Annotated in this window: 48 protein-coding genes and 1 pseudogene (2 of these 49 running past the window's edge); 31 read left to right on the top strand and 18 right to left on the bottom strand. The window is 40.6% G+C overall.

The features are described 5' to 3' along the window. Together AB3Y88_RS05205 and addA are read left to right on the top strand one after the other, a co-directional pair. Positions 1 to 2,798, top strand: the 3' portion of a protein-coding gene (locus tag AB3Y88_RS05205; RefSeq protein WP_228887995.1) for a PD-(D/E)XK nuclease family protein. The gene continues 784 nt to the left of window position 1, outside the view; 2,798 of the gene's 3,582 nt are visible here — the last part of the coding sequence; its start codon lies off the left edge, out of view; the stop codon is at positions 2,796 to 2,798. Then, positions 2,785 to 6,513, top strand: a complete 3,729-nt coding sequence (addA, locus tag AB3Y88_RS05200) for a helicase-exonuclease AddAB subunit AddA (RefSeq protein WP_228887996.1) — start codon at positions 2,785 to 2,787, stop codon at positions 6,511 to 6,513. Before AB3Y88_RS05205 ends, addA begins: the two co-directional genes overlap by 14 nt. Here addA and AB3Y88_RS05195 read toward each other — a convergent pair. Next, positions 6,510 to 7,340, bottom strand: a complete 831-nt coding sequence (locus AB3Y88_RS05195) for an alpha/beta hydrolase (protein ID WP_056961049.1) — start codon at positions 7,338 to 7,340, stop codon at positions 6,510 to 6,512. The two genes, addA and AB3Y88_RS05195, sit on opposite strands and share 4 nt — an antisense overlap. A 117-nt stretch (positions 7,341 to 7,457) precedes the next feature. Here AB3Y88_RS05195 and AB3Y88_RS05190 point away from each other — a divergent pair, with 117 nt between their 5' ends. From AB3Y88_RS05190 to AB3Y88_RS05165, 6 genes are all read left to right on the top strand, one after another. After that, positions 7,458 to 7,871, top strand: coding sequence for a helix-turn-helix domain-containing protein (locus tag AB3Y88_RS05190; RefSeq protein WP_056961048.1), 414 nt, complete (start codon positions 7,458 to 7,460; stop codon positions 7,869 to 7,871). Positions 7,872 to 7,958: 87 nt separating this feature from the next. Further along, the gene (locus tag AB3Y88_RS05185; protein ID WP_056961047.1) at positions 7,959 to 8,681 is read left to right on the top strand and encodes a TerC family protein; all 723 of its coding nucleotides are present in this window, start codon (positions 7,959 to 7,961) and stop codon (positions 8,679 to 8,681) included. 19 nt (positions 8,682 to 8,700) lie between these two features. Then, positions 8,701 to 9,528, top strand: a complete 828-nt coding sequence (locus tag AB3Y88_RS05180; protein WP_056961046.1) for a Cof-type HAD-IIB family hydrolase — start codon at positions 8,701 to 8,703, stop codon at positions 9,526 to 9,528. Between the two features lie 73 nt (positions 9,529 to 9,601). Then, a complete protein-coding gene (locus tag AB3Y88_RS05175; RefSeq protein ID WP_056961045.1) occupies positions 9,602 to 10,591 on the top strand; it encodes an aldo/keto reductase in 990 nt (329 codons plus the stop codon). A 203-nt stretch (positions 10,592 to 10,794) separates the two neighbouring features. Further along, entirely contained in the window at positions 10,795 to 13,347 is a 2,553-nt protein-coding gene (locus AB3Y88_RS05170) for a GH25 family lysozyme (protein ID WP_056961044.1), read from the top strand. 159 nt (positions 13,348 to 13,506) lie between these two features. Further along, positions 13,507 to 13,998, top strand: coding sequence for a QueT transporter family protein (locus AB3Y88_RS05165; RefSeq protein ID WP_054756978.1), 492 nt, complete (start codon positions 13,507 to 13,509; stop codon positions 13,996 to 13,998). Between the two features lie 671 nt (positions 13,999 to 14,669). On the opposite strand, the gene AB3Y88_RS05160 is transcribed toward AB3Y88_RS05165, so the two are convergent. From AB3Y88_RS05160 to AB3Y88_RS05135, 6 genes are all read right to left on the bottom strand, one after another. After that, entirely contained in the window at positions 14,670 to 15,050 is a 381-nt protein-coding gene (locus AB3Y88_RS05160; protein WP_228887997.1) for a VOC family protein, read from the bottom strand. A 28-nt stretch (positions 15,051 to 15,078) separates the two neighbouring features. Further along, a complete protein-coding gene (locus tag AB3Y88_RS05155; protein WP_315972243.1) occupies positions 15,079 to 16,386 on the bottom strand; it encodes an MATE family efflux transporter in 1,308 nt (435 codons plus the stop codon). 211 nt (positions 16,387 to 16,597) lie between these two features. Continuing rightward, the gene (locus AB3Y88_RS05150; RefSeq protein ID WP_056961862.1) at positions 16,598 to 17,503 is read right to left on the bottom strand and encodes a proline-specific peptidase family protein; all 906 of its coding nucleotides are present in this window, start codon (positions 17,501 to 17,503) and stop codon (positions 16,598 to 16,600) included. Positions 17,504 to 17,570: 67 nt separating this feature from the next. Continuing rightward, positions 17,571 to 20,003, bottom strand: a complete 2,433-nt coding sequence (locus AB3Y88_RS05145; RefSeq protein ID WP_056961860.1) for a Xaa-Pro dipeptidyl-peptidase — start codon at positions 20,001 to 20,003, stop codon at positions 17,571 to 17,573. A gap of 291 nt (positions 20,004 to 20,294) precedes the next feature. After that, entirely contained in the window at positions 20,295 to 21,686 is a 1,392-nt protein-coding gene (locus tag AB3Y88_RS05140) for an APC family permease (protein WP_056961858.1), read from the bottom strand. Positions 21,687 to 22,251: 565 nt separating this feature from the next. Continuing rightward, the gene (locus AB3Y88_RS05135; protein ID WP_156653545.1) at positions 22,252 to 22,428 is read right to left on the bottom strand and encodes a hypothetical protein; all 177 of its coding nucleotides are present in this window, start codon (positions 22,426 to 22,428) and stop codon (positions 22,252 to 22,254) included. Between the two features lie 134 nt (positions 22,429 to 22,562). On the opposite strand from AB3Y88_RS05135, the gene AB3Y88_RS05130 reads away from it, so the two are divergent. The 8 genes from AB3Y88_RS05130 to AB3Y88_RS05095 all read left to right on the top strand — a co-directional run bounded on the left by AB3Y88_RS05130 (position 22,563) and on the right by AB3Y88_RS05095 (position 28,368). Continuing rightward, positions 22,563 to 23,126: a guanylate kinase gene (locus AB3Y88_RS05130; RefSeq protein WP_056961855.1), complete on the top strand. Its 564-nt coding sequence runs from the start codon at positions 22,563 to 22,565 to the stop codon at positions 23,124 to 23,126. A 73-nt stretch (positions 23,127 to 23,199) separates the two neighbouring features. Further along, the gene (locus tag AB3Y88_RS05125) at positions 23,200 to 23,628 is read left to right on the top strand and encodes a Fur family transcriptional regulator (RefSeq protein WP_054758115.1); all 429 of its coding nucleotides are present in this window, start codon (positions 23,200 to 23,202) and stop codon (positions 23,626 to 23,628) included. A gap of 74 nt (positions 23,629 to 23,702) precedes the next feature. Beyond that, the gene (locus AB3Y88_RS05120) at positions 23,703 to 24,185 is read left to right on the top strand and encodes a hypothetical protein (protein ID WP_056961854.1); all 483 of its coding nucleotides are present in this window, start codon (positions 23,703 to 23,705) and stop codon (positions 24,183 to 24,185) included. 11 nt (positions 24,186 to 24,196) lie between these two features. Beyond that, positions 24,197 to 25,039 (top strand): DUF6681 family protein, encoded by an 843-nt coding sequence (locus AB3Y88_RS05115; protein ID WP_054758113.1) that lies wholly within the window; start codon positions 24,197 to 24,199, stop codon positions 25,037 to 25,039. Between the two features lie 443 nt (positions 25,040 to 25,482). Next, positions 25,483 to 26,217: an amino acid ABC transporter ATP-binding protein gene (locus AB3Y88_RS05110; RefSeq protein ID WP_054758112.1), complete on the top strand. Its 735-nt coding sequence runs from the start codon at positions 25,483 to 25,485 to the stop codon at positions 26,215 to 26,217. A gap of 15 nt (positions 26,218 to 26,232) precedes the next feature. Next, entirely contained in the window at positions 26,233 to 27,066 is an 834-nt protein-coding gene (locus AB3Y88_RS05105; RefSeq protein WP_056961852.1) for a transporter substrate-binding domain-containing protein, read from the top strand. Next, a complete protein-coding gene (locus tag AB3Y88_RS05100; protein WP_056961850.1) occupies positions 27,063 to 27,701 on the top strand; it encodes an amino acid ABC transporter permease in 639 nt (212 codons plus the stop codon). Before AB3Y88_RS05105 ends, AB3Y88_RS05100 begins: the two co-directional genes overlap by 4 nt. A 13-nt stretch (positions 27,702 to 27,714) precedes the next feature. Continuing rightward, the gene (locus AB3Y88_RS05095; RefSeq protein ID WP_054758111.1) at positions 27,715 to 28,368 is read left to right on the top strand and encodes an amino acid ABC transporter permease; all 654 of its coding nucleotides are present in this window, start codon (positions 27,715 to 27,717) and stop codon (positions 28,366 to 28,368) included. A gap of 695 nt (positions 28,369 to 29,063) precedes the next feature. Here the strand turns inward: AB3Y88_RS05095 and hflX are convergent. The 3 genes and pseudogenes from hflX to istA form a co-directional block, all read right to left on the bottom strand. Continuing rightward, positions 29,064 to 30,317, bottom strand: coding sequence for a GTPase HflX (gene hflX / locus AB3Y88_RS05090; protein WP_056961848.1), 1,254 nt, complete (start codon positions 30,315 to 30,317; stop codon positions 29,064 to 29,066). A gap of 448 nt (positions 30,318 to 30,765) precedes the next feature. After that, positions 30,766 to 31,596, bottom strand: coding sequence for an IS21-like element helper ATPase IstB (istB, locus tag AB3Y88_RS05085; RefSeq protein ID WP_313819558.1), 831 nt, complete (start codon positions 31,594 to 31,596; stop codon positions 30,766 to 30,768). After that, positions 31,583 to 32,796 (bottom strand): annotated as a pseudogene (gene istA / locus AB3Y88_RS05080) (IS21 family transposase). Before istA ends, istB begins: the two are co-directional and overlap by 14 nt. A gap of 137 nt (positions 32,797 to 32,933) precedes the next feature. On the opposite strand from istA, the gene AB3Y88_RS05075 reads away from it, so the two are divergent. The 5 genes from AB3Y88_RS05075 to AB3Y88_RS05055 all read left to right on the top strand — a co-directional run bounded on the left by AB3Y88_RS05075 (position 32,934) and on the right by AB3Y88_RS05055 (position 38,651). Further along, complete coding sequence (locus AB3Y88_RS05075; protein ID WP_367293404.1) at positions 32,934 to 34,520, top strand: peptide ABC transporter substrate-binding protein; 1,587 nt, start codon at positions 32,934 to 32,936, stop codon at positions 34,518 to 34,520. Positions 34,521 to 34,665: 145 nt separating this feature from the next. Continuing rightward, complete coding sequence (gene opp3b / locus AB3Y88_RS05070; RefSeq protein WP_056961844.1) at positions 34,666 to 35,595, top strand: oligopeptide ABC transporter permease; 930 nt, start codon at positions 34,666 to 34,668, stop codon at positions 35,593 to 35,595. Between the two features lie 5 nt (positions 35,596 to 35,600). Further along, on the top strand, positions 35,601 to 36,626 hold the full coding sequence (locus tag AB3Y88_RS05065) for an ABC transporter permease (protein WP_228887998.1): 1,026 nt from the start codon (positions 35,601 to 35,603) through the stop codon (positions 36,624 to 36,626). An 8-nt stretch (positions 36,627 to 36,634) separates the two neighbouring features. Next, positions 36,635 to 37,675 (top strand): ABC transporter ATP-binding protein, encoded by a 1,041-nt coding sequence (locus AB3Y88_RS05060; RefSeq protein WP_056961839.1) that lies wholly within the window; start codon positions 36,635 to 36,637, stop codon positions 37,673 to 37,675. 22 nt (positions 37,676 to 37,697) lie between these two features. Further along, entirely contained in the window at positions 37,698 to 38,651 is a 954-nt protein-coding gene (locus AB3Y88_RS05055) for an ABC transporter ATP-binding protein (protein WP_228887999.1), read from the top strand. A gap of 325 nt (positions 38,652 to 38,976) precedes the next feature. Here AB3Y88_RS05055 and AB3Y88_RS05050 read toward each other — a convergent pair whose 3' ends face one another. Then, positions 38,977 to 39,648: a histidine phosphatase family protein gene (locus tag AB3Y88_RS05050; protein WP_228888000.1), complete on the bottom strand. Its 672-nt coding sequence runs from the start codon at positions 39,646 to 39,648 to the stop codon at positions 38,977 to 38,979. A gap of 416 nt (positions 39,649 to 40,064) precedes the next feature. Between AB3Y88_RS05050 and tnpA the strand changes: the two genes are divergently transcribed. Then, positions 40,065 to 40,532: an IS200/IS605 family transposase gene (gene tnpA, locus AB3Y88_RS05045; RefSeq protein WP_228888001.1), complete on the top strand. Its 468-nt coding sequence runs from the start codon at positions 40,065 to 40,067 to the stop codon at positions 40,530 to 40,532. Between the two features lie 590 nt (positions 40,533 to 41,122). On the opposite strand, the gene AB3Y88_RS05040 is transcribed toward tnpA, so the two are convergent. After that, complete coding sequence (locus AB3Y88_RS05040; RefSeq protein ID WP_056961835.1) at positions 41,123 to 41,767, bottom strand: VTT domain-containing protein; 645 nt, start codon at positions 41,765 to 41,767, stop codon at positions 41,123 to 41,125. A 178-nt stretch (positions 41,768 to 41,945) separates the two neighbouring features. Between AB3Y88_RS05040 and helD the strand changes: the two genes are divergently transcribed. From helD to AB3Y88_RS05015, 5 genes are all read left to right on the top strand, one after another. Continuing rightward, a complete protein-coding gene (helD, locus tag AB3Y88_RS05035; protein WP_056961833.1) occupies positions 41,946 to 44,243 on the top strand; it encodes an RNA polymerase recycling motor HelD in 2,298 nt (765 codons plus the stop codon). A 79-nt stretch (positions 44,244 to 44,322) separates the two neighbouring features. After that, positions 44,323 to 45,243 (top strand): type I pantothenate kinase, encoded by a 921-nt coding sequence (gene coaA, locus AB3Y88_RS05030; protein ID WP_054755701.1) that lies wholly within the window; start codon positions 44,323 to 44,325, stop codon positions 45,241 to 45,243. 133 nt (positions 45,244 to 45,376) lie between these two features. After that, on the top strand, positions 45,377 to 46,918 hold the full coding sequence (gene guaA / locus AB3Y88_RS05025; protein ID WP_187328415.1) for a glutamine-hydrolyzing GMP synthase: 1,542 nt from the start codon (positions 45,377 to 45,379) through the stop codon (positions 46,916 to 46,918). Positions 46,919 to 47,471: 553 nt separating this feature from the next. Then, positions 47,472 to 47,894, top strand: a complete 423-nt coding sequence (locus tag AB3Y88_RS05020) for a hypothetical protein (protein ID WP_228889143.1) — start codon at positions 47,472 to 47,474, stop codon at positions 47,892 to 47,894. A gap of 541 nt (positions 47,895 to 48,435) precedes the next feature. Then, positions 48,436 to 48,804, top strand: coding sequence for a hypothetical protein (locus AB3Y88_RS05015; RefSeq protein WP_056961827.1), 369 nt, complete (start codon positions 48,436 to 48,438; stop codon positions 48,802 to 48,804). 103 nt (positions 48,805 to 48,907) lie between these two features. Here the strand turns inward: AB3Y88_RS05015 and AB3Y88_RS05010 are convergent, their stop codons facing one another. Then, positions 48,908 to 49,066 (bottom strand): transposase, encoded by a 159-nt coding sequence (locus tag AB3Y88_RS05010; protein WP_367293403.1) that lies wholly within the window; start codon positions 49,064 to 49,066, stop codon positions 48,908 to 48,910. 211 nt (positions 49,067 to 49,277) lie between these two features. Between AB3Y88_RS05010 and AB3Y88_RS05005 the strand changes: the two genes are divergently transcribed. Together AB3Y88_RS05005 and AB3Y88_RS05000 are read left to right on the top strand one after the other, a co-directional pair. Further along, entirely contained in the window at positions 49,278 to 50,075 is a 798-nt protein-coding gene (locus tag AB3Y88_RS05005; protein WP_228889141.1) for a CPBP family intramembrane glutamic endopeptidase, read from the top strand. A 600-nt stretch (positions 50,076 to 50,675) separates the two neighbouring features. Next, positions 50,676 to 52,307: a peptide ABC transporter substrate-binding protein gene (locus tag AB3Y88_RS05000; RefSeq protein ID WP_228889137.1), complete on the top strand. Its 1,632-nt coding sequence runs from the start codon at positions 50,676 to 50,678 to the stop codon at positions 52,305 to 52,307. Positions 52,308 to 52,420: 113 nt separating this feature from the next. On the opposite strand, the gene AB3Y88_RS04995 is transcribed toward AB3Y88_RS05000, so the two are convergent. The 4 genes from AB3Y88_RS04995 to queF all read right to left on the bottom strand — a co-directional run bounded on the left by AB3Y88_RS04995 (position 52,421) and on the right by queF (position 55,440). Continuing rightward, entirely contained in the window at positions 52,421 to 53,215 is a 795-nt protein-coding gene (locus tag AB3Y88_RS04995; protein ID WP_228889134.1) for a hypothetical protein, read from the bottom strand. A 452-nt stretch (positions 53,216 to 53,667) separates the two neighbouring features. Continuing rightward, on the bottom strand, positions 53,668 to 54,168 hold the full coding sequence (locus AB3Y88_RS04990; protein WP_228889129.1) for a QueT transporter family protein: 501 nt from the start codon (positions 54,166 to 54,168) through the stop codon (positions 53,668 to 53,670). 26 nt (positions 54,169 to 54,194) lie between these two features. Beyond that, positions 54,195 to 54,896, bottom strand: coding sequence for a 7-cyano-7-deazaguanine synthase QueC (gene queC, locus AB3Y88_RS04985; RefSeq protein ID WP_228889125.1), 702 nt, complete (start codon positions 54,894 to 54,896; stop codon positions 54,195 to 54,197). Between the two features lie 10 nt (positions 54,897 to 54,906). After that, positions 54,907 to 55,440: a preQ(1) synthase gene (gene queF / locus AB3Y88_RS04980; protein ID WP_054755718.1), complete on the bottom strand. Its 534-nt coding sequence runs from the start codon at positions 55,438 to 55,440 to the stop codon at positions 54,907 to 54,909. A 524-nt stretch (positions 55,441 to 55,964) separates the two neighbouring features. Between queF and AB3Y88_RS04975 the strand changes: the two genes are divergently transcribed. Further along, entirely contained in the window at positions 55,965 to 56,333 is a 369-nt protein-coding gene (locus tag AB3Y88_RS04975; RefSeq protein WP_228889122.1) for a hypothetical protein, read from the top strand. Between the two features lie 115 nt (positions 56,334 to 56,448). Here AB3Y88_RS04975 and AB3Y88_RS04970 read toward each other — a convergent pair whose 3' ends face one another. Next, positions 56,449 to 57,285, bottom strand: a complete 837-nt coding sequence (locus AB3Y88_RS04970; RefSeq protein ID WP_228889120.1) for a MerR family transcriptional regulator — start codon at positions 57,283 to 57,285, stop codon at positions 56,449 to 56,451. A 284-nt stretch (positions 57,286 to 57,569) separates the two neighbouring features. On the opposite strand from AB3Y88_RS04970, the gene AB3Y88_RS04965 reads away from it, so the two are divergent. Beyond that, positions 57,570 to 57,671 carry the beginning of a DMT family transporter gene (locus AB3Y88_RS04965; protein ID WP_082610541.1) on the top strand. It continues 807 nt past the right edge of the window, so the window shows 102 of its 909 coding nt (coding positions 1–102); its start codon is at positions 57,570 to 57,572; its stop codon lies off the right edge, out of view.

Here is a 57,671-nt window from a genome sequence, read left to right as displayed (position 1 = left end):
AATTAGTACAGTTTGCTCACAAGGAAAAGATTCCGTTGTTAACGGATAAGTTTGCGGGCACAAGGAGAATTGAGAATGCTACCCTGCGTGAACTGGAAGACTACTGGATTGATTCGAGCCGGATGACTCCCAGAAAAGAGAAGAAAGAAGCTGTCACAACTGGTCTGCATTTTTGTGCGGCTACTGATCGCTATCATGAGGTTGCTGCAGTTGCCACACGTTTGCGCCAAATGGTTGCCTTTAAGGGGTATCACTATCACGATTTTGTAGTGATAACGCGCCATTTAGATTTGTATCAGGATGTAATTGGTCCAGTTTTCAAACAGTTTGAGATCCCATTTTTTATTGATCTTCAAAAACAGATGCGCGATCATCCGCTGGTAGAATTTATTAGTGCCTTATTTGCGGTACAACGGCGTTATTATCGCTATGATGATATGATGCGGTTGTTAAAAACTGAATTATTATTGCCGCAAGAAGACGGTAAGGAACTTTCAATCAACAGTTTTCGTGATTATCTTGATGTAACTGAGAATTTGATTTTAAAATTTGGTTATGAAGGCAAACGCTGGTTGCAAGCAGATGATTGGGAGTACTATCGGTTCTCTACCGCTGATACTGGAATTCGGACAGAATTTGAAGAAGAACAGACTAAAAAAGTAAATTGCATTCGCCATTTTATTAAGAAAATTTTACCGCCGTTTTTTAAAAAAATGGCAGCAGCTGAAACAGGACGCCAAGGAGCTGCTATTTTGTGCAATTTCCTAGTGGAAAACGGGATAGTGAAGCGGCTTTATGAGTGGCGTGACCAGGAACTGGCAGCCGGTAATCTGACAGAAGCAGCCCGTCCAGAAGAGACCTGGAATACTTTTTGCCAGCTTTTGGATGAGTATGTAGTGACTTTGGGAGACCGCAAATTTGAGATTGAACGTTTCAGTGAGTTGCTTCAAAGCGGTTTTGAAGGTGCTGAGTATCGGCAAGTTCCTTCGACCTTGGATCAGGTAATTGTTTCTGAAACAGGAATGGTTCAAATGAATGATCGGAAGGTGACCTTTCTGATTGGAGCGACCGATACGGTTATGCCGGACCGAGTTAGTGCAACTACAGTTCTATCTGATGATGAACGGCTTTTTCTAGCACCGGTACTTGCAGCAGACCAATTTTTAAATGAGGAATCTGAACAGCAATTAGCAGCCGAACCTTTTTTGGCATATCTGGCGTTTATGAGCAGTTCCGATGTGCTTTTTATTTCTTATCCGCTTAGTAGCGATGGTAGTGGTGCATTAAAACCATCACCCTATCTTGAAAGATTGCGGCAGTATTTTGCATTATCCTATGAACACTTAGGAGCACCGCCGCAGCTCAGCGAACAAGACAGTGCAATCTTAAAGCAATACGTTGGAACTAAACGGACAACGCTCTCTTATCTATTGGATATTAGCCGCCAAGCCAAAGAAGAGCAGCAGCTTCTTCCGGCTTTTTGGCAGAAATTATATCAATTTTTAAGTACAGACACACAGAGTGCACTGTTGACCAAAAAATTGTTTGCCAGCTTGGATTATCGCAATGTTCCCGAAAAATTGCGGCCAGAGACGGTTGAATTGTTATATGGAAAGACGATTAACACCTCAATTTCGAAGTTGGAAGAATTTTATGCCAATGAGTATGCATATTTCTTAAAGTATGGATTAAAGCTGCAAGAACGTGATGTTTTTGAGTTGTCACCGGCCAATACAGGCGAATTTTTTCACTTAGCACTCGATTCGCTAGTTAAAGCAGTAAATCAAAAGAAGCTTGATCTAGCAGAACTTTCGGCAACAGAATTGAACACACAGCTTAAAGGAATTGTAGAACAGATGTTAAAGTTGCCGCAATTTCAGATTCTTAATAGTTCAAAGCGTATGCAGTATTTAAGCCGCCAATTAGAAAAGACAGTGCGTCAGATCAGTTGGGCGCTGCGCCAACAAAGTACGCGTAGTCAAATGAGACCACAGCAAACTGAAGTTTTATTTGGACACGTGGGTTCTGAAGAGGGTTTAAGGGCGTTGCAATTTGACTTACCGCATGCACGGAAAGTCAACGTGCGTGGGAAGATAGACCGAATTGATCAAATCAAGACAAAAGACGGCTTATATTTGGGAATCGTTGATTACAAGTCGAGTACACATAAATTTGATTTTCGGGATGCGTTCTATGGGGTTTCGCTGCAGATGTTGACCTACCTCGATGCTTTATTGAAAAATCTTGATTTAATTGCAGCTGATCAGAATGTTAAACCCGCAGGTGCACTTTATATGCATCTGTATAATCCTAAATTGCAAATGAAGCAGTTGCTTAAACAATCGCAAGCAGATGCTTGGCTAAAAGCGAATAAGTATGATGGGTTACTTGTAGCACAGCCGGAACTTTTGGAGCAATTAGACCAAGACTTGGATGGGGATAACAGCGGTCATTCTAAAATATATCCATTCAAGAAAAACAAGCAGGGGGCCTTTAACTCCAGTAGCAGCCAGCGACATCAGTTGGTAACAATGGATGAGCTGCTGCTTTTGTTGCAGCATAATGAAACCTTGATTCAGCATGCAGCTGCACGGATTTTTGCCGGAGAAAATGCACTCAATCCTGTTCAGTGGCCTGACAAACGGACAGCACTGCAATATTCGCCTTTTAAATCAATTTTTCAATTCGATGCAATGTTACCGGAAAATAATTATCGGCTGCTCCCAACAGCAACACCTCAGGAAATTCTAAGGGCATTGAAGGCAGAAAGAGAGGGACGAACAAATGGCAAAGATTAATTTTACTCCTGCACAAAAAAGCGCTATTCAGGAAAAGGGTGCGAACATTCTTGTCTCAGCTTCGGCGGGTTCAGGTAAAACCCGGGTGCTGGTGGAGCGGGTCTTGCATCATCTTCAAACCGGAATTGAGATTGATCGGATGCTGATTGTAACGTTTACGGATGCTGCAGCGGATGAAATGCGTGAGCGCATTCAAGGAGCACTTCAAAAGGAGATTGCGACTGCTTCAAGTGCAAAGAAACAGTGGTTTGTCACACAACTGACAAAACTGAACACAGCTAATATTAGTACGTTGCATGCTTTTTGTCTGCACTTGATTCAACGTTACTATTATCTAATTGGGCTTGATCCTGTTTTTCGTTTGCTAAGTGATGAAACAGAACGTGAGTTATTGCGTGAGGATGTTTGGGGCACAGTTCGTGAGGAATTCTATAGCCAAAATGATCCTGTCTTCGAACAGCTAACGCAGAACTTTTCCAATGACCGTAGTGATGAAGGGCTGACTGCATTGGTTTTTCGCACCTTTGATTTTTCCAATGCCAAAGCGGCTCCGTCTAAATGGCTGAAACAATTAGCGGTTGATTATCAGACTGAAGGAGCACTAACAACTGGAGAGCTGTATCAAAAAAAGCTGCTGCCGGTGTTCAAAGAACAATTGGAACAGGCCGTAGCAGAGCTGCAAACCGCTCAGGAAATTGTCACACAAGCGGCTTTGCCAAAATTTACGGAAATTTTAGAAGCAGATCAAAAACAGCTGGGACAGTTACAGTCTCAATTAACAACGAGTTCGTGGAATACATTACGCGCTGCTTTCCAAGGGTTTACTTTTAAGCGGGCACCCGTTCTAAGAAAGCTAGAGCCAGTTCAAAAAGCCGCTAAAGATGAAGTGTTGGCGCAGCGTCAACATGCTAAAAATATCGTTAGTGAACTTAGCGAGCGTTACTTTTTATTAGAAGAAGAACAGCTTAAGGCAATCTTGCTCGATTCTAAAAAATTGATTGCTAAACTAGGTCAGGTAGTGCACACATTTGCGCGCGCCTTTGCAGCTGAAAAGAAGCAGCGACATTTGTTGGATTTCAATGATCTTGAGCATCTGGCACTAAAGATTTTACAGACTAATACACAAGAAGCACGCCAAGTACGTGCAGATTTACAGCAAAAATTCTCAGAAATCCTAGTTGATGAATACCAAGATACTAATCAGCTGCAAGAAACCTTGCTGCAGTTGTTAACTAAGCCGGATAAGGGAAATCTGTTCATGGTGGGCGATGTTAAACAGTCAATTTATGGCTTCCGGTTGGCAGATCCAGCGCTCTTTTTGCAAAAATATCATGCGTATGCTCATGATGATAGTCAGGGAAAACGAATTGTGCTGGCAGAAAATTTCCGTTCAGTCAAAGATGTAACAGCATTTACTAACCTGATTTTTATGCAGTTGATGGACAAACAGGTCGGTGGGTTGGATTACGATCAGAATGCACAATTACGCTATGGGGCAACCTATTACCCTGAACTCAATACGACCACGCAGATCTTACTGTACGAATCAGGAACTCAGGAGAAGACGACGACCCACGAGCTAGAGCCGTTTGACGAGCATTTTGTGGCCGAGAGTGCCGCGGCTGGGCAAATAAGGCTGACAGCACAGCAGATTAAACAGCTGTTAGCACAAAAAAGAACAATCTATGATCGGCAACAGGGTCAGGAACGGTTGATGCAATATAGCGATATTGTGCTCCTAGTACCAACGCGTAATAATAACTTATTAATTATGAGTGAATTTCAGCAGGCTGGAATTCCGATTGATGTTAAGGATGCACAAAATTATTTTCAAACAACTGAAATTCAAATCATGCTTTCCTTCTTAAAGATCATTGATAATCCATATCAAGATATCCCATTAGTAAGTGTTTTACGCTCGCCAATTGTTGGTTTGAAAGAAAATGCGTTAGCCTACCTGCGAATTAACGAAAAAACCGGTGATTATTATCAGGCAGTAAAACATTTTTGGCTTAATTTTGATCCGCAAAAAGAAGGTCCCTTTGGGCATGCAGTTTATGAAAAAATTAGCCGTTTTTTGGAGATGTTGACAGAGTTAAGAAAGCTTGCACACCAGAATCAACTGGCTGATTTGATTTGGAAAATCTACGATGACACAGGATTTTTGGATTATGTAGGCGGTATGCCTGGGGGCGCGCAACGACAGGCAAATTTGCATGCACTTTATGAACGGGCGAGTGCATATGAAAAGATGAGTTTTAGGGGACTTTTTCAATTTATTCGCTTTATTGATAAACTGCAAAAAAGAGAAAAGGACCTTGCAGCAGCAAATTCGAAAGTTACACAAAATGCGGTGCAAGTGATGACAATTCATGGCAGTAAGGGGCTTGAATTCCCAGTTGTTTTTTTACTTGATACAACGCACCAATTCAACGAACGGGCTTTGCGTGAAGATTACCTGCTTGATGATACTGAGGGGATTGGCATTACGTGGCTTTCTCCCACAGAACGCGTTAAGGTGGAAACTTTGCCCAAACTGGTAATCAACGAACGACAGCAAAGAAAGAATGCAGCTGAACAGATGCGGTTGCTATATGTGGCTTTGACGCGCGCTGAACAGCAGCTTTACCTTGTGGGAGCATATCAAAGCCGGGATGAAGCACTTTCAAAGTGGCAAAAAGCTTTTCAGAGTAGTACTGTGACTTTGAATAGCAGTTTACGTCAAGGTGCAAAGAGTTTTATGGATTGGATTGGGATGTGTTTGATTCGCCGCCAGCAGAGCCTGGAGCAGTTTAGTCTTACCCAAAAAGCAGTCCCGGCTTTAGAAAAGAATGCAGCCCGCTTTAAAATTAGCTTTGTTGCGGCAGATGAGCTGCAATCGACTAGTCAAGCAGCTGACCATGATTGGTTTAAAAAATTAGCCCAAAAACAGGAACCAGTCCTTTCTGCACAAGCAAATGCGACCTTTGAAAAGGCTAAGCAGCTGTTAGAGTATAATTATCCCCAGCTCGAATTGACCAGAACAACCGCCTACCAATCTGTTTCTGATATTAAACAGCTGTTTGGTGATCCAGATGAAGACCAGTTGCAGCACTTGGACGATTTTGGGGCGTTGCAGACACCTACACGTGGTCACAGAATTGTCCAACGTGAGTTTGCACTTCCTGAATTCATGGAGCAAAAAGAGACTGTAACGAGTGCCCAGGTAGGGACAGCGACCCATGAACTCTTGCGCCGGGTCGCGCTTGAACATGCTCCGACTGCAGCAGAGCTGAAAAAGCTACTTAGACAACTGGTCACGCAAGGAAATATTACCAAAAGCGTTGCACAGAAAGTAAATTTGCAAAATGTCCAGCATTTCTTTACTACAACATTAGGGCAACTGCTTTTGCAACCGCAGACGGTAGTAAAGCGAGAAGTCCCGTTTGCAGCCTTAATTTCAGCAGAACAATTATTTCCAGTAACGGCTACCAAAGATGCTATTTTACTGCATGGGATTATTGATGGCTATGCGCGTACACCCACGGAAATTGTGGTTTTTGACTATAAGACTGACTTTTTGCAAGCAGGTGATGAAACCAAAAAAGCAGCCCTTGTGAAACGCTATCGCGGCCAGCTCAATCTCTATGCCCTTGCGCTTGAAAGCATCTTGGGTCAAAAGGTTACTAAACGTTATCTTTATCTGCTGGCAACTGGTGAGACAGTTGCGCTTTAGTCTTGTTCTTTTGCGGCTGGGAGTACTTGGGCAAGCCATTGGAGTGATAATTCGAACCAAGTGGCAACATGCGGATCAATATCAGCAGCGCCTTTTTGCGGTCTGGCAGTCAATTCATTTGCTAAGACTGTTCCATGAAGACCGGATGAGAAGGTATGCGCTTCAAAAGAAATTTTATTTTTGGCAAGTGCTGCAACATAGTTAAGCGTATTAGAAGGTGCTACGGCTGCATCAGTTTGTGAATTCCAGATGAAGGTTGGCGGGGTGGCTTGATTGACTAATTTTTGGGTGTTAATTAGTTCAGGAGTTTGAGTGATTTTTTTAACTTCTGCAAAATCTTTTGGCCAGCCACTCGTAAGGTCAGTGACAGGATAAGCGAGCAACTGTGCATTGGGTCGAATTGCTTCGTTGTCTAGTTGTGTTTCTTCAGCAAGTTTAACAGTTGCCCAGGTTCCGGCAAGTGCGGAAACAAGATGGCCCCCGGCAGACAGCCCCAGCATTGCAATTGCATGCGGTTGCTGCTTGAATTTAGCAGCATTTTTGCGTAAATAGGCGATTGTGGCGGCGAGTTCATAAAGCGGCTGCGGATAAAGCGGGGTATAGTCTGCGAGTAATGAATAGTGGAGCGCGAAAACATTGAAACCGCGCGCATAGTATGCCAGTGCGCCTGCGACTGTTTCACGTTCAGAGAGCTGTGTGAAACTCCCACCTGCACAAATAATTAATCCAGGAAAAGTCTGTCCCGCGTAAAGCTGCGGGCGCAAATAAGCGGTCACAGTTGCCACAGTATTATTATTTAGTGGAATTTTAAGTTCTTTAATTGTCATAAAATTATCGATCCTTCTTTTTTCCATCATTATAACATGTTGTTTCTTTGGTGTGAAAAGTCAAACAGAGTATGATAATTGATATAAGATATTAATGTAAGTAAAGGGGGAACCTAAATGTTTCCAGAACAATTAAAAGCATTACGGACTGGCCGCGGGTTAACACTTGCGGAGTTAGCCGCAAAGTTGAACACGATGGACGATAAAATAAGTCAGCGGCCTAATACTGGACCACAGATCGGTAGTTGGGAGCGTGGAATTAATACACCCTCGTATTTAGATGTTTATCGGTTAGCTCGTTTTTTTGGTGTCTCACTTGATTTTATGGTGGGGCGAAATTCGCAAGTTCTTGATTTATCGGATGTTTTTGCACTTAATAATCAGCTTGTGCTTGAAGGGCATTTGCTATCTGGGAAGGAACGCGCTGCAATTTATGGATTGATCAAAGGATATTTGCAAGGAAAATATCCCCAAAAGCAGCCAGCCGCAGCTGCGGATACGGATGAAGATGTTACTTTGCCGTTAAACTGAAAATTCATAAATAAAGCTGTTCCACCACGAAATTTTGTATGCTAAAATTTAAGTGTTAACTAACTGATTTAGAGGGGAGATACTTTTTTGGGTATCATTTCAAAACTATACGGGCCTTTTTTTGACGTTCACAATTGGGCAACGGTGATCGAATCTGGCAGTGACTGGATCGTTATCTTGTCCTTGGCACTAATCGAATGTCTGCTTTCCGTGGATAATGCAATTGTTCTGGCAGCTCAAACCAAAGCGTTGCCAAATAAAAAGGAGCAGGAAAAATCTCTTTTTTATGGTCTTTGGGGAGCATATGTTTTTCGGTTTTTAATTATCGGAATTGGCACGTATTTAATCAACTTCTGGGAGATTAAAGTTTTAGGAGCAGGGTATCTCCTGTATTTGGCGGTGATGCATTTCTATCACATGGCATATCCAGCAGCTGCCAAAAAGAAGGTTCGGCGCAAGCGGATTTTACCTTTATTTTGGTCAGTAGTTATCTCGATTGAGTTAATGGATATTGTTTTTTCAATCGATTCAGTGCTAGCTTCACTGGCGATCTCTAACAACCCGGTCATTGTTTTAATTGGAGGCATGATTGGAATTTTGTGTATGCGTGGAATTGCCGAAATCATTATCAGGTTAATGGAGATTATTCCTGAATTGGAAGTTATGGCATATGCGTTGATTGCATTGATTGCATTTAAACTTTTCTTGTCGATTCCAATGATTGGAATTGAGATTCCGGCACCCTTGTTTGCAGGTGTGGTTTTTCTAGCAATTTTAGTAACTTTTATTGTTAATCGGCTTAGACATTAGAGAAGAATGGCGGTAAGAAATGTATAAAATGATAGTGTGCGACATGGACGAGACTTTATTGACCGACAGTAAGCAGATTACTGCAGAAAATACAGCAGCAATTAAGGCGGCGGTTGAACAAGGGGTTTATTTTGTCCCCAATACAGGACGTAACTTTCTGACAGTTCAGGATAATTTGCAACAGCTTGGCTTGTATCAGAAAAAGGATGCGTACGTCATTTCTTTTAATGGCGGTGCGGTTGTAGAAAATTATCAAAATCGCATTTTGCTGGTCAATGAGATGCCTTTTGCTCAAGTAGAGGCTTTATTCAAGTTAGGGGTACAGGCACAGTACTGTGTTCATGTTTACACCTTGGACAAGCTCTATATTTGGAATATGCAACAAGATGAAATCGATTACTTGGCAGGTAGAATTAACGGTTGGATCGATCTGGATAAACCGGATATTTCGCAATTGAGAGGACAAAGGCTGGTAAAGATTCTTTTCAGTGTTCCTACGCGAGCAGAAAGAAAAAAAGTCGAGCAGGTTGTGCATGAACAATTTTCATTCCCGCTGAACGTTACTTTTTCTTCGGACCGTTATATAGAATTTAACCCTGTGACTGCTGATAAGGGTAAGGCAAGCTTGGCATTGGGGACACGCCTAGGCATTAAACCTGCAGAAATTATTGCAATCGGAGATAATAGCAATGACCTTGCAATGATTCAGCAAGCAGGGTTAGGTGTGTCAGTGCAAAACGGACGCCAGTTTGTTAAAGATGTGGCTGATTATATTGCCAAACGCGACAATAATCATAGTGCAGTGGCTGAAGTGATTGAAAAATTTGTTTTAAAACATACTAGCTAAGCATTTCAAGTAGTGAAGGGGTATCAAGTAGCCAAATGGTTTGAATTGAAAATTGCAGAAAGGGAATGAGTGTATGTATTTAGCTAATGAGAAAAGATATTCCAATTTGCCAGTACGTCGCGTAGGAAATACTGGATTAGTCTTACCAGTTGTTTCGTTAGGGTTATGGCATCATTTTGACAGTAGCAGTCCTTACTATGAGCGCAAGAACTTAATTTTACAGGCGTTTGACAGGGGCATCTTTAGCTTTGATTGCGCTGATCGTTATGGTTCACCTGAAGTGGGGTCAGCTGAGTCCTTATTGGGTAACTTGCTGCGAGCTGAATTGAAACCCTATCGTGATGAATTGGTGATTACTACCAAAGTAGGGTTTCGGACAGGTCCCGGACCCTTTGGGGAATTTCTCTCACGTAAATCAATTCTACAGTCAGTCGAACATAGCCTGCAACGTTTGGGAACAGATTATGTCGATATTTACTATGCACATCGTTTTGATCCGCAGACTGATCTTTTCGAATCGCTACAGGCACTTGACCAGGTTGTCCGTGAAGGCAAGGCGCTCTATATTGGAATTTCGAATTTTGATAGTGCCCAAACTAAACGTGCAGTTGAGATCTTTAAAGACTTAGGGACTCCTTTTACCGTGAACCAGGTTTCTTATAATATGTTAAATCAGAGTGTTGAAAAGGATGGCTTGTTAGCGACCTTGAAAGAGGCAAAAAAAGGCTTAGTTGCGTATGGTCCTTTGGCTGAAGGACTTTTAAGTGCACGCTATTTGAAGAGAATTCCTGAAGACTTCAAGATTCATCGGACGAGTCAAGCAGTATTTGATAACGGAACTGCTGCAGTCGAACAGAAGCTGCACGCTTTGAATAAGATTGCAAGTGCACGGGGGCAGAACTTGTCCCAATTGGCGCTGGCATGGTTGTTGCGCAATGAGGTTGTAGCGAGTGTGATTATTGGGACAACAAGTCTTAAACATCTAGAGGATGATTTAGGCGCTGTTAAGAATTTAGCATTTTCGAAAGCGGAATTACAGCAATTAACAGAAATTTTGCAGTAATTCTAAAAAAAATAGTGTAATCTTGATAAAAAAATTAAAAAGCGCTTAAATATTATACTGATTTTTGTTAAAATTACGTCGGGGGAATCCAACTCGGCGTTTTTTTAGTCTTAAAAAACAGAAAAAAATTCCGATAGTTATTATAGGGTATTCTTTCAAGCTAGAGGGAAAGTTCAAAAATTACAGGGTAGGGGAGAAGAGAATTGAAAGTTAAACAGATGAAGCGCTTACTGCGGGAACAAAAGGCACGTAAAAGTAAGAAAAGCTATGTTGTTTCGGGGGTAACTGCATTAGCACTTACTTCAGGTGCATTGTTCGCCCAACCAGTGCAAGCAGATCAAACAGCACCGGCTGCGACCGTCACACAAAGTTCAAACAGCAGCAGCTCAACTGCCGAAGCGACAACAAGTGCGCAAGCAGACCAAAGCAGCGCAAGTAATAGCACAAGCAGCAGTAGTAGCAGTACCGCTGACACGAGTGCTGCTTCCAAGACAACAGCAACTGGAACAACAGCGACAACGAGTGCGGTTAAAGTTGAAGCTCAAACTCAAAGTGAAACGACTGCTGCAGATGTAACGCAAAAAACCAGCGCTAGCTCGAGTTCAGCAACAGCTGTCCAAGATAATACACCTGCAGTCTCCAGTTCAGCTGAAAAAACGCCTGCAGCTGTTAAAAGCGAAGTGGCAGCTTCTTCGTCAACTGAACAGACTGCTGCTCAGAAAACGCCTGCTAATACTGTAACAAATAAAAGTACTTCAACTGAGACTAGTGACACAACCAGTAAGGATCAGGCAGCGACGTCCGCTAAACTAAAAGTTTTAGCTGCTGATAATGAGATTGATAGTTGGAATATTGGAGATTCCAGTCGTCCACGAGTAGATGCGGTTGATGTTTCATCGTGGCAAAGTGAAATGTCTCAAGCCAACTTTAATACACTGAAAGAAAAAGGTGTCACAACAGTAATTGTTAAGTTGACTGAGGGCAATGACTACACTAACCCCTATGCAATTAAACAGATTAAAGCAGCTGTGAATGCAGGGTTGAATGTCGATGTCTATCATTTTGCACGTTTTTCTTCTACAGCTCAGGCGGTGGCCGAAGCCGATTATTTAAAGAGTGTTTTGACGGCCAACAACTTTTCAGATTTAACGTTGATTATTGCAGATATGGAAAAAGACACCACTAAGTACGCAGGTGTAGGGACATCATTGCAGTCATTTTGGAATATTTTAAGCAAGGCTGGCTATACTAATCATGGTGTTTACGCGAGTCTTGAATATCCTGAATTAAGTGAAGTTTCAGAGACAGTCGGTAAAGACCATACCTGGATTGCACAGTATGTATATCATCCTGAGGCAAGTGATTTGAGGAACACGTCTTATGGTGCGTGGCAAGATAGCTCACAGACTAAGCTTGCGGGCTATAATGGTTATCTAGATGCGACTATTTCATATAGCGGATTTTTAAATAACAGCGCCGGTGCGGCGATTCTTTCAGGCAACCAGGTCAAGTTGAGCGGCCAAAAGGAAGTTAATGGGCATTGGTACTATTACGATGAGACTACCGGGAAAGCTGCAACAGGATATAAGTGGATTGCGGCGCAAAATAAGGTCGTTTATTACGATAGCCAAGGAAGAATGGTTTATGGCCAGCAGCTGATTAATGGCAAGTGGACCTACTTTGATCCTACAACTGGTGCGCAGGCCAAGAACTCATTTGTAACTATTGCGGCTCAAAATAAGGTTGTCTATTATGACAGTCAAGGGAACATGGAATACGGTCAGCAAAAGATTAACAATCAATGGTATTATTTTGATCCCAGCAATGGTGCAATGAAAACGGGGATCCAATTTATTCCAGCACAAAAGAAAACCGTTTACTACAGCGCAAACGGTCAAATGCAATACGGTCAGCAACGCATCAATGGAAAATGGTACTACTTTGATACTTATGATGGTGCCATGCAGACTGGTTTCCAGTACATTGCAGCACAAAAAAAGACGGTTTACTATAACTCAGATGGTCAAATGCAGTATGGTCAGCAACGCATCAACGGTAAGTGGTACTACTTTGACACTTACGATGGTGCCATGCAGACTGGCTTCCAAAAGATTCCGGAGCAAAACAAGACAGTCTATTACAATGACAATGGTCAAATGCAGTATGGCCAGCAAAAAATTAACGGCAAGTGGTATTATTTCGATACTTATAATGGTGCCATGCAGACGGGATGGCAATACCTCGCGGCGCAAAATAAGTTAGTTTATTATGCAAGCAATGGTCAGATGCAATATGGGCAACAAAAAATTAACGGTCATTGGTATTATTTTGATACCTATACTGGGTCACAAAAGTTCGGTCTGCAATACTTACCAGATCAACAAAAAATAGTTTATTACGGTAATGGTGGTCAGATGCAGTATGGGCAGCAACTGATTAATGGACACTGGTATAACTTTGATACTTACAATGGCGCCATGCAGACGGGTTTCCAGCAGATTCCAGCACAGCAAAAGACCGTTTATTATAATTCAAATGGTCAGATGCAATATGGGCAACAAAAAATTAACGGGCACTGGTATTACTTTAACACCTATAATGGTGCTATGCAGACGGGCTTCTTTTACATTGCTGATCAACATAAAACAGTTTATTACAATGAAAATGGTCAGATGCAGTATGGTCAACTGAAGCTCCAAGGCGTAACTTATACGTTTGATGCATTTAATGGAGCACTTTTGAGTAAAAGTAATTAGCATTAAGCCCAATTGAACCAAAGTTAAAATGCGGTGTAGTGTGGATTGCTTTCCAAGTGTGTCGCACTTCTTTCTAGGATCTGATATAATCAAATGCGATGTGTAATGGTGGTTCGCGAAAATCCCACCATAATAAAAAACTAGAAAGAGGTCTTCAACTTGGAGAATACTCATCAAAAAACAGCCGGTTTGGTTAAGTCCGGATTGGTTGCGGCACTTTATGTTGTTTTAACAGTTGCTTTTTCTTCTTGGAGCTATGGTCCGATTCAGCTGCGGTTATCGGAGATGCTGAACAACCTAGCCGTTTTTAACAAACGCTATATTTGGGCACTGACAATTGGATGTGTGATTGCTAATCTGTGGTCAAGCCTAGGCGCAATGGACGTAATTTTTGGTTCTTTGGGAACTTTAATGATGACAGGTATTAGTTATCTGCTTAGTCGGTATGTAAACTCCCGTATTGGAAGATTAGCAATTAGCGTATTAGTTTGTGCTTTTTCTTCTTGGAGTGTTGCACTTGAGCTTTATTTCATCAGTAAAGCACCATTTTGGGCTACGTATTTGACTGTTGGAATTGGAGAGTTTATTTCAGTACTTGCCGGTGCGTTAATTATTTGGGCCATTAGTAAGAGAATTGATCTTGAAAAATAGGCATGTAAACAAAATTTTCCTGTGAAATAATTGAGAAAGAACAATTAGGGGCTGTGACAAAAGTTAAATTTTGTCACAGCCCCTCTTTATTCGGATAAACGTGTTCCATAAGTCAAAATGTTCCGTCTAACTTCGAATTACTCATAGCAAAGTACTCGCTATGTTCGTAATTTCGAGTTAGCACTCAAATTTTCCCGACTTATGTCACACTCTCTCTTATATTCCGGATAAACGTGTTCCATAAGTCAGAATTTTCCGTCTAACTTCGAATTACTCATAGCAAAGTACTCGCTATGTTCGTAATTTCGAGTTAGTACTCAAATTTTCCCGACTTATGTCCCACTCTCGCTTTTATTCCGGATAAACGTGTTCCATAAGTCAAAATGTTCCGTCTAACTTCGAATTACTCATAGCAAAGTACTCGCTATGTTCGCAATTTCGAGTTAGCACTCAAATTTTCCCGACTTATGTCCCACTCTCGCTTTTATTCCGGATAAACGTGTTCCATAAGTCAAAATTCTCTGTCTAACTTCGAATTACTCATAGCAAAGTACTCGCTATGAGTAATTTCGAGTTAGTACTCAAATTTTCCCGACTTATGTCACACTCTCTCTTTAGTTATTCCAAAATTTAAGGTGCAGGGTTTGGCTTAATGTGTATGCTTAAGCATGTTATTTATAGCTGGCAATTTCCACTAAATTTTGATCATAGTCATTGATGTAGATTGCAGTCATTTGACCTTCAGCCCCTTCTTTTTTAAGCGGACCTGCGACAAGCGGAATATAGTAGCTTGCTAAGTGATTGAGAATGTTTTCGACGGGATCAGCAGCTACGATGCAAATTGCGGCGGAACCGGAAGTTGGCTTGGCAGCTGTCAAAGACTGCGGCTGAGTTGGTGTTTGAAATTCAATTAGCTGGTGGCCACAACGCACACAGCCGCCTGTTTGTTTTTGAGAGATGATCGGCATATCGAAAACTTCATGGTAAAAGCGTAACGCCCGCGGAATATCTGCGACGGTTAAGACGATATGATCAATGCGTTTAATTTTCATAGAAACACTCCTTAATAAAATAAGCATATCACGTGAAACTCTGCCTGAAAATATTTCGAGTAAAAAACAGTCCAAAAATGGTGATGATGAATTCGGTAACAGTGACGCTGAGCCAAATTCCTTCCATTTGCCAAAAATGTCCTAAGATAACAATGCTTGGAAGTAAAATAACGTAACCGCGCATTAAAGACATAAAAAAAGAAAAGCGAGGTTGGTTAATGGAGATCAGAAACATCATGATATTAATGTTGATGCCGGAAAAGAAAATGCTAAGAAAGTAAAGTGGAATTCCGACAGCAGCATAATGAACCATTAAAGTTTGTGTGCCACGACTGAAAATGCCGATAATTGGGTACTTGAAAAGCAACAAAATTCCGAAACTCAAAAAAGCAATTAAGAGACTGGTGCACAGGCCAAGTTTCAAGATGTAACGCACATTTTTCCAGTTGTTTTTGCCATATTCGCGTGCAAGCAGCGGTTGCATCCCAAAAGAAATCCCATTGAAAAGAGCGAGCACAATTAATGCGAGATTAGCAACGACACCATAGGCTGCGATTGCTAAATTTCCGCCACTTTTCAACAAAACAACATTATAAACAAAGATACTAACCCCAGTACTCATTTCGGTCAAAAAAGAGGGGAGTCCTAAGCGGGTTACGGCAAGCACGTTTTTGAAGCGTGGAAGTTGCAGGCGAAGTTGCAATTTACGTCCAGTAAAGTGGCGGTGTTGCGTTAAAACAACAAGACTGGCTAAGGGTGCAAAAAGTGTTGCCCAGGCCGCACCCACCATGCCCCATTTGAAAATAAAGATAAATAGATAGTCAATCACGAGTACGAAGAAAGTTTCCGTCAAAGTTGCCAGCATCGTAAGGCGGGGATTGCCATCGTTCCGAATAAAATTGACAGAGATGTAGTTCAAAATAAAGAAGGCCGCCCCTAGAGAAACTATCCGCAGATATGCACTGGCCAGTCCGATGGTTTGCTGATTGGCCCCCAGTAGTGTTAAAAGCGGCTCAGTTAGGAGGTTGGCCATGGACGCAAAGAAAATCCCAAGGAAAAAGCCCAAGGTCAGCAACTGACCGTACAAAGCGGTATTTGTTTTCTGTGACAGTGAATTGTTGATTGAAAAAATGGTTGCTCCTCCGATGCCTAAGAGAAGTCCCATTGAATTGAACAGGTTAAAAATTGGAAGCACAATGTTTAGCGCTGCTAATCCTAAGGGACCGGCAGCAAGGGAAATGAAGATTGTATCTGCAATTACATAAAGGGAAAGGCCTAGAGAAGCCAGAATGTTTTTCCGTACATAACTGTAAAATTCGCGTCCAAGGTTTTGCACAGAGCGCACCTTCTTTCATCAGTTTGAATAGTTTTCGTGAACAAAGAGGTTGAGACTTTATCTGATAGTTGTTGTAAAAAGGAGCCTGCGACAAGACATAAGCTTGGCACAGGTTCACAATAACTAGTTTAGAAAAAGTCCCAGCCTCTTTAGATGCGGTCGAGTAATTTTGGAGTTAAGCTAATTGTGATTTTTCCAGTGAATTAGCAGTTTAAGCGTCAAAATTTCCGGTTTCGACGTCTGTCAAAAATTTCTTTAGATGGGCAAAATAAACAGGTGCATTATCAATCATATGGTGATGCCCACCATTGGGCGTTGTTTCAAGGCGTGCATGCGGAATTACGCTGGCCATGCGGCGTGCAGTCGCGAGCGGCATAGTTTCGTGCTCCCCATAAGTAATTAAGGTTGGCATGTTAATTTTATGGATATCCTGACGCCGATCCCAGCCTTTCATTTTACCTGTAACCACAAATTCGTTGTCTCCTTGGAAGTAATTGTAGACAGGAGTAGCCATTGTATCTGTCAAATGAGAGATAGCCGGCGGTTGTTTCCGATCAACGTAGCCGCGATTGAGAAGATCAATCAATTTTTGGTAACGTTCATTGGCATAATCGTTTTTTGCTTCACATTTTTTCATAAACTCAAGTTCAGCGGCTGAGAATTCTTTTTCACGGATTGCATTGATATTGGCGACATACTCATCAATATTATCAGTCATGCTTGAAATGATGATTCCCTTAAGGTGCTGCGGGTATTTTAACGCATATTCTTGTGTAAGAATTCCGCCCCATGACTGTCCAATGAGATAAAAGTTGTCTAATCCCAGTTTTTGCCGGACTTCCTCGACTTCATCAATGAAATAATCCATGTTTAAAAATTGGTCAATGTTTTCTTGCTTGCTGAAGTCTGGTTGATCAGAATACCAAGATCCCAGCTGATCATACATCGAGACCTGAACCCCAAGATCGGCCAGTTTGGTTGCAAAATTTTCATAATATTCATGGTTTCCGCCTGGGCCACCGTGAAGACAGAGAAGTTTGATCTTCCCCTGGCCTTCTGTATGCGTCCATAAATGATAACCATTATCTAAAGTTAAAATGGTTGTCCCTTGTTTCATCATCAACACCTAGTTTCTTAAAAGTTATCTCAATCATAGCACTTAAACAACCGTTAAAACCAGTAAATCATTGGTCTAAGTGAGTGGAGGTCATCTGCAGCCGCAGACAGCTTTCACCGAATTGCAGCGAGTAGGCGAGATCCTCATTCGGTCGAATAGTAATTCCCATATCTGTGGAATAGACAACTAGACCTAACTGATGCCCCACGGCAAGGCGGTAAAAGGTTGGCTGCAGTTTAAGGGTAACCGGATAGAATTCATTGGGACTTAACTCGTCATTTTGCCAAGCAAAGTGGCGGTTTTGGAGATTAATATGACCTAAAGAGATCATTTTCCAAGGGGTGGCTTTCTCTAGCTCAAATTCAACCAGGTCTTCTTGCTGCCAATGGTAACCTCTGTCAAGGGCCTTACGGGCGATGACTTGAGGAGTAGTGCCTAAACGTTTAGCTAAACCATAGTCAACGAGCATAAAACTCAACATCCCATGATCTTTGTTCACTGCAACCTTTACCGTGACTTCGGGTGTTCCCCGCAGGAGCAGTTCATGTTGTAAACTGGCTGTTCTAAACAACAGCCGATTTGCTTTAAGAGGTGAGTTTTCTGGAAGCAAGAGGTCTTTGCGCCAAATAGCCGGATTTTTTTGATAATAATTGAAAGCCTCAGTATTTAAATGATCTTTAAAGGTCGCAGCACCAGGCCGAACAGCAGAAAGTGTGCTGGTCAATTCATGTGGTTGCAGCCAAAGAGTCTGTTTGTGTGCCTGTGAACTTTCCCAGTCGGTGTATTCCGTCCATTTCTCGGGTTCAAGGTTATCTTGTACGATCACAGTCGGCAGCAACTCGGCCGCGTGATTGTCAAGTTGGTAAAGTTTATAAGTCAGCCAAAGATTAATCATATCTGTAAAATCAAGTGAGCGGAAATTATTGATGTAGATATGCTGTCCTTGGTGCAGAATCAGCTTTTGTCTGACCGGGAGTTCTTTAAGCGCCTGCCAAAGATGATAAACATTGCGTGGTTTAACATTCCAGTCATTAAGTCCATGTACCATGAAGATGTCAGCAGTTATATTTTTAGTATTGTTAAGATAGTTGCGGGCATCCCAGAAAGAATTGTAATTACCGCTCTTTCGATCTTGTTCATGTGTGATCTGAGTAAGTGTCCGGTTGAATTCAGCTTTTACCTTGAGATAGTCGCCCGGCTGTTTTTTTCGACTGAAGCATTCAAGTGCAAGGACATCAGCATCTTCTCCTGGAAAACCGCCAGGGGAAGCTACTAAACCATTTTCACGGTAGTAATCATACCAACTGGAGATTGCTGCTTCGGAGATAATCGTTTTTAATCCGGCAACTCCGCTTGTAGCCGCTGCGGTTGCGAGTGTTCCTAAGTAGGATTTACCCGTCATGGCAACCGAACCGGTACACCACCATGCTTTAAGGGCAATGTGATCGGTTTTGTTTGTGAAAGCTACGCGTTTGCCGTTTAACCATTCAATGACGGCGATTGTTGCCGCAGTTTCTGCAGGGGAACCGCATGTTTGAACTCCATCAGAATCCTTGGTCCCGATTCCGGAAGCATACACAGCCGCAAATCCACGTGCTAATAAATAGTCATTTAGTGAATAGGTAAATTCGGAACTAAAAGTTTCTTCTGCTTCGGATGTAGTGCCCTTAATTTTTCTGCGTTCTGGCAAAGGAGTTTTAGGAGACTTGAATCTCAGCTGTTCATAAGTTAAGTGCGTTGGTGTTTTATGGACCAGCGGAGTGTTCATTGAATGCATTAACTTATCTGCAGCCTGGTCGTTGGTGCCTTGATTGTACGGACTGGCAGTATAGACTGCAGGAACCTTTAAACCATGGTTGGTCTCGCTGGGACGAATGAAATCAACTTTAATAAGATCACGAGCACCATCATTATCAGTATCCAGATCAGTTTCAACATAAGCGGTTTCATGCACTAATTTAGTGGTATCAAAAATTGGCTGGGCCTTGCCATTAAAAAACAAAGGTTGGGTGCAGTTAGTGCTAAGGGGCACAAAGTAGCCTTGGGCTGCTAAGTCATCAAGGAAAACTTGTCCATTTTTGGTATGCGTACAAAGCAGATCGTACCAGGCAGAAAAAAGATCCTTGGTTGATTCTAGTTGTGTTGCATGAAAAAGACCGATTTTTTCCATATCGTGTAAGGGGGTTTCCAATGAGAAATCCTCAGCAGGTAAGAAACCGAGTAACTGTAAGGCGACGTTATAAAAGACGGTCAAAGACAGTGAATCGGTTTGTAAGAAGGTGGGGACATCTTTTTGGGCAGTTGCTAATAAACCGGCCAGCTTTTGGGCTTTGCTTGAAGCCGAATGTGCCTGTGGGAAAGCTTTTTCTAGTAATTTTTGCCAACAACGATTGAGATTTTTTTCTTCCAGTAAAGTTTCATCTATGTACTGAATTGTTTGCAATTCAGTCAGTTTTTGTGGATAAGGTACCTTGAGATGTGCGAATTGATTATTGCGCATAATTATTCCTCCTGCTTAAGTACTTCATTTCCTGATTATACCCTAATAGCAGCATGTAAAAAAGAAGTGCTCCCAGCACCAGATTTTTGTACCTAACCGCAAATTGAACGTCGCTAAAGACCGACTATTTTACAATTTGTAATTAAGTTCAAAGCCAGCTTGTGCTGAAGACACTTCACTTTTTCATATTCTTTAACGCATTCCAGTCAGTAACCCTGTAAGTCCCAGGTCGAATAAATTGTGACCTCACAAATAATATTACGAGGCTTGGACGCTAACTAACACCCTTCGCTAATCCTGAGTCAATTGACTATGCTTAACCCCATAAGTGAAGTAAATAAACATTCCAATGATAAACCAGATTGCAGATGCAATCCACGTCTCAACTGGCAATGTAGACAGCATTAGCAAACACAAGAAAACTGAAATCAGCGGCAAAACTGGATAGAATGGAACTTTAAAACCAGTATTAGGGATATCTTGACGTTTACGCAAAGGTAAAATTCCCAAAGAAATGAAAGTAAAAGCAATTAAAGTCCCAATATTAACCAGACTTGTCAGTTGATCTAACGAAACAAAGCCACCCATAAATGAAATGATGATTGTGACAACCAGCATACTATTATTCGGGGTGTGGTGTTTTTCACTGACCTTACCTAAAGCTTTGGGTAATAAGCCGTCACGTCCAATTGAATAGATTAAGCGTGAGCTGCTATAGATCATCGTGACCATCATTGTAAACATCCCCGCAAGCGCACCTAATGAAATAATGCCGGCAGCCCAATTTTGGTGAACAAGCCGAAGTGCAAAAGCAACGGGATCAGCAACATTTAACTTTGTATAAGAAACCATTCCGGTCAGCACAATCGAAACGAGCGTGTACAAAATAGTACAAATTATCAAAGTTCCAATAATTCCGATCGGCATGTTTTTACGCGGATTCTTAACTTCTGCTGCGGAAGCCGAGACAGCATCAAAACCCAGATAAGCAAAGAAAACAAGCGAAGCACCTGTAAGGACACCCATGCCACCAAATGGAAAGAAGGGTTGCCAATTAGTCGGTTTAACATAAAAGAAGCCAACTGCAAGAAAAAGCAGGATAATAGCAATTTTAACGATCACAATGAGATTGTTTAACTTGATTGAGGTCCGGACGCCCTTTGAAAGAATAAATGCAATTAGCCAGACGATCAAAATTGCAACAAGATTAACATAAGTTCCGTGGGTCGGGTCGAAGTAATTGCTGAGGGCTTTTGGAAGATGAATTCCGAATCCAGCCAATAAAGAATTAAAATACGCGGCCCAGCCGGTCGAGACAGCGGCTACGGCGAGCATATACTCAAGGATCAAGGACCAGCCTAAGAACCACCCGATGATTTCACCAAAGACAACATTTCCGAAAGAATATGCACTGCCAGCAATTGGCAAGGCCGATGAAAATTCAGCATAGCACATAGCAGCTGTTGAACAGACGACGGCTGCCAATATAAAGGACAAGATAATACTTGGACCACTATGCAAGGCAGCGACCGTACCTGGGAGAATGAAGATCCCAGTTCCAATCACAGCTCCAATTCCTAGTGCAATTAAGTCTTTAGCTGTCATAGTTTTGACTAGCCGTTTATCTTTGGCTAAATAACGAGACAAACTTTCTTTCTTGAAAATTCTTTTCCACAAATCCACGAGCTCAGCTCCTTAAGAAATTTTTAAATAGACGCCTTTGATAGTATACAAAATTAGAGTAAGATGTCAATTGAATTGGAAAATTAAAATGGAAACGATATTTTTTTAATCTAATTAAAGTAATATAGCTTACCGATAGTCTAGGTCTGACTACGGAAAAATTTACACTTAGCCATAATAAACTGCTTTTAGAAATAAGTTGAAGAAAAAGGTTATAAGAGAGTGTGACATAAGTCGAAAAAATTTGAGTACTAACTCGAAATTACGAACATAGCGCGTACTTTGCTATGAGTAATTCGAAGTTAGACGGAGAATTTTGACTTATGGAACACGTTTATCCGGAATAAAAGAGGGGCTGTGACAAAATTTAACTTTTGTCACAGCCCCTGTGCTGTTTGAAGTTTCAATTTTAAGTACACAAGCTACTTAATGTGTTACTTGAAGTTAGAAGCTAAGACAGCTCATATTTCTTAGTAATAAATAGTAGGTACTCCATTAAAAAACAAGCTTATTTCATTTAAACTATGGATTTAGACATTCAAATTTTCAAATTTGCTGAGTAACATTAGCCGACTGCATGAGTTTTAGGAGCGACCAGGCGCTCAAGTTTTGCAATGGCTTTTTGGATTGTAATATCTTCAGTAAAAAGGTCTGGTCTTTCTTTTGAACGTGCAATGAAAAGCTGTTTTTCAGTATTAAGTTCGATGGAGTACCATTTTTTGTTATAAGAACCAAAATTCATGGTCAAACCCCTCCTTTAAAACTATAATAAAAAGTAGCGTTGCAGCAATTTAATAAGCCCAACGCTTACAACTTCTATTTTATGCTTTTGCATACTTTTTTCAATTATTATGCACTGGGGAGGAACTAAGTACAATGAAAAAGCTGCTAGTCCTTTGCGGAGGACCTGGGACCGGAAAAACCACGATTCAACATTATTTAGAAGAAAAGTATGGATTTTCACGTGTACTAACACATACAACCAGACCGCGACGAAAAGGAGAGACAGACGGAAAGGATTATTATTTCGAAACTAAGACTTCTTTTTTTCGCAACAGGTATTTTGAATACATGGAGTATGATGGTAATTTTTACGGTTCTTCAGCAGAAAGTCTTGCTCGAACATGGCAGCACCATGATAATGCTGTGATTGTGTTGGATACCAAAGGTGCACTAGCATATAAACAAAAGCTTAGGACCAAGCAAGTTTCTTTTTGGTACATTGCGGTTGCTGACCAAAATATTTTGGGGCAGCGTCTTTTGAAAAGAGGAGAAGCTAAAGAAAGAGCAGCAAGAAGATTGCAAAGTAAAGAGGCAATTCGGGACATGCAGATGCCACAACAATTGAGAACGTTTTGCGAAGTTTTATTAAATGATGATTGGGGAAAGACCACGGCAGAAATTGAGCTTTTTTTACGGCGCGATGGATTTTTAAAATGATGTGGAGCGGACTTGCCTTATGGTATACTGTTACTATGAATAGTAATGATTATTGTTTGAACGGAGTGGTGCGATGCTTGAAGTAGCTATCAAATTATTACAAAAAAATAATTATAAAATTACCAAACAAAGACGGAGCCTTTTAGATTATTTAAGTCATTTTCAAGAACAGTATGTGGCAGTCTCCGCGGTCGACAAATATATGCACGAAATTTATCCGGGGATGAGTCATAATACAATTTATCGTAACATTAAGGAATTTGAAGAAGTTGGGATTATTGAAAACAAGCTGCGCGATGGGAGCGCTTGGGTCAAGTATCAATGTGACTTTGTGCACCAACATCATCATCATTTTGTTTGTAAAAAGTGTGGGAAAGTCCAAGAGGTCCAAATGTGTCCGCTTGACTTCTTTGAAGAGCAGCTTCCAGGCTGTCGAATTGATGAACATCACTTTGAGCTTTATGGAATTTGTGCTGATTGTATAAGATTAGGCAAAGAGTAGTAAAGATAGTAGTTTTTTTAGATGGTTTTTGTTTTAATGGAAGAATAACCTAAATTTAGGAAGGAAGAGATGGAATGGCATATCGTACGCCGCCCTTTATTACACCTTTTGCTGTAATGTCGGTCGTTCTGGCATTAGGGGCAACCAACGTCGCGGTGAATACCGCCACTCATACTAGTGAGGGCCAATCACGGACGCAACAGACCACTACTTCCAGTGCGGTGTCGGGAAATTCAGGCGAATCATCAGCCAAGTCTTCAAGCAGTGCTTCCTCTGCCAAAAGTGAGAGCAGTTCAGCTTCTGCAAGAGATTCCTCTACGATTGATGAATCGCAAAGTAGTTCACAAAATGAAACGCAAAGCTCTTCTGCTGACGATGAAAGTTCAACCGCAACAGATGCATCTTCTTCATCCAGTGCGCAAAGTTCTGCGGCAACTTCAAGCAGCGCTGAGGAAGAAAGTAGCAGCAGTAGCAGTACACAAACGCAAAACAACACTCAAAGTTCAACACAAACTAATAGTTCTTCATCGAGTGCTCAAAGTACACAGACGGAATAGGAGGGTCTGAATTGTTTAGTATTATTGGGATCATTAACAGTTATCTCGGCTATATCAACATGAACGTCAAGATAAAAAACCAAGTATATACGGTCCTGGGAACAGTCGGCAATTTCTATTTACTGTATGTAGCCTACCGCTTTTTTGCGAATGGTTTTTATGCTCGAGGTGCGCTGTTTATCTTAGCTTTTTTGGCATTAGTTTACTTTTCTTATTTAAACGTGCTTTATTATTTCACGAAAAAAACCTCACGAGTGGATTTTTCGCCTTTTTTAGAAAAAAAGCTCGGAATGAAGCCTAAAGAAGAGGCAGTGAGTGGCAAACATGCAGCTCCAAATCCAGGGTTTGTCCAAACCAATGGTCTTTTTAATCAGGAAAAGTTAATGCCGGCTGTCCTTGAGATGAAGCCGCTACACAAACGTAATTTAAAAGAAGTTGTAGCGCAGCTCGAAGCCCAAAACTATTTAAAACTTGATTATGGTGGGTTAAGTGAAGATGAAATCTTCCGGGAAACACGGCGAACGAAAAAACATCTGAATGCGCTGAAAGTTCCGGTTGCTTTGCCTTTCTTTGAACTGGTTCCACGCGCTGGCGAATTGGTCTTGTTCGGTGGACTCAACCCGATTCAAAAGAAAGAATTGGCAATCGTACGCAAGGTGGGCTTGATGCCAGTAAAAAGTGCGCTGCAACAATATGATATTTTTGTTGCAACTGCAGTTATTAATGGCGGACCCTTTAAATTTGCTGGTAGAACGACTTTGATGCAAGAGGAACACGACTTTGAATTAGGAGTGCAGCTTGTCTATCGCGAAAAGCAGTCCCCTGCAGAAACACAGACGAGAAGATCACACTAGTTGATGCCAGCCTAAGTGTTGCATCAAATGAGCTCAAGAAAGTCCTGTATACTAAGCATAGATGGAACTACAATCCATGGCTTGGTATGTGGGGCTTTTTTGCAGTTAAACATAGCCGCAGTCGGGTTACATGCACTTTAATTTTTGAGGGTTAAATCCGAAGAGTACCTAATCCCAGCCGGCTAATAGATGATCGAACAAGGATGTGCGTAATTTTCCAAAACTGGGTGCCACTTTTTTGAATCTTTACTAAATGAAACCCAAAAGGTCAGAAAACATTTTTTAAATTATTAGTAAGCGCTTTCTAATGTGGAATGCAAGTTTTTTGCAAGAAAAATACGCAAAATTGAACTGACACAAAAAGTGACATTTGTTGCGCAAAGCTAAAAAAAAAATTAGAATAGTTATTATTGAAAATTAATCTTTATCAGGGGGAAGCAAGAATGCCAGTAATAGAATTTAAAAATGTTGAGAAATATTATGGTAAATTCCATGCCTTGAAACATATTAATCTCCAGGTTGAAAAAGGAGAAGTGGTTGTGGTAATCGGTCCATCAGGCTCCGGAAAAAGTACCCTGATCAGGACAATTAACGGATTAGAAGGAATCAGCAGTGGACAGCTACTGGTTAATGGACGTGATCTTTCCAGCAAAGAGACTGACTTGAATCTGATTAGGAAAGATGTTGGCATGGTTTTTCAACATTTTAACTTGTATGAAAATAAAACGGTTTTAGAGAATATTATGCTTGCGCCGCGTTTGGTTTTAAAACGGCCCGAACAGGAAAATAAAGAGACTGCATTAAAATTATTGAAGTCTGTAGGTGTTGCAGATAAAACGGAATCGTATCCGAAACAACTTTCAGGTGGTCAAAAGCAGCGTGTGGCGATTGCAAGAAGTCTTGCGATGAAGCCTAAGGCGTTATTATTTGATGAGCCAACTTCTGCACTTGATCCAGAAATGATTGATGATGTTTTGAATGCAATGAAGGAAATTGCCAAGGAAGGCATGACAATGGTCGTTGTTACCCACGAAATGGGATTTGCGCAAGAAGTTGCAGATCGAGTAGTTTTTGTGGATAAAGGAGAAATCTTAGAAAACGATCGTGCCGATGAATTCTTTAAGGCGCCAAAGGAAAAACGCGCGCAACAATTCTTGAGTAAGATCATTAAGCACTAGGGAGGCTGAGAACGAATGAAACGACTTAGAAACATACTAGTTTTAGTGTGCCTGTCCTTGGTGATGGTAACCTTAAGTGCTTGTACGAACAAAAAAAGCAGTCAACAAAATGCGTGGCAAAGAGCTGAAAGTTCCAAAACAATTACTTGGGGTGTCAAAGCAGATACACGTCTTTTTGGACTGATGGATATTAAGTCTGGGCAGATCCAGGGATTTGACATTGATATGGCAAAGGCGATTACTAAGAAGGTTTTGGGCAAAGACGGGCATGCTAAGTTTGTACAGGTTACTAGTAAAACTAGAATACCGTTGTTAAAGAACCAAAATATTGATGCAATTATTGCGACCATGACAATTACACCTGATCGTGAGAAAATTGTCGATTTTTCTAAAATTTATTTTGCCGCTGGTCAGTCGCTACTGGTAAAGCGGGGAAGTACAATTAAGAATGTCCGCGATCTTAATAAGGCCGGAACAACTGTTTTAGCGGTTAAGGGTTCAACCTCTGCGGTCAATATCAAAAAGTATGCACCTCAAGCAAAAGTCTTGGAGCTTGAAGATTATGCACAGGCGTTTACAGCGCTGAAATCTGGTCAAGGCGAAGCACTCACAACTGATAACGGGATCTTATTTGGAATTGCTTCTGAAAATCCAACGTATCATGTTGTTGGTGGAACATTTACAAAAGAACCTTACGGGATCGCTTTTGATAAAGGTCAAGGCGAGATGCGCAGCAAAGTTAATGCGGCCTTAGCCGAGATGCGGAAAGACGGAACGTATCAAAAACTGCTGCAGAAGTGGTTTGGAAACGTTGCTGGTTTTGATTTGAAGGAGGCGAGTCAACAATGATCAGTGTTTTTCAACAACATTGGCAGGAATTGCTAGTGGGGTTTGGCAATACCCTGCTGTGCAGTGTGATTGCACTTTTTTTCAGTTTGATCATCGGGTCGACCTTCGCAATTTTTGAAGTTCTACCTTCACGGTTTTTGCATATTCTCGGACGTGTCTACATAGAAGTGTTCCGAAATATTCCGTTGCTGGTAATTGGAATGTTCTTTTATGCAGTGGTTCCGCAATACGTGGTCTCTATTAATGGCTTTACGGCAGGGACGATCGGGCTTACGCTTTATACCTCAGCATTTATTGCTGAGACCGTGCGTGCTGGAATTCAAGCGGTTGATGAGGGTCAGATGGAAGGCGCACGGGCTAATGGACTTACCTTCATGCAAGCGATGTGGCAGATTGTCTTGCCACAAGCCTTCAGATATGTGATTCCGCCATTAGGAAATCAGTTTATTAACATGGTCAAAAATTCCTCTGTCTTGGCGTTTGTTGCCGGCTTTGACTTGATGTATCAGGGTGACTTGATCGCGTCAACAACGTTTGACACGTTTAACACCTATATTGCAGTTGGAATTTTATATTTGATTATTACTTTGCCGCTAAGCTATTACATGCGGTATCTCGAGAAAAAAATGGGTTAGGGGGGTGCACTGAATGTCAAGTTTTGCTGAAGCTTACACATGGATTAACTTTCGCTTTTTGCTTGAGGGACTTTGGGTAACCGTAGAAGTTTCATTGGTTTCAATCATCTTGAGTTTTATCATTGGTTCGGCGTTAGGAATTGTCCGCTACATCCGGGCACCTTTCATCTCAACTATCGTGGGAATTATCATTGATTTGACTAGGAATTTACCGCTTCTGCTTTTGCTTTTCTTTACGTACTTTGGGTTGCCGAAAGTGGGAATCAGGATGGATCCACTCGCAGCTGCAATTTCTGCGATGACGGTGTTCGAATCAGCGATGATTGCTGAAATTATTAGAAGCGGGATTCAAGCTGTTGATACAGGTCAGATGGAAGGGGCACGTGCTTGTGGTTTGACTTATTGGCAAGCGCTACGAGTAGTTGTGCTACCACAGGCCTTGAGAAAAATGATTCCGCCACTGGTAAGTCAATTTATTTCGCTGATCAAGGATACATCCTTGGCAACAATTATCGTTTTACCGGAACTGTTGTATCGCGCCCAGATCATTTATGGGCAAAATACACGCTATATGATTCCGATGTTTGTTGCACTCGCAGTGATGTATTTCGTTGTCTGCTACGCGCTTTCATTGGTGGCAGCTCGGCTTGAAAAAACAGCAGGTTAAGAAAGTTTTCATTTCAACCGGTTTACTTTAAATTTCAAAATTAAAAAGACTGCAGGAAAGCTGGCCAAACTCCGGTTTTCCTGCAGTCTTTTTAGTTTTAGCTTCTTAGATTACGTTACTTGTGGGAGAGTGTGACATAAGTCGGGAAAATTTGAGTGCTAACTCGAAATTACGAACATAGCGAGTACTTTGCTATGAGTAATTTGAAGTTAGACGGAGAATTTTGACTTATGGAACACGTTTATCCAGAATAAAAGCGAGAGTGGGACATAAGTCGGGAAAATTTGAGTACTAACTCGAAATTACGAACATAGCGAGCACTTTGCTATGAGTAATTTGAAGTTAGACGGAGAATTTTGACTTATGGAACACGTTTATTCGGAATAAAAGCGGGGCTGTGTTTGTCACAGCCCCGCTTAGTGCTCACAGTCTCCCGGAGATTTCAGCACTTCTAGTTAATGTGCATCACTCACCAGCCTGTTGCGCCTAATTGCCAATTGCTTCTAGTCAAAGACCGACTATACAGCAATTGCCGCTTAGTGCTCACAGTCTCCCGGAGATTTCAGCACTTCTAGTTAACGTGCATCACTCACCAGCCTGTTGCGCCTAATTGCCAATTGCTTCTAGTCAAAGACCGACTATAAAGCAATTGTCGCTTAGTGCTCACAGTCTCCCGGAGACTTCAGCACTTCTAGTTAACCCTTTACCAAAAACCGTGCATAATAATCAGCCTGGCGTGGAGAAACCTCCGCCGTCACTTTACTGCCATCTTCTGTATAGTCAGTTGAGAGCACATTTGCCTGCACATTGAGCCGTTCGAGATAGCTGCCTTGCGTATAAGGAATTAGATAAGTAAAAGTCCGATAGTCCTTAAATAAGAATTGCTTAATCATGGCAGCAAGTTGTTCGATGGAAGAATGCTCACGTGCACTATATGTTAACTGCAGACCTTCTACGCTTGGAAAAGTAATCCCGGCTTGATCAGCCTTGTTATAAGCGTAGATCATGGGTTTATCTGCCGCTCCGATCTCTTCAAGGGTTTGCTCAGTAGTTGCAACCATCTCTTTTGAATTTTCATCAGAGACATCAATGACTTGAATTAGAAGATCAGCTTCGCGCACTTCGGCTAATGTAGACTTAAAAGCTTCTACCAAATTATGTGGCAGTTTGCTGACAAAGCCAACCGTATCACTGAGCAAAAAAGTTTTGTTGTCTGGATAAGTTAAACGGCGCACCGAAGTATCAAGTGTCGCAAAGAGCATATCTTTTTCAAGCACCAGTTGCTTTTTGTCACCGGCCAATAAGGAGATCAGCCCGTTCATTGTTGTCGATTTGCCGGCATTGGTGTAACCAACAAGTGCAACTCTGGGAATGGCTGAAGCTCTGCGTGATTTACTCTTAATATCATATTCTTTTTCAATTGATTTTAACTCGCGTCTTAAAAAATCTATTCTATGCTGAATTGTGCGTCGATTTAATTCAAGCTTAGTTTCACCGGCCCCACGGTTAGCAGAAGTTGAGCTGGCGCTTTGCTGGTCCAGTCTAGCAGTTATCGAACCACGCAAACGCGGCAGCTGATATTTCAACCGTGCAATTTCGACTTGCAGTTGAGCCTCTTTTGTCCGTGCACGATTGGAGAAAATCTCCAAGATCAGTTCAGTACGGTCTAAGACCTTCAGTGAAGTCTCTTTTTCAAGATTCCTAATCTGAGTAGGTGAAAGTTCATCATTTAAGATCAAATATTCAGCCTGGTAATGATCTACGGCCTCAGCGATCTCTTGAATTTTTCCCTTGCCCAAATAGGTTGCGGCAACCGGTTTGGTTAACTTTTGACTGAAATCTGCAACGACTTCCAGGTTGTTAGCTGCGACCAGTTGGGCTAATTCTTTCATCAGGTAAGGGAAGTTTTTTTGCTGATTCTCAATACCCGCAATAAATGCTCGCGTCATGGCGGAATCCTCCTTTTCATTTAATTATAGCATTAATTTGAGATCCAGCGGTTGAGACACACAAAATAGTGACTGACTGCTGCCTGCTGGAGAAGTTTAAAGAAAAGGCTTTCTTTAAATCTGAGATAAAATTTCATTTTGTTTCGTTTCTAAAGTTTTTTGCCGAAATATTATTTTTTTTAAACCACAAAAGCGGCTTACGTTAATAAAAGTTACATCAAGCCAAAAAATTATGCTTTTCTAAGTTTTTTTTATGAAGAAAATAAGAATCTTTACTTGTATTTAATTCAATTTTCATATAAGATTTATCTACTGTATTAAATAATTTGTTTCACAGAAGCAAAAAAAAAAGGAGTAGTTGTGCGATGAAATTAAGTAAATTTGTCAACGCCGATGTGAAAATGTAGTTTTTTGCCGATTAAAAAATGCTGTTTTTTACCGATAAAGTTTACAGTGTCTCACTGCTCCTTTCTTTATTTTGTGCGTTGAAACCTGATAAATCAGGTCCGGAATTATCCTTCTTTTCAATTAAATGATCTTTCATTCGATATGATCGACCAGTGATTCGGATAACTTTAGCGTGATGAACCAAGCGATCTAAAATGGCGTTAGCTAACATCTTATCTGAAAAGGTGTTTCCCCACTTAGAAAGCGGAATATTAGTGGTGATAATGGTTGATTTCCGTTCGTATCGTCTTTCAATTAACTGAAAAAACAGCTTAGCGCCCACTGACTCAATTGGAAGATAACCAATCTCATCAATGATTAGAATTTGAAAACGGGCATACCGGCGTAGCACTTCTTCGCTCCGGCCTTGAACTTGTGCTGTTTGAAGCTTGTTGATGAGGTCGCTACATCGAATAAACTGCGTTGAAATTCCTTGTTTACACCCTTCAATTCCAATGGCGGTGGCTAGGTGAGTTTTACCGACACCGGAGGTGCCGATAAACAAAACGTTTTGATTCTCTTGGGTGAATCTTAGTGATCCCAAGTCCTCAATTATCCCTTGGTTAATTCCCGGTTGATAACTAAAGTCAAAGTCAGCTAACGTTTTTTCATATGGAAAGCGGGCTAGTTTAATTCTCAAATTAATCTTTTTTTGTTCCCGGTATTTAAGCTCAGCCGTTGTCAATTCGAATAAGGCATCACTCAAGGACTTGGGTGCTTCATCTTGATGATCCAATAGGTAGCCTAAATGTTCGGCGAAACGATCTAACTTTAATTGTCTAAGGTTGGTGTATAAAGCTTGGTAATTGGCCATTTTCTCACTCCATTTCATCAAACATCTTCAGGTTTCGGTCGACGTAATCATCAATGACTCGGTCATCACGATTCTTATAAAGGTCTGATCGGACAATCTCTTCCATGTCATCGCGAAGGTAAGTAAATCTTTTCAGTGAAATAGGGTGAGAACGAATTAATTCTCCGTTATAATAAATGTATAGAGTATTGTCATCGTGTTTAATTTGTACGGTTTCGTCAATATATCTTATGGGGACGGAGTATTTCCGATTTTGAAAGACAATCATTGATTCCTTGCTAACTTTCCTTGCGATGGTTTGGCTGGCATAGGCATCGAGTAAGTCGTGATCAAAATCCTGGAGATACTCTTTTTCTTTATCAAGCAATAAATAAGGCGGAATTTGAGTCGCCTGAGACTTCTCATGATTCAGCTGATCACACGTCAAATGGACGATCTCGGCTAAGTCTAGCGGCTCTTCAAACTCATGGTTGTAAACTTTGATTCGCTGAGTAGTTCTGGCCAGCGCCTCAACCTTTCCTTTGGTTTGTGGCCGAAACGGTCGACAAGCAATTGGCTTGAAACCAGCGTCCTTAGCGTATTCAACGAAGGTTTCATTAAATACCGGCTTACCAAAATTACTTTTATGATGATCGACGACAACCTTTTGGTTGTCAAACCAGATTTCTTTCGGCACACCCCGGTTGCCCAAAAGGCATTAGTTAAGCAATCAAAAAAGGTAATTTGGCTGCGACTGAAGGTAAATTGCATGTATTTCATTCGCGAGTACCCTAAAACATATAAGAAGATGTTGCCTTTGACAATCTCTCCATGCCGAGAAACCAACGTTAAATCTTCTTTCCAATCAACCTGGGCTGAAATCCCTGGCGAGGTTTCAATCCGGATAGTGGCTTTTTTCGTTGCGGCTTTTCTGATGGTTCGACAATAGTCTCTGAGAATACTTTGCTTTCCTTGATAGCCACGTTCTTTGATAAAGTAATAAATTGCCGTTGCCGAACAGCCTTCTAGAACCTTTTCTTCAATCGTTTTTCGATAATCGTCAAGTTTACTCGGCCGCCGTAAGGGTTGTGGCTGCTCATCTGGGGGCGTAAGCCCTAAATTGTAGTATCTTTTTACCGTTCGTGGATCAACACCGTATCGCCGACCAATTTCAGCGAAGTTGGGCTTTATTTTGTTCATAATATATTGCTGGACACACTGCTCAACATCTAAACGCATTTCAGTTCCTCCAAATTTGAGATGCGTTTATTTTACCGTAAAAAAATGTTGGAAAACCGACATTTTCTAATCGGTATTTTCCAACATTTTACAACCGTTGCTGACATAAATTTGCCAAACTTGGTGCAGTTGTTGCATTGTCAGCTGTTTTCTTAGCTGCATGTGGCTCCAAGAGCGGCTCAGGACAAGCTTCAAAACAGGTGTTGAATTGGAATGAATCTGCTGAATTACCTTCAATGGATCTTTCAAAAGCAACTGATGTTGTAAGCTTTAATGCGTTAAATAATACTAATGAAGGTCTGTATCGTTTAGGAAAAGACAGCAAGATTGAACCCGGAATTGCGACTAAGACCTCTGTCTCAAAAGATGGGAAAACATATACCTTTACCTTGCGCAAGAATGCTAAGTGGAGTAATGGCGATAAGGTAACTGCAAAAGACTTTGTTTATGGCTGGCAAAGAACAGTTGATCCTAAGACTGCTTCACAATATGCCTATTTGTACAGCGGAATTGCTAATGCCGATGATATTATGAACGGTAAGAAGTCAGTTTCTGATCTGGGAATTAAAGCAGAAGGCAATTATAAATTAGTCGTTACCCTAGATAAGAAATTACCATACTTTAAACTCTTAATGGGCTTCCCATCATTCTTCCCGCAAAGTGAAAAAGCAGTGAAGGAATATGGTAGCAAGTATGGGACAGCTTCTAAGTACATGGTGTACAATGGACCATTCCAATTAACCAAATGGACAGGCTCTAACCTAAGCTGGACTTTAAAGAAGAACAATAATTATTGGGATAAGAAGAACGTGAAGCTCTCTGCAATTAACTACACGGTTACGAAGAGTAACTCAACTGCCTATAACTTATATCAATCAGGTAAATTGGATGAAGCAATTCTCGGTTCTGAACAAGCTAAGCAGCTTTCAAATTCAAAAGAGCTCGTTGTTCGTAAGGCCGCTTCAACGTTCTACCTACAATACAACCAGACTAAAAAAGAATTCCAAAACAAGAATATTCGTAAGGCTATTTCTTTAGTAATTAATCGTCAACAATTTGTTAAAAAGGTTCTTGGGGATGGCTCGACTGTAGCTAAAGGATATGTATCTGCTGACCTTGCTAAAAATAATGGCAAAGACTTTGCAGACCAAGCTTACGTAAAAGATGCAGTGGCAAATAATACAGCGGAAGCTAAGAAGTTATGGCAACAAGGTTTGAAAGAATTAGGTGTCAGCAGCCTGAACTTTGAAATCTTAAGTGATGATACTGATAAGGGTAAAGATACAACTGAATTCCTGCAAAGCCAGATTGAAGAAAACCTGTCAGGAGCAAAGGTATCTGTTGCAAACGTGCCATTCAAGACACGCTTATCACGTTCAGAGAGTGGAAACTTTGATGTAGTTGTTACAGGCTGGGGTGCTGACTTCGCCGATCCAATCAGTTTCTTGGATCTCTTTACCTCTGATAACTCACAAAATGATGGAAAATGGAAGAACAGCGAGTATGACAAGCTGATCGAAGCTTCTAAGACAACGGATACAGGTAACACAGACAAACGTTGGGCTGATTTAGTCCAAGCGCAGAAGATCTTGTTAAACGATCAGGGAATTTCACCTATCTATCAACAAGCAACTTCAACTTTAGTTAAATCTAAGGTTAAAGATGTGATCTATAACTCAGCTGGTGTAAATTACAACTTTAAAGATGCTTACATTGCAAACTAAATTTAAAATCTTATTTTAAGCTGATTGGGGGATTAACTGAAATTGTTAACCCCCCGATTGCGTATTATAAAAAATAAATTATAATGTAATTTGTGCTTATTAAATTAGAAATTCCAGTTTGTGCGATAGATTGTGAGGAGAAATTATGCGTAAATATCTTTTAAAGCGTGTCTTCTATATGATATTAACGTTATTCCTGGTTGCCTCCATTACGTTTTTTTTGATGAAGCTGATGCCAGGAACACCGTACTCTAATCAGGAAAAGATGACACCACAGCAAATTCAGATTATGAATGAACAATATGGTCTGAATAAACCGATTTGGATGCAGTATTTGATTTACTTGGGTGGAATGCTTCATGGTGATTTAGGAACTTCCTTCCAGTTTAGTAACCAGCCCGTTTCATATCTGATCTCTAGCCGGATCGGACCGTCTGCTCAGCTTGGGGCACAGGCAATGGTCTTCGGACTCTTCTTCGGAATCATTGTAGGCTCGATTGCTGCGATTAACCGGAACACTTGGATAGATACGACAAGTACAGTCTTGTCAATTATTGGCAAGTCAGTTCCTAACTTTGTACTTGCAGTTTTGTTGCAGTATTATATTGCGTTGAAGCTGGGCTGGTTCCCAATTGCCGATTGGGGCAGCTTTAGTTATACAGTCCTGCCAACGATTGCGCTGGGGGTTGGTCCTTTGGCTGAAACTGCTAGATTTATCAGAACCGGCATGGTCGATGTGATGAACTCGGATTATATTGAACTTGCGAAAGCGAAAGGACTCAGTCGGTATGGCGTGGTTTATCATCATGCGCTACGTAACAGTCTGATTCCACTGGTTACACTGATTGGTCCGTATACAGTTGCTTTAATGACTGGTTCGCTGGTAATTGAAAATATTTTCTCAATTCCAGGAATTGGGGAACAATTTGTTAAGTCAATTTTGACTAATGATTATCCAACGATCATGGGTGTGACAATGCTGTTTTCAGCAGGATTAGTCGTGGTAATTCTGTTGACAGATATTATCTACGGCATTATTGATCCAAGAATTCGACTAAGCGGAAATGGGGATTAAGCAAAATGGAAGAAAAGTTAAAGTTAAGTCCAGACAGCTTTGAGGCACTTCCTCAGGCTCAGGAACCGGATAATGAAAAAATAGCCGCTCCGTCATTAACATTTGTCCAAGATGCTTGGCGTCGTTTGAAGATGAACAAAGGTGCATTAATCTCATTTTGGATTATTATTTTGATGATGATTGTTGCTTTTGGTTCAAGCTTTTTTATCAATCACAGCACATTAGTCAAGTCAGCACCACAGTATGCCAATCTACCTGCTAAGATTCCGGGTGTTCCGATTAATGGATTTAATGGGAAACTGAAGGTGGCAGGTCAATGGGTCGATGAGTATAAACAAAATAATGTTCCAACTGGTAAATATTTCATTTTAGGAACTGATAACTTGGGACATTCACTGGCACAAAGAATTGTTTATGGGACTAAAATCTCATTAATTGTGGCTTTGGTCGCAACTTTCTTTGATTTAACGATCGGGGTAGCTTATGGGATTATCTCAGGCTGGCGCGGTGGTCGAGTCGATACGGTGATGCAGCGAATTATCGAGATTATCTCGTCGATCCCTAGTTTAGTGATCGTGGTCTTAATGTTGATTGTCTTGCGTCCAGGGATGACCTCGATTATCGCAGCGATTGCGATCTCAAGTTGGACGACCATGGCGCGGATGATTCGTGCCGAAACACTGCAGCTTAAGTCGCAAGAATATGTATTGGCCGCCAGGTCTTTAGGTGAGTCACCATTTAAGATTGCCTGGAAGCACCTTGTGCCTAACCTTTCGAGTGTGATTATTATTCAGACAATGTATACTATCCCGACAGCGATCTTTTTCGAAGCCTTTTTGAGTTTTATCGGAATTGGAATCAGCTCGCCTGAGACGTCCTTAGGGGTGCTCTTGAATGATGGGCAGAAGAACTTCCAATTTCTGCCGTACCAGATGTGGTACCCAGCGATTGTCTTGTGTATTTTGATGATTGCATTTAACTTGCTGGGTGATGGTCTGCGTGATGCATTCGATCCTAAGTCTAGAAGGTAGGTGGCAAAATGGCTGAGAGAATTTTAGATGTTAAAAATTTAAAAATCAATTTCCATACTTATGCGGGAGATGTCAAGGCAATTCGTGATGTCAGCTTCCATCTTAATAAGGGGGAAACACTCGCAATTGTGGGTGAATCTGGTTCAGGTAAATCCGTAACGACCAAAAGTCTGATGGGGCTGTTGGCAAATAATGCTGAGGTAATCGGCGGATCAATCATGTATCATGATGAAGATATTTTGAAAAAGTCGGAAAAACAAATGCAAAATATTCGCGGCAAGGAAATTGCAATGATCTTCCAAGACCCGATGACATCATTGGATCCAACTATGAAGATTGGCCAACAGATTGCCGAACCACTAATGAAACACAAAAAAGTTGAGAAAAAGAAAGCATGGGCACAAGCACTTGATATTTTGAAACTGGTTGGAATTTCAAATGCAGAAGAACGTATCAAAGATTATCCGCATCAATTTTCCGGTGGGCAGCGTCAAAGAATTGTGATTGCCATTGCGCTGGTCTGCTATCCAGAAATTCTGATTGCAGATGAACCGACAACAGCGCTTGATGTAACTATTCAGGCACAGATTTTGCAGCTAATGAAAGAGCTTCAGGCTAAGATCGAGACTTCGATTATCTTTATTACCCATGATCTTGGGGTTGTTGCCGGAATGGCAGATCGGGTGGCGGTTATGTATGCTGGTCAAATTGTTGAGTATGGTACGGTGGATGAGATCTTCTACAATCCACAGCATCCATATACTTGGGGATTGTTGAATTCAATGCCGACACTGACTAGCACAAAGCTGGAAGCTATCCCAGGAACTCCTCCTGATTTATTAGATCCGCCAAAGGGAGATCCGTTTGCTGCTCGTAATCCATATGCGATGAAAATCGATGTGGAGCAGCAACCACCTTTCTTCAAGGTCTCAGAGACACATTATGCTGCGACATGGCTCTTGCATCCGGATGCACCTAAAGTTACACCGCCGGAAGAGATAGTCCGCCGTCACCAGCTTTTTGCAAAGATGACCCATCAGTCAGTTTAGACTTAGGAAGGAAGAGAATCCCATGGCAGAAAAACAAAAGAAACTATTAGAAGTAAAGCATCTTAAACAATACTTCAATGTGGGGAAATCCGACGAGGTCAAAGCTGTTGATGATGTCAGTTTCGATATTTATGAAGGTGAGACATTCGGATTAGTTGGCGAATCCGGTTCTGGTAAAACAACAACCGGTAGGAGTATTATTCATTTGTACAAACCAACGGCGGGGCAAATTATTTTTGATGGTCAGGATGTAAATCAGTTCAAAAATAAGGCAGAGATCCTTGCTTTTAGAAGAGAGATGCAAATGATCTTTCAGGATCCATATGCTTCGCTTAACCCACGAATGAAGATTAAAGATATTGTGGCGGAAGGAATCGACATTCATCATTTAGCAAAGGACAGTGCACAGCGCAACAAGATGGTGGAGGATCTCTTGGAACTGGTTGGTTTAAATAGAGACCATTCCAGCCGTTATCCGCATGAATTCTCTGGTGGACAGCGTCAAAGAATTGGGATCGCACGGGCCTTAGCGGTGCAGCCTAAATTCATAATTGCTGATGAACCAATCTCGGCACTGGATGTTTCTATCCAAGCACAGGTGGTTAACTTGTTGAAAGACTTGCAGCGCGATCAAGGTTTAACTTATCTTTTTATCGCCCATGATCTTTCAATGGTTAAGTACATTTCGGACAGAATTGGGGTCATGCACTATGGCAAGCTCTTAGAAGTTGGGCCTTCAGATGAAATCTATGCCCATCCATTGCATGATTATACAGCCAGCTTGATTTCTGCTGTTCCAGTGCCAGATCCAGAGTACGAGCGCAATCGGAAGCAGATCGCCTATGATTCCTCAGTTGAGGTGGATCATCCAGAAAATCCCCGTAAACTGCATGAAGTGGTTCCAGGACGGTTTGTACGTTGTACGGATGAGGAATTACCAATGTATCAGGAACGTGCAGCTAAGTTTACTAAATAATGTTAATGTAGGCGAACTGTTGGCTCATATACGATTTATTTTGAACAAAAAACGAGAGTGTGACATAAGTCGGGAAAATTTGAGTGCTAACTCGAAATTACGAACATAGCGAGTACTTTGCTATGAGTAATTCGAAGTTAGACGGAGAATTTTGACTTATGGAACATGTTTATCTGGAATAAAGAGGGGCTGTGACAAAATTTAACTTTTGTCACAGCCCCGTTTTGTGCATTCAATAAAATAACATTCAAAGATTGGAAACTTACGCTGACTTTTTCTCTAGGCAAGTGGGTTAACGTAGGATTACCAAGGTCAACTGTTTGTTCTAGTATTCCTGAGTATCGAGATAGTGATTGAAATAAACAATTTCAACCTTTTTACCAGTAACAATCATCTTGGTAACAGAACCATTTTTAGGACCAACGGAAACAACATCAATTTCAGGCGCAAAACGGCTGACAATGCTGCGAATGGTGGTTCCATGGCTGACAACCAGTGCATTACTACCGGGCGCTTGATGTGCGTTCAGGTAGTCAAAGCCGGCATCGATTCTTTTCCAATACTCGGCATTATTTTCGGCATCATTGAACGGGTCAGTTTCTTTCATAAAATCACGAGAATCATTAATTGAATATCTGGTAATGATTTCTTCATAATTCCTGCACTGCCGAGTAGCACCGACCATTAGCCAAGTTTGATTAGAGTCGTTGCCTTCAAAGTAGCCGTAGCTTTGTTCGCGAAAATTAGACAGTGTAACTGGTTGCGGAAGGTCAGCTGCCAGTTGATTTTCACTCATAATGATCTTACACGTGTTTTGGGCACGCATTGTATCACTATGATAGATATTTGCGAAATCTTTATCAGCAAGATGTGCTCCAGCTTTGTGTGCATCGTTGATTCCCTTTTGTGTTAAGGGTGAATCACACCATCCTTGCATCCGGTTATAAAAGTTAAAGATCGTTTGTCCATGGCGTACGAAATAAACGGTAAACGACATTCTGTTCCCTCCAGTAGTTTGATGTAGCATAAGCATAATGCCACTTTTGTACATAAACAGTATACATATAAAAGCGATGTTTAAGAAGCGGTTCTTGTAAATTATTATAAAAACTAGCCAAAATAGATGGAACTTCTAAAGCATGGTACTAGCTGAAAGATTATTTTGACGGGTAGTGAACCTGCAAAATGGATAAAAGAAAATCTTGTTTTCAGGCATCCATTTAACCGCAATTAATAAAGTGGGGCTGTGACAAAAGTTAAAGTTTGTCACAGCCCCGCTTTTATTTTAATATCTGCGAATAAACCACAAGTTTTACTTGTGGGGGTGAAAAAAGCTTTAGCGTGAAAAACTCCCTTTCGATATAATTAGTTTCGGCTACCAACCAAAACTGCAATTGAAAGGGAGTTTTTGCCTTGTCTAAAGACGATAATAGCTTAGCACACACAAGATGGAATTGTAAGTACCACATTGTATTTACTCCCAAGTATCGGCGTAGGAATATTTATGGTGAATTAAAAAAAGATATTGGTCGGATTTTACGCCGATTGTGTGAATTAAAAGAGGTTGAGATTATTGAGGCTCATGCGATGCCTGATCATATTCATATGCTAGTTAGAATTCCACCGAAAATGAGTGTTTCAAGATTCATGGGATATTTAAAAGGACGCAGTGCTGTCATTATCCACGAGAGACATGCCAATTTGAAATATAACTATGGTAATCGAAGTTTCTGGGCACGCGGATACTATGTTAGCACGGTTGGTTTGAATCAGAAGACCATTCAAAAGTACATTCGAGAACAAGAATCCGAGGATCAGTTGAGCGATAGTATCAGTAAACGGGAGTATATTGATCCATTCAAACAGCCAAAACAAAAATAAAAATAATGCTGTAGCGGTTGGTAGTGTTTTGCTGGGCCCCTTTAAGGGGCTTTTTGTGTCAGGTCAAGCCCTTTTAGGGCTAATAAAAAGCCACCAGCTATGCTGGTGGATACTTACTCCGGATAAACGTGTTCCATAAGTCAAAATTCTCCGTCTAACTTCGAATTACTCATAGCAAAGTGCTCGCTATGTTCGTAATTTCGAGTTAGTACTCAAATTTTCCCGACTTATGTCACACTCTTTTTCTAGTTATTCTGCATAAACGTGTTCCATAAGTCAAAATTCTCCGTCTAACTTCGAATTACTCATAGCAAAGTACCCGCTATGTTCGTAATTTCGAGTTAGTACTCAAATTTTCCCGACTTATGTCACACTCTCTCTTTATTCCGGATAAACGTGTTCCATAAGTCAAAATTCTCCGTCTAACTTCGAATTACTCATAGCAAAGTACTCGCTATGAGTAATTTCGAGTTAGTACTCAAATTTTCCCAACTTATGTCACACTCTCTTTGCAGGTTATTTTAAAATAGATAAAGTAATGGATTTGTTGCAATCAGCACTTGATGCGTGTTTAAAAATCCGCAAGAAGCTTAACTCGGTGAAACATTGCCTCGCAGCATGCGATAAAGTGTGATCACGATTCCCGGGATTGCCATGATAAGTGCCAGCATAATGAAGATTAAAGAGAAGTTTTGTTTTACGAAGTCAAATTGACCAAAGAAGTAGCCAAGTGAAGCGCCAAGTGCGACCCAAAGTAAAACGCCTAGCAGGTTATACAGACAAAATTTTTTATAATTCATATGGGCAGTCCCTGAGATTAATGGGATAAAAGTACGAATCAAAGGCACGAATCTGCCAAACATCACAGTTTTGCCGCCATGTTTTTCAAAGTAAGCATGTGCTTTTTCAAGCTTTTCGGCTGGGAGAATACGTTTGAAGAACGGCAGGCGATGCAAGTTGCGGCCGATCTCATAGTTAACTGTGTCTCCGATCAAAGCAGCAAAGAAGAAGACAGGGACTAAAATACGGATGTCTAACGTTGACCCAGTGAGTGCAGCGAGTGTACTGGTAAAGATGATCAGCGATTCCCCGGGGAGAAAGGCAAAGACGACCAAGCCGGTTTCCATGAAGATCAGAATAAACAGTGTGACGTAAATCCAGCCTCCCAGTGTCTCGACTAGCGGTAGCAGGTACAAGTGAAAATGGGTGAGATAGAATAAAAACTGACTAATCAAGACAACACTTCCTTTACTATATTTGTATCTATTTTAGTGGCTTCGAAGACAGAATACTAGTACTTAGATTGCTATTTAATGTTTTTTAAGCTTTAAGGGGTGAACCTAATTGAGCACAGGCACTAAAGGTGTTAAAATTGTATGATCGACATCTTGGTTTAGAGGCGGGGGGAATTTCATGGACAACAAAACCAAAGAAAAAGAGCAAAAAAGAATGGACGCTGTGATCGGTAAAATCAAGGTTGCGCAGGAAAAAAGCCGCACTGAGATTAAACGGGCACAAAAAGACTCACACGCAATCAGGGATGATTTCTCCAATAATCTGCGGATCAATACTGAGTCTTATTCAGGAATGTTTGAGACGGCAACCACGATTCGGCAGCAGCAGCAGTTACTGCAGGAGCGGGAAAATAATTGGAAGCACGCTACTCGCAGACTGGACATTTTACAAAAACTTGAAAAGAAACCTTATTTTGCACGCATTGACTTGCAGGAAAAGGGCGAAAAACGTGCAGAATCGATTTACATCGGACTAGGTTCTTTTGCGGATCGTCCGGATAATTTTTTGGTTTATGATTGGCGCGCACCGATTTCGAGTGTCTACTATGATGGCGGCCTAGGTCAGGTGACATATGAGACTCCTGGGGGCACCCAGACTGTCGACGTGACGTTGAAACGCCAATTCCTGGTGAAGGACGGCAAGATCAAGACGGTCTTTGACACGGACGAAGCAGTGGGCGACCAGATGCTGTTAGATGTGTTGGACGACTCTTCCAGCAGTAAAATGCGCAGTATCGTAACGACTATTCAAAAGGAGCAGAATAAGATTATTCGCAATACGACTGCTGATCTGCTCTTTGTTCAAGGAGCTGCCGGTTCAGGAAAGACGTCAGCTGTCTTGCAGCGTGTCGCGTATCTGTTATACCGCTATCGTGGTAAGCTGACTTCAAGCCAGGTAATTCTCTTTTCCCCCAATCAGTTATTCAATGATTATGTTGACCAGGTTCTCCCCGAGCTTGGTGAGCACAACATGGTGCAGATGACCTACTATCAATATACGCAAAGGCGTTTGCCCAAGTTAAAAGTTGAAACACTGCAGCAGCGCTTTGAAAGACAGGTCGATGAAACGGGCCGCAAAATTCAAAAGGTAAAAAACAGCGTGGCCTTCTTTAATGCTGCAACGGTCTATGCCCAATTTTTAGAGAAAAAAGGAATGCGGTTTAGGGATCTTAAGCTTGATGGCAAGGTCTTTTATGAGCATTCTCAACTTGAGAAGATTTATTACAGTTTTAACGTTAACTATCATTTACGTAATCGGCTGGATGCCACAAAAGAAAGGCTTTTGCGGCAACTTAACCGTAAGATTGAAAAAGAAGCGAAGTCTGACTGGGTAGAGACTATTTTGCAAGAATCCAGCAGCAAGGAACTCGCCCAGCTTTATGGGACGCATCCACGCAATTTCGAAAACAATGATGCAGAACTGCGCTACTTGGGACGGCGTTTCTTGATAAAGCACTATCAAAAGATTCATAGCGATCTGGTGCATAATCGCTTTTTAAATATCAATGCGCAGTATCTGCACTTTCTGCACAGTGTTCCCGAGCTGCTTGACCTCAAGAAGTATGATTTGAGCAACTCAGAATGGGAAGCGGGAATTGAAGCCACAATTGCGACCTTGAAAAAACAACGGATGCTGCTGGAAGATGTCAGTCCATATCTTTATTTATATGATACGATCACCGGCAAGCGTGGTGACAATGAGATCAAGCATGTCTTCATCGATGAAATTCAAGATTATACGCCGTTTCAGCTTGCAGCGCTTAAACACGCTTTTCCACGGGCACGCTTTACCGTATTGGGAGATCTGAATCAGGCAATCTTCACGAAAAAAGAAAGCTATACCCTGCTTGATGAATTACGGCAGCTTTTTGCCAAGCAAAAGATCGAAGTGGTGCAATTGACGAAGTCTTATCGGTCAACTAAGCAGATCACGGACTTTACCAAACAGGTTTTGTTAAATGGAGCCGCGGTGGCAGCGTTTGAACGTCTAGGTGAGCTGCCCACAATTACGGTGAAGCAAAATGAGGCTGAATTGGCTGCCAGAATGCTTGAGCAGCTTAAGGAAAATGAACGCGAGCAGCTGACAACCGCAATTATCTGTAAGACATTAACAGAGTGCCAGACTATTAGTGAAAAGCTGCAGGCCGCCAACCAAAAAGCGATTCTGATTAAAAGTGAAAATCAGCGTTTGGCGCCCGGAACAATCATTGTCCCAGCATTTTTAGCAAAGGGACTTGAATTCGATGCGGTCATCATGTGGAATGCCAGTCAGCGTAATTATGCGGCTGAGGATGAACGACAGCTAGTCTATACGATTTGTTCACGTGCGATGCACCGACTTAGCATCTTTGCTTTGAAGCAACTTTCGCCGTTGTTTAAGCGGGTTGCACAGGATTCATATACTCTTTTAGAGTAAAACCTAAGTTCAGGTTAAAATCAGCGCAAAGCATGCTATAATGATGCCAATTAAGTGTGATGAATGTTGGAGAACGATTATGTATAACCAAATCAATTATTACAAGATTCCGCGTGATGAATGGCGGGAACTTTATCAAGAGCATAGTGTACCGCTGTCTGCTGCCGAGTTGGGACAGATTAGGTCTTTAAACGATCGGATTTCACTAACAGATGTCAGAGATGTCTATGCACCCTTGGTTCATTTGTTAGGGATTCATATGCAGGCACGTGCTGAGTTGTTTAAGAAGCAGGCGCAGTTTCTGGGAATTGAAGCCCATCGCGTCCCATTTATCTTGGGTATTGCTGGAAGTGTGGCTGTCGGCAAGAGCACGACGGCCCGCTTGCTACAGACGCTGCTGCAAGGAACCTACCCGACGAGCAAGGTGCAGCTGATAACAACTGACGGTTTTTTGTATTCGAATCAGGAGTTAAAGCGGCGGAATTTGCTGCAACGCAAAGGTTTTCCGGAGAGTTACGATATGAGCCGGTTGTTGACTTTTACCAATGATGTCAAAAACGGATTGCCAGCAAAGGCGCCCGTTTACTCACATAAAAGTTATGATATATTGCCTGGGAAATTTGACTTGATTGACAATCCGGATATCTTAATTGTAGAAGGAATCAATGTTTTACAGTTGCCCAGCAACCAGCAGTTGTATGTGAGTGACTTCTTTGATTTTTCGATCTATGTTGATGCAACAGAAGCGCTGATCCAAGAATGGTACCTAGAGCGCTTCAAGCTGTTGCTGGAGACCGCTTTTCGGGATCCGACCAATTATTATTATCCTTATGCAATTGGTGATCGCAATGCGGCAATCAAGATGGCAAAAAGGGTCTGGCAAACAGTCAATCGTCCTAATCTGAGAGAATATATTCTGCCTACTAGGAATCGAGCGGATGTAATTTTGCATAAGACGAAAAATCATCTTGTAAATGAACTTTTTTTGCGTAAGTATTAAGCTTAAAGGCTCGTGGTTTCAAGCTGTTTTGGCTAAACGGTCGATTTGACCATGGGACTTACAATCTGTAAAATAACTGTATAAGTGTACCGTATAATTCAAAATGAGGTGAACATTCTTGACAAGCATTGACATGCAGGCTTTTGATAAAATCATTGTGCTTGATTTCGGAAGCCAGTATAATCAATTGATTACGCGTAGAATCCGGGAATTTGGGATTTATTCAGAACTACTTTCCCATAACTTAACGGCGGCTGAGATTAAGAAGATGGCTCCAAAGGGAATCATTTTCTCGGGCGGTCCGAATAGTGTGTATGACGAACAGGCTTTCCATGTGGATCCTGAAATCTTTGAACTCGGGATCCCGATTCTGGGAATCTGTTATGGAATGCAGCTGATGGCTAATGAGCTCCCTGGGGGCAAGGTCGAAGGCGCAAATAATAAGGAATACGGCAAAGCTCAAATCAGAGTACAAGATGCCGGTGCGGTACTTTTCCGCGATGTTCCAACTAGTCAGACCGTCTGGATGAGCCATGGCGATCTGGTAACACAAGTTCCTGATGGGTTCAAGATTGCAGCGACCAGCGGCAACTGCCCAATTTCAGCAATGGCTAATGAAGCTAAGAAGTTCTACGGCTTGCAGTTCCATCCAGAAGTACGCAACACAGAATACGGTAACGATATTTTGCGCCACTTTGCATTTGATATCTGCAAAGCGCGCGATAACTGGTCGATGGATGACTTCATCGAGATGCAAATTCACAAAATTCGTGAAACTGTCGGCGACAAGAAAGTTCTCCTCGGCTTATCTGGAGGGGTTGATTCCTCTGTCGTAGGTGTCTTGTTGCATAAAGCAATCGGGACACAACTTACCAGTATCTTCGTTGATCATGGGCTGTTGCGTAAGGGCGAAGTTGAACAGGTGATGGATAGCCTGAAAGGTAAGTTCGGTCTGAACATTATTCAAGTTGACGCCAAGAAGCGTTTTATGGATAAGCTGACCGGTGTTTCGGATCCGGAAAAGAAACGTAAGATTATCGGGAATGAATTCATTCGTGTCTTTGACGATGAGGCTGCTAAGCTTGATGGCATTGACTTCTTAGCTCAAGGCACACTTTATACCGATGTGATCGAATCGGGGACCGATACGGCGCAGACAATCAAGTCGCACCATAACGTTGGTGGGTTGCCAGATGACATTAAATTCAAATTGATTGAGCCATTGCGAACACTTTTCAAAGATGAGACGCGTGAATTGGGCGAACGCTTAGGGATGCCGTCTGAATTGGTCTGGAGACAGCCTTTCCCAGGACCAGGACTTGGCATTCGCGTCATTGGTGAGATTACTGAAGAAAAACTTACAATTGTGCGCGATAGCGACCTGATTTTGCGTGAAGAGATCGCCAAGCATGGTCTGGAACGCGAAATCTGGCAATACTTCACAGTCCTTCCCGGCATTCGCAGTGTGGGTGTCATGGGAGACGGCCGCACATACGACTATACTGTCGGTATTCGCGCGGTAACCTCAATTGACGGCATGACCGCTGACTTCGCTAAGATTCCGTGGGATGTTCTCCAGGCAATCTCAGTGCGCATTGTAAATGAGGTTGCGCACGTCAATCGCGTAGTCTACGATATTACGTCGAAGCCGCCGGCAACGATTGAGTGGGAATAAAAGGTTATATAGGATTTGAATGGGAAATCCCTTTATTTCAGGACTTTAACGGAATACGTCCAACTTAAAAAGATAAAAAATATTATGGTTGTTTGCCAAAAGTTTACCAAGTAAAATAATTGTTGTGTGTTTGGCAAATGAAATAAATTTCGATAAGGTAATAATAATTACCTTATTTTTTTGTGTTAAAGTTTATGCTAAAATTAGCCCGAACCTATTTTTATTAAAGAAGGAATTTAATAATAGTTAGCAAAGGCGAAAGAATAATTAAAACTTCTATATTTCTACATAAAGAAAGTGTTGAATCTTTTGACGACTGTCTTAAAGAACAAATGCCCTCAAAAAATATTTATGAATTAAAAAAAACTCGGTATTGCAGCAAAATAAATTCGAATTGAAAAAATGAATATAAAATGTAGTAACAAAGATTGATCTCCTTGTTTTTTAGCTAGCATCTAATTTCAAAGAATTTAACAGAATTAGAAAGAGAGATACAACTGATGATACAGGAAACAAAATTGTAAGCCAAACTGTAACATATACAGCAATTGACATGTTTGATTCGAAACAGGCAGAAACTAATTTATATAATTATGTAATGGAACATAAAGCAGATTTTATTAAACTGCTAACATTAGCTTCAAGTTATGGTTATGGAATGAAGAACGAGGATATTTCTGGAGATATGGTTTTTGGTTCAGATGGTTGGGATCCAAATGAATTAAGTGCATACAGATCACAAATAACGCAGTTCAGTGCAGAAGGCAATGATCTGTTTGATCAATTGCTTAAGGATAAGTATAGCGAATTAACTAAAGGAGTTTATGGGTATCATAAGTGGAATAAGGCAATGGCGATAAGCGATTCGATGAGTCAGAAGATTTATAAGGCTCGTTATGTTGGATATGTAACTACTAAAGGTTATTTGTTAACTAAAACACAAAATTCCAAACAGAAAGCGACACTAAGCAATTAATGCTAAGATATAATTAAAGATGGAGATAGAAAAGACAATATACCAAGAATATGCGCATAATCAGTTACACAGATTGAATTCAGCCTTTAATTACCGTCCAAGCGCGTAAACACAAACCGGCGCGCATGTTGTCATGCAAAATATTGGGGTTATACCGGCAACTACTTGCTGTTACCTGGACCAAAGTTAAAGCCATGGTTCATAGTATTTTAAGTGAAATCAAGCAGATTAACAACAAAATGATTGTTCTTAGTGAGTTTAACCAAGCAATTGGGATTACAGGAAGCACAACAAGAATCCAAGCATGAATTTGAATAGTTATTGGCCAAGATATTGAATATATCCTATCAAAGCTTAAATTAACAGATTGTTGGAACCAACACCCTAGCACAAAATTCTCAGTTAAAGCAGCAACTATATGATGTTGACCAAAAAATTAGTCAATGGACCAAACAACAATTGCAAGATTTTGCCAAGCAAAGTCCAGAAATTAAGCAACCAGAAATGACAGAAAATCTACAGCCAAGAAGGTAAAGTTATCATGAAGAACGCGTTGTTTGAATCAACTAAAGAAGAACTACGCTGCCGTCCTAAAAATTTAATTGATTTGAACCAATGGCTTTTTGTAACCATTAATACTGCTAAATCAATGATTGACAATACGGATAAATCCCAATTTGTTTATTTAAATAAATTTGTTAGCTGTGATACAACTAGAGATATTCAGCAACGATTTGACAAAATACAGGGGAAATTTGGTAATAAGGATTTTTCGAAACGCCATAGCCCTAAATACCTATATCTTTGTTCTTTAGTAGCCAATTTTCCTCAAACAAGTCTTACTAGTGAGAGTAAGCAACTAATTAATTGCTTTGTTACCGAAGACAAGTATCTATTATACGAAATATAGAAAATAAAGGACGGGACAGCTATTTTAAAAGGATTTTTGCAAACCGCTGTTGATGAGAAATCTTTATGAGAAAATCAGTTCATTTTCGAATTGGTTTTCTTTTTTATTTGAATCGTAAATTCAATTTTAACCATTTTCTATATCCATATGCGGTACGTTTAATTTGTTTGATTTTCCGATTAACGCCCTTCCAAGTAATCGATTCATTCAAATCGAAAAAGATTAGAGGGGGGTGAGGTTGGAAGTCCTTCTTGGTAAGCACTTTATGGCACCAAAGAGCTATGCCAAATTATTAAAGCAAAAAAACTTGGAGAATAACAATTATTTTGACGAACGGAGTAACCATACATTTTTAGGTATAATGATTGTTGACAGTAACTAAACAATGAGGTAGTTTTAGACATTATGCAAGATAACTTGATGATTCGTCTGGTTATTGAGCTTAAATAATTGTTATTCTTAAAGGAGTTTTTATGAAAAAACAACTGTTATTAATCATGGTAATAATTCCCATCATATTAGGAACAACTATTACAAGTGTAATTCCAGTTGGAATTGCTAATTCTGCTGGAAACGTATTAGGTAGCATAGATGTTCCACTTTTTGAACTGCCATTTATTTTTATCTATATTGCGGTAATCAAATTAATTTGGAAATTTAACTTCAGTTTTAGCTTAAAAAACTGGTTTGTCCCATTTATGGCAATTGTGTCACTTCTAGGCACAGTATTTGCTAATATTGTGACTTCTAAGTCGTTAACTGTTATTTTTCAAAAAATACCAGGAGGGCAAATTTTGTTGGCAGTGCTGATTTCTTTACTAGCAGCAATTATTATTGGATTATTTGAAGAAACTGTTTTCCGTGGGGTAATTTTTAACTACCTATTTTTCATATTTAGAAAGACCAACCGTCCAGTTTTATTTGCTGGAGTACTGTCTAGTGTAATTTTTGGTGCAGTTCATTTAAGTAATACCCTTTTTGGCGGTGGGGCTGAATGGGGATATACTTTATATCAAGTTATTTACGCTGCTGCTATTGGTTTTGTGTTCGCCATGGTGTATGTAAAAACAAAATCGCTTGTCATCCCAATTGTTTTGCATGCATTAATTGACTGGTCTGACCTTTTTTTCAATTTAGCAGGAGAGCCTGCCATGGCCGGTATTAGCTGGACACCAGTCATATTAACGATAATTTATGTTGTTTCTGGTTACATGATTTATCAAACTATTGAGCCAAACTCTTTCAAAAGCCTAGGTCTCAAGCCAGAATAAATAATTTTTATAATGCGATTAAGAACTAATTTGGGCACAAATGTTGCTGTAGCTTCCAAATTTTAGAGTGCACAGTTCACCAGCTTAACTTAGAAAGGGCGGTAAGGGTTATTAATGGTGGCGAGGTAAAAAATTTAAACTAGTGATTGACTTAAATAAAAGTACAAGCTATACTAACTAAAACAAAGTAGAATATTTTGAATGTTGAAGGAAAGAGTACCCAAATTGACTAGCTATAAAGCGACTGTTGACGGTGAAAGAACAGCATTGAGGATTTGGGGAAGATGAATCTGGAGTTTTGTCATGGGTGCAAGCTGATGGCACGTTTTGACTCGATATCGTCAATAACATAGCTATTAGCTGTGTTTTGAGGCTGCGAATTATCAAATCCGTAGTGAATTTTGGGTGGTACCACGATTTTTCGTCCCTGCATTAAGTTGCTGGGGCTTTTTTATTTGGAGTTTTAGAGGTCCCAATTAAGGAGGGTAAAGTTAAGAACTGCGAATTAACGTTTTGCTTTGTTAAGGATCGAGATAAAGGCTGTCTGGGATTAAACAATTTTTGAAAAGATTAATTAAGTAAATTGGGGATGAGTAACAGATGAATTATAAAAAAATAGCGACTACAATTGTCTTCATCAGTGCATGCTTATGGCTGAGCGCATGTGGAAAACAGACTAGCACTTCGCAAAAACAGGTTTTGAATCTTAGCGCTAGTGCGCCATTAAGCACAATCGATATCTCGAAATCAACGGGTTATGGACAAACAGGTAATACCTTTGAGAGTTTTTATCGTTTAGGTAAAAATGGGTCAACAACTGCTGGTTTGGCTAAATCCAGTAGTGTCTCTAAAGATGGAAAAACGTGGACCTTTAAAATTAGGAAAGCTTACTGGAGCAATGGGGATCAGATTACGGCACAAGACTTTGTTTATTCGTGGCGCAGAACAATTAATCCTAAGACAAAATCCCCTTATTCTTATTTGTTTAGCGGCATCAAGAACGCTGATGCAATTATTGCAGGGAAAAAGTCGGCGGCTCAGATTGGAATCAGCGCACCTGACAAGCAGACCGTGGTGATCAAGCTTGATAAGGCGATCTCCTATTTCAAAATCTTGATGGCTTATCCACTGTTTGGACCGCAAGAACAAAAGATCGTGGAAAAATACGGTAGCAAGTATGGCACGCGTTCGCAATATATGGTCTATTCTGGCCCGTTTGTTATCAAAGCATGGAATGGCACAGGCAACAAATGGCAGTTCGTCAAAAATAAGCATTATTGGGACAAAAAAGTAGTTAAATTGCAGCAAATCAACTATACGGTGGTTGAAAATCCCACGACTGGGCATGAATTGTACCAGCAAAACAAATTGGATATGACTCCTTTGGCTAATCAGCAAGTTAAAAATTATCAAGGATCATCACAGTTTAAATCTTATCCCTATTCCTACATTTCTTATGTTGCATATAACTTCAAAGATAAAGATGCGGACAAGCGGAAAGCTTTGAATAACCGTAATATTCGCTTGGCAATGTCACTAGCCATTAATCGGCAAGTCTTGACGAAAAAAGTGCTCGGCGATGGCTCGTATACTCCAACAGGATTTGTAGCTTCAGGACTGGCAAAAGATCCTAAAACCAGTGAAGATTTTTCAAAACAACAAGAGGTTAAGGGCACAATCGCTTATGATGCGAAATTAGCGCGGAAGTATTGGGAGCAGGGATTAAAAGAAACAGGATTAACAGGATTAAAACTGACATTGTTGGCTTCAAATGACGATAGTAGCAGTAAAATTGTTGCACAGTATTTACAGTCACAATATGCTAAAGTACTGCCAGGGCTTTCACTCACAGTACGTAGTATTCCAGGCAACAATGCATTGCAAAACGCGCAAACAGGAAATTTTGACTTGTATTTATCTGGTTGGGGCGGAGATTTCAATGATCCAATCACATTTCTTCAAATTCCGTTAACAGGAACTTCTTACAATTACGGTGGTTACTCAAACTCACAGTATGATGCTTTAATACAGAAGGCACAAAATGAGGATGCAAATAATCCTAATAAGCGGTGGGCGGATTTGGTCGCAGCTGCTAAGATTTTTAATGCAGAGCAGGGCGTAACCCCTGTCTATCAGCAAGTTACTTCATATTTGCAAAAATCCAAGGTTAAGGGCATTATTCATAACACAGCAGGTACGCAGTGGAATTATAAGAATGCGTATATTAAATAATTAATGAAAACAATTAAAAAATAAATAATCAGGCTGGGATCAAGTTAATCTTTTGGTCCCAGCCTGATTATTTTATTCGCTGTTTAGAACATGTATTCCTCGTATCTTTGATTTCAATTGGTGAATGTATAAAGTGTTGTATAACTAGACTGACCTGCTGGAGGTGTTGTTGAGTTATCTGAAAAAACAGTATAAGCAGGTTCCATATTAAAAGTTTTGCCATTATCATCAGAATTAGCGAAAGTTAATCGATTTTTTGAGGTATCAGTGGTATCTTCAATCTTTGTGCCAGTTTGCCAATTTTGCTGAATTTTCTTATTAGCGGGTGCCAGTAAAATACTTAAATGCATTAATTTTTGGCGTTCACCTTGACCATCGTCAGCATTATAGTGATAGTTTCCGTGAATATTAATCACTAAACTATTGTCTGGATGTAAGATTACTTTGTCAAAATAAAATATTTGTTGTTTTGTTGCACCAGTGGATGTGAGCGTACCCTTTTCAAAGTCTAATAAACATGAATCAGCAGATGCTTGGTAATTTCCAGAATAGTTACTGTAACGAGTATAATTTTTGATAATAATTGGCTGTTGTGTACTAGCTTGGCTGCTTGTTTTGGAACTGTCAGTTATTTTTGATGTGGAAGTTTCTGCAGAATTTGAACTTTCTTTTAAATTATTAGTCTGAATTGCCTTATCAGTTGAAGGTTGCCGATAATTTTTAAAAATAGTGAATCCAATTAATAATATAAGAAGACTTAAACCCGATTTAAGGATAAAATTACGACGGCGGATGGTTCTGACCCGTAGAAAATCAGCGTGCCAAGCGGGATCATTACGACGGTCTTTGAAAAATTGATATGTATGTTGTGAACGTGTTTTTTGGCTGGAATACTTCTTTTGTTTCATAAAGCTTTTATACCCCCCAAAGCATAAATTGTCGTGAACCTGATGTTATCCTTTCATTATGACACATCAGACGGTTATTATGGTTCATAAAGTGATACAAAACTGAAAAAGTTAGTCTAAAGGTTAATTTTGGTCCAACTGTTTTATCTTGCGCACATCAATATAATGAGTTCTCAAAGCCAATTTTGCCACTTAAATTCTCAAGAATAATTAGGTGCCAAAAAAGAGGGGCTGTGACAAAAGTTAAATTTTGTCACAGCCCCTCTTTTATTCCGGATAAACGTGTTCCATAAGTCAAAATTCTCCGTCTAACTTCGAATTACTCATAGCAAGGTACTCGCTATGTTCATAATTTCGATTTAGCACTCAAATTTTCCCGACTGATGTCATACTTTCTCTTACTAAGCTGCGTGTTCAACCGGATTCATCAGTGCTTCATAAATATATAAAAATTATGCTTGTTTCACAAGGTTAACAAGTTTGACTTTGCGATTAATGACAGCAAAGATAACGTAGCCAATGATTTGTGAAATTAATTGACCAGCGAACAGGTAAGCATAGGTAAGCCAAAAGGGAACATGCGAGACCGCGTGCAATTCAAGTGCGACAAAAATCATCCCGCATGAGACACACAGACCGACTACCACAGACCGGACTAGTAAATTTTGGGTTCTTTGATTAATTAAAATGGCGACTGCTAAGCCAATACCGGTGACACCTAAGCCCACTAAGATATCAAGCAGCCCGAATGGACTGAAAAGCAGGTTTGCAACTACTACCCCTAAAACCATTCCCCAGTAGAATTTTTTGTCATAGGCTACCAGTTGATAGAGCGCCGTTGAGACTCTGACTTGAATGACTCCAAATGAAAAACTGGCAAACAAAGCTGTAATGACGACATAACATGCGGCTAAGACAGCATTGATAGTTAATATTTTTAAATTTTTATGCATGCTTTATAATCTCTTTTCTCTGTGAGTTATGACCAAGTAATTGAAGTTTGGTAGGTAATCGGATCTTTGAGATTATTAGCTTTGAAAGCAGCAATCCGATCACGACAAGTTGCACATTTTCCGCAAGCAGCCTGTTGTCCGGCATAACAGGAACGCGTTAAGGCAAAAGGAACGTGCAACGCGATTCCAAGTTTGACAACTCCAGCTTTATTCAACTTGATTAAAGGTGCAGCCAGACTAACCTTTCCTGCTGTTCCAGCGCTAATTGCGGCATTCATTGCGTGATAAAACTCGGGAGTGCAATCCGGATAAGCCTGCCCAGCTGCATCATCTGCGTGCGCACCGTAACAGACTTGGGCAGCTTGTTGGCTGTAAGCTAGGGCAGCAGCTTGTGACAGCATTAGCCCATTGCGAAAGGGAACATAGGTATCAACAGTGCCACTGCCTTGTTCTGCAATGATTGCGGCATAACTCTGCTGTGCGATCGCACCATTACCTGTTAGCAGTGTTGAAGTGGAACCGTTAAATAACTGGTGATCAATGTGAGCAACTACATACTCAACTTGATAATAAGCAGCAACTTTCCGTGCGTTGTCCAGTTCTAATTGGTGTTTTTGACCATAAGCAAATGATAACGCTAAGACATGGTCTTTTCCGTGAGTTGTGACTGCTTGGGCTAAACACACCGCGGAGTCTAATCCGCCTGAAAGTAAAATAATTTCATCCATCAAAAAAGACCTACCTTACAAAATTTTTATACTGCGGTAACTGATTTAAAACATTGACTTTGCGTTGGAAGGCTAATTCTTTAAGTTCAGGGGTTTCGAACTCCGGGTTAACGCGATTTACGAATGGATAGATTGAAATTCCGCCACGTGGCGTGAATAATCCTAAAACTTCAATATACTTTGGATTCATTAATTGATAGAGATCATTTAAAATAATATTCATGCAGTCTTCATGAAAATCACCGTGATTTCGAAAACTGAATAAATAAAGTTTTAAACTTTTGCTTTCAACCATGTTTTGTGTCGGAATGTATGAAAGATAGACTTTAGCGAAGTCTGGCTGACCGGTCTTAGGGCACAGACTGGTGAATTCATACGCATCAAATGAGACTAAATAATCATTTTCTGGATGTTTATTAACGAAGGTTTCAAGCAGCGTTGGATCATAATCTGCTGCATAAGCGGTGTGGGTGCTGCCCAGGTGAGAAACGTGACCGAATTCGGTTTTAGTGCGAGAGGATTGTGTTGTAGTGTTTTTAGACATAAAAAAACTCCCTTTGTTTTTTTTCGGAGGTTTAAGGATGTACCATACTCCAATATTTTATTTTAACTGTGCTATTCTACTGCAAATAAGAGCACAAAACAATTAAAAATCAAAAATTGTCAAACTTTGAATTCACTAAAGCCTAATCTTAATGCCCAAATGTGCTCGAAGTAAAAAGCTGCCACGACTCTGAGCAAAGGAGTGGGAGCTTTTGTTTTTTTAGCCAAAAGATACAACCGACTGTATAATGAAAAGTATAAAAGGAACTTAAAAGCCTAGGGGGAACCACAATGTTATTTTCTCCAATCATCTCTTTGATAATCGTTATATATTTTGTGTATGATCAGTTCGAATTCTCCAGAGTAACCAAAATCAGATTCTTGTTTCTGCCTTTTTTTTGTTTATACCAATTCATCACTAAGTTTAATTTCACTCATATAATTGATCTTATTAGCATTATCATCATCTTTTTGTTGGCCATTGGAATTGGATTTTACCAAAGTCGCAGCTTTAAAGACAAAGTAATGAAAATAGAGTCCAGGTACTTTTTCACTGATCAGAATGGACAGGAAGTGAATGCTTATCAAAAGGCATTGTATGCTAGAGGTGGAAGAACGTATTTAGTTGGCTGGATACTGATATTTTTGATTTCTTTGTTTTTGAATGGCGATTTTAATGAGAATTTTAATTTTTATAAGTTTGCGCATGCATTAGTCAAAGAAATAATAGCCGATTTAGCAATTTTCACGAAGCTCACTGAGACGGGTGATGATTGGCGGACCTGGGAATTACTAGGTTTTGCCAATCTCGCATACCTGATGTTCATCAGACGCAAGTCAACTGCGATGAATTCTTTCTTTAAGCGCAGGGCTCATGAAGAAATTAATTCATAATTACGGTCAAAATAATTTTGGGAATCAAACGGGAGCCGAGGAGGTTCTCTTTTTTTTTGCTTGAATTTTAAAAATCCTGTTTCAGAAGAAATGCAATAACAGGCGCCGATGAGCGCTAATTATTTATTAAAATTTGCAATTCTGTAATGAAATTTTCTTTTTGAGCGGAATTGTAGTTGTTAGGTAAGGAGACTTCGTAAACAAGTGCATTTGGGGGGAGCTTTCTTTTATTGGCAGCCGTTAATAGTTTGGAATAGTACCGATAGTAATGCTCACTTGACCATTCAAAGGCAATACAAAGATACTTTCCGGCTGGGATCAACCCACTGCTAATCTTTGAAGACAAGGGGATGAGCGGCTGGGTTACAACTGAGGTGTAGACGGCCTCGTAATGGATCGCAGCACTGTTTGAATAAGGTTTTAACGGGTAGATGCAGCCATAATGATTATCCACCAGACTACCCGTTTTTTCTAAGAAAGCTGCTAATTCATGCATATAAAGATCTGGTTCATCATAAGGTGTAATCCGCGCGCATGCGACTTTTAGAATCGGGCGTTCTGGGATGGTGCGCGTATACACTTTCCCAAGTTCTTGTTTTTTTAGCAGCAATTGCGCCGCAAGCTGACTTTTTCTCATATTGATCAGTTGTTGACTTCTTTGTAATTTGTCGACTTTTGCACGAATAACAGCTTCTTGAGCATCCAGAAAGGAATACATAGTCTCAGGGCCGCTGTTAATGATGCTTTTTATCTCTGCTAGCGGGGTGTTAATGTACTTTAGATACTTGATAATGTCCAGATAAAAAAATTGTTTGATGTGATAGTAGCGGTAGTGATTTTTAGGATTTATATAATTGGGTTTAAACAGATCAATTTGGTCATAGTAACGCAAGGCTTGAATGGAAATATTATTTATTTTGGACATTTCACCAATTGAAAAATAAGTTTTCATAGTGACCCACTCCTTTGCAGCAGTTGCGAATTTAAGTTTTTTTGAGAGAAAATGTTAATTTTCAAAATATATGTCACTAAATATAACATATAATGCTGTTTATTGCTTTTCAAGCTTGACCCTCTAGGAACTATAGGCTTTATTATACGCCTATAAGTTGTTGGTTGGGTCTTTTTTTTATAATTTCAATGTTGTATGTAACTTAATGTGACATTTAGTGGACAGTAAAATTCAACCGTCACAGAAGCCAAGGTTGGATCAGGCTTAAAGAAAGGATGTAAATTATGATGAACAGAGGACATATTTTTATTATTTTGCAGGCAGTTTTGTTTGGGATTAGCATTCCGATTGTCCAAGTTTCAGTGGCTACGATTCCCGTGTGGCTA

It is taken from the genome of Liquorilactobacillus satsumensis (assembly GCF_964065465.1).
In the GTDB taxonomy this organism is placed as follows: Bacteria; Bacillota; Bacilli; order Lactobacillales; family Lactobacillaceae; genus Liquorilactobacillus; species Liquorilactobacillus satsumensis.
This window is presented reverse-complemented; position numbering and strand designations above follow the sequence as displayed.

Coding starts and splice junctions, on each gene's coding strand:
- AB3Y88_RS05125 (WP_054758115.1), top strand. CDS start 23,200: ATGCTTGAAGTAGCTATCAAATTATTACAAAAAAATAATTATAAAATT.
- opp3b (WP_056961844.1), top strand. CDS start 34,666: ATGCGTAAATATCTTTTAAAGCGTGTCTTCTATATGATATTAACGTTA.
- AB3Y88_RS05195 (WP_056961049.1), bottom strand. CDS start 7,340: ATGACAATTAAAGAACTTAAAATTCCACTAAATAATAATACTGTGGCA.
- AB3Y88_RS05110 (WP_054758112.1), top strand. CDS start 25,483: ATGCCAGTAATAGAATTTAAAAATGTTGAGAAATATTATGGTAAATTC.
- AB3Y88_RS05180 (WP_056961046.1), top strand. CDS start 8,701: ATGTATAAAATGATAGTGTGCGACATGGACGAGACTTTATTGACCGAC.
- addA (WP_228887996.1), top strand. CDS start 2,785: ATGGCAAAGATTAATTTTACTCCTGCACAAAAAAGCGCTATTCAGGAA.
- AB3Y88_RS05020 (WP_228889143.1), top strand. CDS start 47,472: ATGTTTGATTCGAAACAGGCAGAAACTAATTTATATAATTATGTAATG.
- hflX (WP_056961848.1), bottom strand. CDS start 30,317: ATGACGCGAGCATTTATTGCGGGTATTGAGAATCAGCAAAAAAACTTC.
- istB (WP_313819558.1), bottom strand. CDS start 31,596: ATGAAATGGAGTGAGAAAATGGCCAATTACCAAGCTTTATACACCAAC.
- AB3Y88_RS04990 (WP_228889129.1), bottom strand. CDS start 54,168: ATGCATAAAAATTTAAAAATATTAACTATCAATGCTGTCTTAGCCGCA.
- AB3Y88_RS05105 (WP_056961852.1), top strand. CDS start 26,233: ATGAAACGACTTAGAAACATACTAGTTTTAGTGTGCCTGTCCTTGGTG.
- AB3Y88_RS04970 (WP_228889120.1), bottom strand. CDS start 57,285: ATGAAAACTTATTTTTCAATTGGTGAAATGTCCAAAATAAATAATATT.
- AB3Y88_RS05135 (WP_156653545.1), bottom strand. CDS start 22,428: ATGAATTTTGGTTCTTATAACAAAAAATGGTACTCCATCGAACTTAAT.
- helD (WP_056961833.1), top strand. CDS start 41,946: ATGGACAACAAAACCAAAGAAAAAGAGCAAAAAAGAATGGACGCTGTG.
- coaA (WP_054755701.1), top strand. CDS start 44,323: ATGTATAACCAAATCAATTATTACAAGATTCCGCGTGATGAATGGCGG.
- queF (WP_054755718.1), bottom strand. CDS start 55,440: ATGTCTAAAAACACTACAACACAATCCTCTCGCACTAAAACCGAATTC.
- AB3Y88_RS05130 (WP_056961855.1), top strand. CDS start 22,563: ATGAAAAAGCTGCTAGTCCTTTGCGGAGGACCTGGGACCGGAAAAACC.
- AB3Y88_RS05015 (WP_056961827.1), top strand. CDS start 48,436: ATGAAGAACGCGTTGTTTGAATCAACTAAAGAAGAACTACGCTGCCGT.
- AB3Y88_RS05190 (WP_056961048.1), top strand. CDS start 7,458: ATGTTTCCAGAACAATTAAAAGCATTACGGACTGGCCGCGGGTTAACA.
- AB3Y88_RS05000 (WP_228889137.1), top strand. CDS start 50,676: ATGAATTATAAAAAAATAGCGACTACAATTGTCTTCATCAGTGCATGC.
- AB3Y88_RS05160 (WP_228887997.1), bottom strand. CDS start 15,050: ATGAAAATTAAACGCATTGATCATATCGTCTTAACCGTCGCAGATATT.
- AB3Y88_RS05060 (WP_056961839.1), top strand. CDS start 36,635: ATGGCTGAGAGAATTTTAGATGTTAAAAATTTAAAAATCAATTTCCAT.
- AB3Y88_RS05095 (WP_054758111.1), top strand. CDS start 27,715: ATGTCAAGTTTTGCTGAAGCTTACACATGGATTAACTTTCGCTTTTTG.
- AB3Y88_RS05145 (WP_056961860.1), bottom strand. CDS start 20,003: ATGCGCAATAATCAATTCGCACATCTCAAGGTACCTTATCCACAAAAA.
- AB3Y88_RS05150 (WP_056961862.1), bottom strand. CDS start 17,503: ATGAAACAAGGGACAACCATTTTAACTTTAGATAATGGTTATCATTTA.
- AB3Y88_RS04975 (WP_228889122.1), top strand. CDS start 55,965: ATGAAAATAGAGTCCAGGTACTTTTTCACTGATCAGAATGGACAGGAA.
- AB3Y88_RS05065 (WP_228887998.1), top strand. CDS start 35,601: ATGGAAGAAAAGTTAAAGTTAAGTCCAGACAGCTTTGAGGCACTTCCT.
- AB3Y88_RS04995 (WP_228889134.1), bottom strand. CDS start 53,215: ATGAAACAAAAGAAGTATTCCAGCCAAAAAACACGTTCACAACATACA.
- guaA (WP_187328415.1), top strand. CDS start 45,377: ATGCAGGCTTTTGATAAAATCATTGTGCTTGATTTCGGAAGCCAGTAT.
- AB3Y88_RS05055 (WP_228887999.1), top strand. CDS start 37,698: ATGGCAGAAAAACAAAAGAAACTATTAGAAGTAAAGCATCTTAAACAA.
- AB3Y88_RS05100 (WP_056961850.1), top strand. CDS start 27,063: ATGATCAGTGTTTTTCAACAACATTGGCAGGAATTGCTAGTGGGGTTT.
- AB3Y88_RS05175 (WP_056961045.1), top strand. CDS start 9,602: ATGTATTTAGCTAATGAGAAAAGATATTCCAATTTGCCAGTACGTCGC.
- AB3Y88_RS05050 (WP_228888000.1), bottom strand. CDS start 39,648: ATGTCGTTTACCGTTTATTTCGTACGCCATGGACAAACGATCTTTAAC.
- AB3Y88_RS05005 (WP_228889141.1), top strand. CDS start 49,278: ATGAAAAAACAACTGTTATTAATCATGGTAATAATTCCCATCATATTA.
- AB3Y88_RS05120 (WP_056961854.1), top strand. CDS start 23,703: ATGGCATATCGTACGCCGCCCTTTATTACACCTTTTGCTGTAATGTCG.
- queC (WP_228889125.1), bottom strand. CDS start 54,896: ATGGATGAAATTATTTTACTTTCAGGCGGATTAGACTCCGCGGTGTGT.